The 43461-nt window shown below is 70.2% G+C and carries 26 protein-coding genes and 1 pseudogene; 11 read left to right on the top strand and 16 right to left on the bottom strand.

Features of this window, described 5'->3' with window-relative positions; all coding sequences use genetic code 11:
- Positions 1–379 precede the first annotated feature (379 nt).
- Complete coding sequence (locus ACFU5K_RS21725) at positions 380–7129, bottom strand: glycoside hydrolase domain-containing protein (RefSeq protein WP_384064158.1); 6750 nt, start codon at positions 7127–7129, stop codon at positions 380–382.
- Positions 7130–7776: 647 nt separating this feature from the next.
- On the opposite strand from ACFU5K_RS21725, the gene ACFU5K_RS21730 reads away from it, so the two are divergent.
- From ACFU5K_RS21730 to ACFU5K_RS21740, 3 genes are read left to right on the top strand one after another with little or no spacing between them, the layout of a single operon-like run.
- Positions 7777–8715, top strand: a complete 939-nt coding sequence (locus ACFU5K_RS21730) for an ABC transporter ATP-binding protein (RefSeq protein ID WP_384064161.1) — start codon at positions 7777–7779, stop codon at positions 8713–8715.
- The gene (locus ACFU5K_RS21735; RefSeq protein WP_384064162.1) at positions 8712–9680 is read left to right on the top strand and encodes an ABC transporter permease subunit; all 969 of its coding nucleotides are present in this window, start codon (positions 8712–8714) and stop codon (positions 9678–9680) included. The genes ACFU5K_RS21730 and ACFU5K_RS21735 overlap by 4 nt, the downstream gene beginning before the upstream one ends.
- Before the next feature lie 49 nt (positions 9681–9729).
- Complete coding sequence (locus tag ACFU5K_RS21740) at positions 9730–10131, top strand: GntR family transcriptional regulator (RefSeq protein WP_384064165.1); 402 nt, start codon at positions 9730–9732, stop codon at positions 10129–10131.
- 363 nt (positions 10132–10494) lie between these two features.
- On the opposite strand, the gene ACFU5K_RS21745 is transcribed toward ACFU5K_RS21740, so the two are convergent.
- The 7 genes from ACFU5K_RS21745 to ACFU5K_RS21775 form a co-directional block, all read right to left on the bottom strand.
- Complete coding sequence (locus tag ACFU5K_RS21745; protein ID WP_327114431.1) at positions 10495–10710, bottom strand: EF-hand domain-containing protein; 216 nt, start codon at positions 10708–10710, stop codon at positions 10495–10497.
- A 102-nt stretch (positions 10711–10812) separates the two neighbouring features.
- Entirely contained in the window at positions 10813–11985 is a 1173-nt protein-coding gene (locus tag ACFU5K_RS21750; RefSeq protein ID WP_384064167.1) for a beta-propeller fold lactonase family protein, read from the bottom strand.
- Entirely contained in the window at positions 11985–12788 is an 804-nt protein-coding gene (locus ACFU5K_RS21755; protein WP_384064170.1) for a polysaccharide deacetylase family protein, read from the bottom strand. The genes ACFU5K_RS21750 and ACFU5K_RS21755 overlap by 1 nt, the downstream gene beginning before the upstream one ends.
- Before the next feature lie 377 nt (positions 12789–13165).
- A complete protein-coding gene (locus ACFU5K_RS21760; RefSeq protein WP_384064173.1) occupies positions 13166–13681 on the bottom strand; it encodes an ATP-binding protein in 516 nt (171 codons plus the stop codon).
- A gap of 251 nt (positions 13682–13932) precedes the next feature.
- Positions 13933–14700, bottom strand: a complete 768-nt coding sequence (locus ACFU5K_RS21765; protein WP_384064176.1) for an enoyl-CoA hydratase/isomerase family protein — start codon at positions 14698–14700, stop codon at positions 13933–13935.
- A 91-nt stretch (positions 14701–14791) separates the two neighbouring features.
- A complete protein-coding gene (locus tag ACFU5K_RS21770) occupies positions 14792–16042 on the bottom strand; it encodes an Ig-like domain-containing protein (RefSeq protein ID WP_384064179.1) in 1251 nt (416 codons plus the stop codon).
- A 204-nt stretch (positions 16043–16246) separates the two neighbouring features.
- Positions 16247–17467 carry an Ig-like domain-containing protein gene (locus ACFU5K_RS21775; protein ID WP_384064181.1) on the bottom strand — a complete coding sequence of 407 codons (1221 nt, stop codon included), beginning with the start codon at positions 17465–17467 and terminating at the stop codon, positions 16247–16249.
- A 155-nt stretch (positions 17468–17622) separates the two neighbouring features.
- On the opposite strand from ACFU5K_RS21775, the gene glgX reads away from it, so the two are divergent.
- The gene (gene glgX / locus ACFU5K_RS21780) at positions 17623–19857 is read left to right on the top strand and encodes a glycogen debranching protein GlgX (RefSeq protein WP_384064184.1); all 2235 of its coding nucleotides are present in this window, start codon (positions 17623–17625) and stop codon (positions 19855–19857) included.
- A 59-nt stretch (positions 19858–19916) separates the two neighbouring features.
- On the opposite strand, the pseudogene ACFU5K_RS21785 reads toward glgX, so the two are convergent.
- Positions 19917–20160: pseudogene (locus ACFU5K_RS21785) on the bottom strand (ABC transporter ATP-binding protein); the annotation flags it as partial.
- 151 nt (positions 20161–20311) lie between these two features.
- Between ACFU5K_RS21785 and ACFU5K_RS21790 the strand changes: the two are divergent.
- The 3 genes from ACFU5K_RS21790 (at position 20312) to ACFU5K_RS21800 (ending at position 26467) form a co-directional block, all read left to right on the top strand.
- A complete protein-coding gene (locus tag ACFU5K_RS21790; RefSeq protein WP_384064187.1) occupies positions 20312–22126 on the top strand; it encodes an ABC transporter ATP-binding protein in 1815 nt (604 codons plus the stop codon).
- The gene (locus ACFU5K_RS21795; protein ID WP_384064191.1) at positions 22123–23994 is read left to right on the top strand and encodes an ABC transporter ATP-binding protein; all 1872 of its coding nucleotides are present in this window, start codon (positions 22123–22125) and stop codon (positions 23992–23994) included. The genes ACFU5K_RS21790 and ACFU5K_RS21795 overlap by 4 nt, the downstream gene beginning before the upstream one ends.
- A 430-nt stretch (positions 23995–24424) precedes the next feature.
- Positions 24425–26467, top strand: coding sequence for a M4 family metallopeptidase (locus ACFU5K_RS21800; protein ID WP_384064193.1), 2043 nt, complete (start codon positions 24425–24427; stop codon positions 26465–26467).
- Positions 26468–26560: 93 nt separating this feature from the next.
- Here the strand turns inward: ACFU5K_RS21800 and ACFU5K_RS21805 are convergent, their stop codons facing one another.
- Together ACFU5K_RS21805 and glgP are read right to left on the bottom strand one after the other, a co-directional pair.
- A complete protein-coding gene (locus ACFU5K_RS21805; protein WP_384064220.1) occupies positions 26561–28348 on the bottom strand; it encodes a SpoIIE family protein phosphatase in 1788 nt (595 codons plus the stop codon).
- A 191-nt stretch (positions 28349–28539) separates the two neighbouring features.
- Entirely contained in the window at positions 28540–31209 is a 2670-nt protein-coding gene (glgP, locus tag ACFU5K_RS21810) for an alpha-glucan family phosphorylase (RefSeq protein ID WP_384064196.1), read from the bottom strand.
- Positions 31210–31918: 709 nt separating this feature from the next.
- On the opposite strand from glgP, the gene ACFU5K_RS21815 reads away from it, so the two are divergent.
- From ACFU5K_RS21815 to glgB, 4 genes are all read left to right on the top strand, one after another.
- A complete protein-coding gene (locus ACFU5K_RS21815) occupies positions 31919–34018 on the top strand; it encodes an alpha-1,4-glucan--maltose-1-phosphate maltosyltransferase (protein WP_384064199.1) in 2100 nt (699 codons plus the stop codon).
- Positions 34015–35721: a maltose alpha-D-glucosyltransferase gene (treS, locus tag ACFU5K_RS21820; RefSeq protein WP_384064201.1), complete on the top strand. Its 1707-nt coding sequence runs from the start codon at positions 34015–34017 to the stop codon at positions 35719–35721. The genes ACFU5K_RS21815 and treS overlap by 4 nt, the downstream gene beginning before the upstream one ends.
- A 250-nt stretch (positions 35722–35971) precedes the next feature.
- Positions 35972–37411, top strand: coding sequence for a maltokinase (locus tag ACFU5K_RS21825; protein WP_384064204.1), 1440 nt, complete (start codon positions 35972–35974; stop codon positions 37409–37411).
- A 49-nt stretch (positions 37412–37460) separates the two neighbouring features.
- Positions 37461–39869, top strand: coding sequence for a 1,4-alpha-glucan branching enzyme (glgB, locus tag ACFU5K_RS21830; protein ID WP_384064207.1), 2409 nt, complete (start codon positions 37461–37463; stop codon positions 39867–39869).
- 166 nt (positions 39870–40035) lie between these two features.
- On the opposite strand, the gene ACFU5K_RS21835 is transcribed toward glgB, so the two are convergent.
- The 5 genes from ACFU5K_RS21835 to ACFU5K_RS21855 all read right to left on the bottom strand — a co-directional run bounded on the left by ACFU5K_RS21835 (position 40036) and on the right by ACFU5K_RS21855 (position 43165).
- The gene (locus tag ACFU5K_RS21835; protein ID WP_384064209.1) at positions 40036–40548 is read right to left on the bottom strand and encodes a hypothetical protein; all 513 of its coding nucleotides are present in this window, start codon (positions 40546–40548) and stop codon (positions 40036–40038) included.
- A 36-nt stretch (positions 40549–40584) separates the two neighbouring features.
- Positions 40585–40959, bottom strand: coding sequence for a hypothetical protein (locus ACFU5K_RS21840; protein ID WP_384064210.1), 375 nt, complete (start codon positions 40957–40959; stop codon positions 40585–40587).
- Between the two features lie 143 nt (positions 40960–41102).
- Complete coding sequence (locus ACFU5K_RS21845) at positions 41103–41999, bottom strand: hypothetical protein (protein WP_384064212.1); 897 nt, start codon at positions 41997–41999, stop codon at positions 41103–41105.
- The gene (locus tag ACFU5K_RS21850) at positions 41996–42691 is read right to left on the bottom strand and encodes an ABC transporter ATP-binding protein (protein ID WP_384064215.1); all 696 of its coding nucleotides are present in this window, start codon (positions 42689–42691) and stop codon (positions 41996–41998) included. The genes ACFU5K_RS21845 and ACFU5K_RS21850 overlap by 4 nt, the downstream gene beginning before the upstream one ends.
- 111 nt (positions 42692–42802) lie before the next feature.
- Positions 42803–43165, bottom strand: a complete 363-nt coding sequence (locus tag ACFU5K_RS21855; protein ID WP_384064217.1) for a hypothetical protein — start codon at positions 43163–43165, stop codon at positions 42803–42805.
- Positions 43166–43461 lie beyond the last annotated feature (296 nt).

Below are 43461 nucleotides of genomic sequence, written 5' to 3' on the forward strand. Positions count from 1 at the left end.
CACCAACACGCCGGAAACCCAACAACACCCCGCATCAAGCAAGTTGACCGCTGACGACCCACGAGCACGCCACTACCTGCGGATTCGGGTCAGAGGTGAAGAAGTGCCCGCCCGCGATGCCCCAGGCCGAGCCCATAAGGATCAGCGAGACGCCGTAGTTCCCAGGTCAGGGGTCCGATCGGCTCGGGTACCCACCTGAAGGTGAGTCTTCCCTGTATACGCGACCGGGACGGTGCGACAGACCGACGGCCCCTCCACACGAACCATGCGGTTCATTCGGAGGGGCCGTTCGCCTGTGGCGGCTCGCCTTCCGTGCTTCAGCGGATCCCGCCGCGCCCTCACGGGGCGTGGCAGGTCCGGCTGTCACGTGGTCGTCGCACTACCCCTTGGGGTGACCACCGGCCCGGCCCGGCCGGTGGTCCTGGGATGTGGGCTGGAACCCGACCGTGTAGGTCCGGGTGACCGAACCGTTGGCCGAGGTCACCTTGATCGTGCGGGTGGTGAACTGACTCACCGGCGACGAGAGGACCGAACTGCCGTCGGTGACCTTCACCCGCGCGCCGGTTCCAGCCGGTACGGCGAAGACGGCCGGGATCTTCTTGTTCTTCGGCCAGTCCACGACGTAAGTGGACACAGCCGGGTCGAACCCGTCGATCGAAATGCCTCCGACCTTGATGGACTTCGCGTCGGCGACACTTCCCTCGGTGGCGTCCGAGAAGTTCTTCACCGTGACCGAGCCGTCGGCGTTGACGACCACCTTCGCCGCCATCGCGGCGGCCAGGTTGATGCGCTCCCAGCTCGCTCCGCCCTTCGCGGTGAGGTCGAGCGGGTACCCGGAGTCCGTCGCGGTCCGCTCGAGGATCTGGGTGCGCTGCGCGGTGGTGAGCTTCGGGAAGGCCGTGATCAGCAGGGCGGCCGCGTCGGACGGCGTCTTGATGGTCTGCCCGGACTTGCCGACCTGTGAGAACCCGTAGGACAGGCGGCGCGTGTACAGGTCGACGTGCTGGTCCGTGCTCAGGCCGGCGTAGGTGTCGCCCTGGCAGGCGGCCAGCGTGTGGCCGTATCCCTCCTTCTCGCACTGCGCGAGCAGCACGTTCTCCATCTCGGTGTGGGCCTGCGTCAGCAGCTTCTCGAAGTCGGGGTCGGCCCAGCGGTGCGCGACGGTGGCCTGCGCACTGATGCGGCCGCCCATGACGTCGAGCGGGTAGTGGAACCCGAGGACGATGCGGTTGTTCCCGTACTCCGAGGTGCGGGCGAGGATCGACGGTGCCAGCTCCGGCAGGAGCGTGGCGAGGACGGTCCCGGCCTCGTAGCCACCGTAGCTGTGGCCACTGGGGTACGAACCGCTGGTGGTGAGGCTGCCGTAGGAGCCGTCCTGCGACTCGTAGATGCTGCCGCCGTCGCCGACGAATCCGAGCCGCACGTACGGGCGCATGTATCCGAAGTGGTCCTTCGCCGCTCCGCCCTTGTCGAGGCCCTTCGTGACGCGGGAGAAGAGAGCGCTGGTCTTCGGCAGCCGGCCGCCTCCGAGGGCGTCACTGTAGATCCGGCCGAGCCGGGAGCCCAGACCGTCGGCCATCGTGACGGTGGAGCTGTTCGTCGCGTCGACCTCGGCGCGGTCCACCTCCTTCTGCGTCGCCGCGTTGTTGATGCGCACGGCGATCCGGTCGTTCTCAGCGGTGGGCACGGCGCCGCGGGCCATCTTGGCGTTGGCGCCCAGGACGTCGGTGCCGAGGTCCTCCACACCGCTGAGCAGACCGAGGAAGTAGTCGGTCCCGTTGCCGGCTCCCGGCCACTTGTCCGACGCGTAGTCCGCGTTCAGCGTGTCGTCCGGGAAGGGCGACGGCTCGTACGCCGGGTCAGCGGCCCGTGCAGGGGCCTTCGTGGTGGAGTCGGCCGAGGTTCCGGCCAGGGTGACCGCGGTGACGGTGGCCGTGTGCGCCTTCGCCTTGTCCGAGGCCGTCAGCAGTGCCGTGTTCATCGTGGTGGGTACGTGCACAGTGGTGCCGTCGCCGAGGGTCACGGTGTAGTCGATGACCGGGAATGCGCCCGTGTCGGCCGTACGCCAGTCCACGCGTACCTGCTTGCCTTCGGTGATCACGCTCGTCACCACGGGCTTCTGCGGTTTGACGCCGCCGATGACCACAGGCGCGGTGGCGGCACTCTGCAAGGAGCTGCCGACGGTGTTCACCGCCCGGACGCGCGCGGTGTACGAGGAGCCGGCCCGCAGCCAGGTGAACGTCGCCTTCCGGCTGCCCGGGTCGGAGATCTTGATCTCGTGGCCGTCGCTGAGGGTGATCCTGTAGCCGGTGACCGGGGAGCCACCGGTGTCCGCGGGGGCGGACCAGGCGACGGTCACGCTCGTGCCCGACGCCGTCGCCGACACCGCGCCGGGTGTGGCCGGCACCGTCCTGGGCTTCGTGACGAGAGCGGACTCGGCGTGCGCGAGTGCGTCGTGGCGTGCGGTGAGGGCGGCGTCCGTCGTCGTGGCGTCGGCGAGTGCGGTCTTCGCCTCGGCGAGTGCCTTGGTGAACGCCCTCCACGACGCGTCCGTGTAGCGCGCGTTGTCGCGGGCCGACGCGGTCGTGACGAGGTCGTCCAGCTTCAGCCTCGGGAGAGGGATCAGCTGCTTGGCCGCGAGGGTGAGACTGCGGGTCCGGGTGTCGGTCTCCAGCTGGGTGACGCCGTCGGCGTCGGCCGTGGTGCGCGCGGCGGCGAGTTCGCGCCGGTACACACCGAAGCCGATCGCGTCGTAGCGCCCGGCGTCGCCGGACAGCGCCTCGTACTGGGTGATCGCCTTGCGCAGGGCGGACTTGTCCGTGACCGCGGGCGTGTCGACGTGGTTGAAGCTGACCCGGCCGAGGTTGGCGACGTAGGGGTGCGACGAGTCCTGGTTCGTCGTCAGCCGCAGGTGGACGGCGTGCTTACCGGTGATCGCGGTGGGCAGTGCCAGGCTCGTCGCCCCTCCCGACGACCACGCGGCTCCCGTGACCGGCAGCGGCACCGTCGCGTACGGGGTACCGGGGCTAGCGGCGTCGAACGAGTCCAGGTACAGCTGGACGGCGGAGCCGGTGCCGCAGCGGGCGGAGTTGTTGACGTAGGTGAGCGTCACGATGCTCTTCTCGGAGGTACCGAAGTCGATGTCCCCGTAGTCCAGCCAGGCTCCGTCGTAGGTACCGCCGAGGCTGGTGGCGGCACCCGCGCCGCTCCAGCCGGCCGGCTCGCTCTTGAGCCCGCCGCCGCTGTGGGAGACGAACGCCGTGGCGTCGAACGCCACGGGGGCGTCGGTCTCCTGTGTCAGGGCCAGCGAGTGGACGTTGCCCACGTAGGGCTGCGCGTCCGAGTGCGTGCCGGAGACGAAGTCGGCGTACACGTCCTGGACGCCGGTGAAGACAGCCGGGTCGAGGTGCACACTCGTGGTGGCGGTGGTTCCCCAGCCCGATCCGCTGTATTCGAGCGGGATGGAGACGGTCTTCGCGCCGCCCTTCGAACCGAGGCGCAGCTCGATGTGCGAGTCCGATGCCGCGCGCGACTGGGGCTTGTCGTAGCGGACGGTGACGGTGTCGGCACCGTTGCGGAGGTCGGTGCCCTTCCACTCGGCCCACGCGCCGTTCGTCACGTTCTCGAAGATGCCGTTGGAGACCTTGAGCGGGAGCGAACCGCCGCCGGTGTCCGTGCTGTTCGCCGCGGTCAGCGTGGCGAGCGCGGTCGACGGGGACGAGGTGACGTCGTACGGCGAGAACTGGTACCAGTCGAAGTTGGAGACCCACTGCTGACCGGACGGGGCGTGGAACACGAACGTCACGCCGGCCGCGGCCAGCAGGGCGTCCGCGTCGGTGACCGCCGCCTGCACCGTGGTGTAGTTCTGCCAGGCGGCGGTTCCGGGGAGCTGGACGGTGGCGACGAGGGGGCCGTCGGCGGCCCCGGCGTGGATGTCGACGCTGCTCGCCTTCGCGTTCGTGGCCTGCGAGTTCGCGTAGCGGACCGAGAGGCTCCGCGGGGCTACCCCGCCGAAGTCGAGCTTGTCGAACCGCTCCCACGATCCCTCGGTGACGCCACCGAGGTTGCCGTCCGAGTTGTTCCGCTCGCTGACCAGGCTGGGGCCCTCCTTCTGGTCGGGGGCCTCGGCCTGCAGGACGGCGTAGCCGCCCTCGTCGATGGTGAGTGTGTCGATGGCGGACCGCAGTGCGTCGTCCGCGGCCATGATCGTGCCTGTCGCGGAGGCGGTGTCCGCGACGACCGTGCGCGCGCGTTCGAGAGCCGACCGGAACAGACTCCATGAGCCGTCGGAGTAGTTGCCGCTGCGCACCAGCGCCGCCTCGGCGACGAGTGCGCCGAGGGTCTTGCGGTGTACCGCGGCGGCGGAGACCAGGAGCGGGTCGGTCGGGGATATCCCGGTGCCGCGCACGGTCGAGGCCCGCACACCGTGGGCGAAGGCCGTGTCCTGGAAGGTGATGCCGAAGCGCGCGTCGACCTTCGTGCTGCCGTTCAGCGAGAGCCTCGCCGTGCGCGATCCACTGACGCGTAGGTCCGCCGTGACACCGCCCGGCAGGCCGGTCACGGTCGCCGCACCGGTCTTGGTGAGGCTGGTTCCCGCGCGGGCGGCGAACGACGCCGGTCCGGAGAGGGTGAGCTGCACACTGCCGCCGAGCTTGCCGTCCGCGGCCGTGGAGACGGTTCCCGGGCGGGCTGAGACGACGGTGTCGCCCTTGCCCGTCCCCGTGCCGCCGTCACCCGTGCTGGTGCTCAGCGAGTACGCGGGCTTCGTGTGCGCGCCCCAATGGGAGGGCTTGGATCCCATGGTGAAGTCCAGCGTTCCGCCGGAGATGATCTGGGAGTAGTCGAGCCAGGTGTCGTCGAACCGCGAGCCGTTGAGGGTCGCGCTCTGCACGTAGTAGTTGTCCGGCGAGACGCCGTCGGCCTTCACCGTGAACCGGGTGCCGTTGGCGTAGGTGATCGTCGTGGAGTCGAAGAACGGGCTGCCGATCTGGAACTGGCTGGAACCGGCGGTGACCGGGAACAGGCCCAGCGCCGCGCCGACGAACATCGTCGACATGGTGCCGGCGTCGTTGTCCATCGTCGGCAGGAATCCGTTCGGGGAGAGCTTGTAGACCTGTGTCTTGACCGGCGGGGTGAACTGTCCGCCGGAGCTGGGGGCTTCGTTCGAGGAGCCCGTCGCGATGTAGCGGTTCCAGGTGGTGCCGGTGTAGATGGAGCGCACCCACTTCTGCGTCAGGCTGGGCTCGCCGACGTAGTTGAAGAGGTACGGGGCCTGGAGGTCGATCTCGTTCGCGTTGGAGTGCAGCATGGTCGAGCCGTCGTCGACGGCGGAGTCCTCGCCGAACATGTGCCTGACCGCGGCCTTGCCGGCCTTCGCGCCGCCCATGGCCTTGATGAGGCCGTCCATGTCGTACGCGTCGTACCAGTGGTACTGCCAGAGCGTGCCCTGGTAGAGACCGGCCGCCTCGAACTTCTCGTAGTCGGCGCTCTGCCAGTCGCCGCCCGCCGCGCGCGGGGTGAGCAGACCGACCTTCGTGCCGTCGGACGCGGTCCAGGCGCCGGACTTCACGAGGTTGTCGATCGCCATCGTCGACTGGGTGCGCAGCTTCTTCGCGTCGTCCTTCTTGCCGAGCGCGTCGGCGATGACGGCAAGCGCCCACTGGTCGTAGCCGCGCTGCACGGTCGTGCCGGGGTCACCGGTCACGTATCCCTGGCGCAGCTGCGCCCCGGTGTAGTAGCCGGAGTACGACAGCAGGGCCGGGTAGGCCTCGTCGAGCCGGTCGAAGTTCTTGAAGCCCTTCGACAGAGCGTCGGCGACGAGCACGGCCGAACGCTCCCAGCGCACGGTCGGGACCGAGTGCGTGAGGCTGCCGAGGCTCTTGCCCGAGGTACGCGTGTCGGCGAAGAGCTCGACGAGCGACTGGATCATGTCCCGGTAGGTGGCCGGGTCGATGTACGCCTCGACGGAGTACTTGCGGAAGTCGTCCCAGGTCGACCAGCCGTCGTAGTACGTGAAGCCGTTCGCCTTGTGCACCGCCCCGTCGGCTCCGCGGTACGTACCGCTGGTGCTGGTGGCGTTCACCGGCAGCGCGTACATGCGGTACAGGTGTGTGTAGAACTCCTTGGTGAGCGTCGACCCGGGGTCGGACTTCGCCGAGGAGCGCACCGCCACGGCGCCGAGCGCACGGTTCCAGTCCGCCTTCGTACGGGCGCGCGCCTGGTCGAAGGTGAGGTGGCCCATCTCGTTGGCCTGGTCGGTCGCGGCCTGTTCCGCGCTGATCGGCGACAGGGTGATGCGCAGTTCGACGTCGTTCGCCGCGGACGTGTCGAACCCGAGGACTGCGCCGGTGTCGGAGCCGTTCTGTGTGGTCGCGTCACTCAGCTTGCCGTCGCTGCCCCAGCTCTTCAGGGAGGTCACCGGGACGTTTGTGGTGGCGTGGTAGTACAGCTGGTACGCGGCGCCGTTGAACGATCCCGCGATGAGTCCGGAGATCGAGCTGGTCCCGTCCGGGAGCGTCGTCGCCTTCATCGTCGAGCGGGTGCGGCTGGTGTAGTTGTTGGCCAGGTCGAGGACGAGTTCGGGCTTCGCCCCGGCGGGGAAGCTGTACCGCTCGAGCGCCGTGCGCGTCGTCGCGGTCATCTCGGCGTTGATGGTGCCGGATTCACGCTTCACCGAGGACCCGGTCCCGGAGACGGCCCCGAGGCCCACCTGGTAGGAGCCGGGCGTCGCGGTCTCGTCGGCGTGGCTGTAGGTGTGCGCGTACGTGCTGGGGACAGGCCTCTTGTCGTACTGCACGGAGGTCGGGACGACCAGCAGGTCGCCACCGCCTCCCGAGCCGCCCACGCCGTCGAGGTTCGTCGCGGTGAAACCGGCGATCTGCTTCTCGTTGTAGTCGTACCCGGTGTGGTTGCGGCCCGGCGTGGTCATCGGGTTGACCTTGGCGAGACCGTGGGGCGCCTGGGCACCCGGCAGGTCATTGCCGTCGTCGCCGGCGGTCGACACGAACGGGTCGACGAGCTTCGTGTAGTCCGCGCCACCGGACTTCCCCGCGGACGTGGTCGCAGAGGGAGCGGCTGCGGCCGCTCCGCCACCCGCCAGTGCGGCAAGGCCGAGCGCGCCGGTGAGCAAGGTGGCGACCGTGGCACGCAGTCGTCGGCGATGCCGGCCCGCGGGTCTCGGAAGGGCCGTGCGGGGCAAGGCGGGATGGGATCTGATGGACACGTAACCTCTCCAGCGTCGCGATACGCACGCACGGTCCAGCAGACGACGACACGGTATGACAACGTTGTCCAACTCCAACCGGGCGTGCACCAGGGCGAAACGGCTGTGGACGCGCGGGATCACAGCCACCGCGCTCACGACCATCCGTCATTGGACACGGAGAAGGCGGACAACGGGCGAACTGCACTCATACAGTTCGCGCACGGACCGGCCGCGGGCCGACTCGCGGACCTCGAAGATTGCCTGAACGCCCTTTTCCGGCAAACCGATTGGGCCCGCTCCCCCCGTAACGCCCCTCGGGGTCTCCGCAGGCTTCCGCCGGCGGCTCACGGACGACGCGACGGGGGCGGGCGCCGGAGTGGCCGCGCGCACGCGTCGCGGATCCGGCCCGTACGGCTTCCCGGGACCGACCCCCGCCCTTCCGGTGAGCTCTGTCACACGGCGCAGGCGCCTACGCCGGCGCGGCCACCGCGAGACGCAGCCACTTTGTTGACAGACGCACCTTCCCATGACCATGATTCCATTAATTGATTCATGGAATTGAGGTGAGGCGCGTGGTGGAAACGAGTAACCCGGGCACGAGCACCTGGGCAGTGGAGGCCCGCGGCCTGGGCAAGCGCTACCGGCGCGGCTGGGCTCTGCGTGACTGTTCCTTCCGGCTGCCCGCCGGGCGGATCTGCGGTCTCGTCGGACCCAACGGTGCGGGGAAGAGCACCCTGCTGGGCATCGCCTCCCGGCAGGTGGAGCCGACGGAGGGCGAACTGCATGTCTTCGGGGTGCCGGTGGGCGACCCCGGCGTGATGCCGCGGTTCGCCTTCCTCGGGCAGGACAAGCCGCTGTTCAAGCGGTTCACCGTGGCGGACACGTTGCGGATGGGCGATGAGCTCAACCCCGGCTGGGACGGAGCTGCGGCCGAGCGGATCGTGCGCTCGGGGAACGTGCCGATGGATGCGGCGATCGGGACACTCTCGGGCGGTCAGCGCACCCGGGTCGCGTTCGCGCTGGCCTTCGGCAAACGGCCCGACGTACTGCTGCTCGACGAGCCGATGTCGGACCTCGACCCGCTCGCCCGGCACGAGATGAGCGCCCTCCTCATGGCGGAGGCCGTCGAGCGCGGCACCACCGTGGTCATGTCCTCACACATGCTCGCCGAGCTGGAGGACATGTGCGACTACCTGCTGGTCGTCGCGGGAGGCCGGATCCGGATGGCCGGTGACGCCGACGCGCTGGTCCCGGCCCACGCGCTGGTGACCGGAGTGACCCGCGACGGCGCACTCCCCGACACGCTCGCCGCCCACACGGTCATCGAGAACCGGGTGCAGGGGCGGCAGTTCCAGGCCCTGATCCGGCCGAACGGCCCGCTGCAGGGGGACTGGCAGGTCGCCGAGCCCAGCCTGGAGGAAGTGCTGCTCGCCCATCTGAGGTCGCCGGACGCGCCCGCGCTCTACACACCCGGTGCCCACGTAGAGCCCGAGGAGGCCAGGACCGCATGAGCACCACCCTGACCGGCGCACCCACCGCCCGGACCGCGCCCCGCCGGATGACGCGCGGGCTCACCTGGCTCGTGCTGCGCCAGCACCGCGTCACACTGCTCTGCCTCCTCGCGCTGACGGTGCTCGGATCACTCTGGATCCTGTATCAGCGCGCCCAGCTGACCGACCTGCTCCACGCGGCCGGATGGCCCGGGAAGACCCCGCCGCAGCCGGTCGTGGGCCAGGGCTACAGCAGACTCACCACGCTCCTCGGTCTGCTGCCGGGCATCCTCGCCGTCTTCTTCGGCGCCCCGCTGATCGCGGCCGACCAGGAACAGGGCACCGCCCAGCTCGTCACCACCCAGTCCGTGACGCGCCGCCGCTGGCTCGTCGCGAAGCTCGGCTGGTGCCTCCTGGCCGTCCTGGTGGCCTCCGTGACCCTTTCCGTGATCTTCACCTGGTGGTGGCGGCCCCACCGCTCGGTCCTCGGCGACAGCTGGTACGACGCCTCGGTTTTCGACACCACGGGCCCGGTCCTCCCGGCACTCGCCCTGTTCCTCACCGCGGCGGGTGTCACCATCGGCGTCCTGCTGCGCCGGGTCCTCGCTTCCATGGTCGCGACCTTCGTCTTCTGCGTCGCCGCGAAGGTGGCGTGGAGCGTGCTGCGTGACCACCTGGCCGCCTCGCGCACCCTCACGTACCCGCTGAACGGCGCACCCCCCGCGCGTCTCGACGGCGCGTACGAACTGGACAGCTGGATCGGCAGCGCCGACGGCCATCTGTACGGATGGGGCTCGTGCGCGAAGGCGACCGAGAAGGCCGCGGACGCATGCATCTCCGAGAAGGGCATCGTCAACAACGTCGTCCAGTACTTCGGCTACGACCAGATGTCCGCCATACAGTGGACCGGCGCGGGCATCCTGCTCGCCGCGACAGCCGCCATGGTCGCGTTCGTCCTGTGGCGCGGTTCCAGGCGGCCCCTGTAGGCCACCGGTCCATTCCCTACGTAAAGTATCGCTATCAGAGCGGAAGGTGATGCCAGTGGTCGTGTTCCGCGTCGACCGGCGCAGCGGTGTGGCGACGTATCTCCAGATAGTCCGTCAGGTCGAACAGGCACTTCGCATGGGCGCGTTGGAGGAGGGCGACCGGCTGCCCACAGCCGCACAGGTCGCCGCCACCACCAAGGTCAACCCGAACACCACGCTCAAGGCCTACCGGGAGCTGGAGCGTGCCGGACTGGCGGAGGTGCGCCAGGGGGCGGGCACCTTCATCACGCGCAGCCTCAACGGGCCGGATTCCGGACCCGAGTGGCCCCTGCGGACCAAGCTGAACGAGTGGCTGCACCTCGCGCGCGAGGAGGGGCTCGGCGACGACGAGGTCCGGGAACTGTTCCGGTCGTCCTTCGAAACCGTCTACCCCTCCGGACCGGAGAGCTGAACCGCACTCCCGCGAGCGCCGCGTCCGTCGCCAAGTAGGCAGACATAGGCAGTTTTCCGCCACAATCATGCGGCCCCGGCGGCATATACCTTCCCCGCCTGGGTGGTGTCCCGCGGGCGTCGGCCTTCAGGGCAGGCGGGTGTACGCCGACGGCGTCGAGGCGACGGTGGTGGTGGACCTGAAGTCCCGAGCGCGGCGTGCCGGCAGGTGATCCGGACGAAGTCCTGGTCCGGATCCGCCGCGCACAGCGTCAAGATCGTGGTGGTGGGCACGAAGGGCCGGCCCACCCTCACCATCGACGGCCTGGTCCACATCGAGCGGCCCCGCCGCCGCACCGGACCGGCGATCGCCGGTCCGGTGCGGTCAGGCCTTGTTCTGCGAGGCCCAGAACTCGTCGAACGTGAGCTCGCCGTCGCCGTTGGTGTCGTGCGCGTTTATGACGGCCTGGGCCACGGTCTCGGTGACGTAGGGGTCACCGAGCTGCGCCATCGCGCTCTTGTACTCGGCGGCCGTGATGCTGCCGTCGCTGTTCTGGTCGAAGCGCTCGAATGCCTTGCGTGCCGACTCGATGTCCGCCACTGTTCCGCCCCTTCGTTAAGCGTTGCTGACGGAGGTCAGATTATCCGGCGGCACGGGCGGGCGATCCGGGGGGCGACCGACGGGCGGGCCCCGCGGCGGCCGTCAGCGGAAGACCCCGGTGTGGCCCAGCGAGTAGCGGCCGGGCTGGGGGTAGACGGCCAGGCCGTGCGGCCCGCTGCCGACCGGGATCCTGGCCAGCTCCTTCCCGTTCCGGGTGTCGATGGCGTACACCTCGGCGTTGTAGCGGCCGGAGAGCCAGAGCACCTTGCCGTCGGCCGAGACGCCGCCCATGTCGGGGCTTCCGCCACCGGGCAGGTGCCACTTCTTCGTGAGCCGGTCCGCCGCGAAGTCGAAGACCGACACGGAGCCTTCGCCCCGGTTGGTGATGTACATCTCCCGGGAGTCCCGGCTGACGTAGAGCCCGTGGGCCCCCTTGCCCGTCGGCAGCAGCTTCGGCGCGGTGAAGGCCTTGCCGTCGAGGACCCACACGCCGTGCGACATCATGTCGGCGATGTAGAAGGTGCTGCCGTCCGGGGACAGCTTCACGTCCTGCGGCATCGCGCCCTGCTGGGGGAGCTTCTGCTGGCCGACGACCTTCATCTTCTCCGTGTCGACCTTGAGGAGGTCGCCGGAGAACTCGCAGGAGACGATGAAGTACCGCCCGTCCGCGGAGAAGTCCGCGTGGTTGACGCCCGCGCAGTCGACCGGCAGCACCTTGGCCGTCTTCATCGTGTGCGGGTCGCGGAAGACCAGCTCACGGTCCATGGACGCCATGACCACGGCGTACTTGCCGTTGGGTGTGAAGTAGAGGTTGTACGGGTCCGAGACGTCGAGCGTCCGGCCGGTCTTGCCGGTCGCGGGGTCGATGGCCGTGAGGCTGTCACCCAGGTCGTTGTTCACCCAGAGCGTCTTCAGGTCCCAGGACGGCACGACGTGCTGGGGCTGGTTGCCGACGGGGATCGTCTCGATCACCTTGTACGTCGCCGGGTCGATCACCGAGACCGTGTTGGAGTTCGTGTTGGGCACGTACACCCGGGACGGGAAGTCCTTGACGGCCGGCGCCAGCTTCCCTGGCCGGTCCGCCGCGTAGATGTCCGCGGGGTCGAGCACCGGCGGCATACCTGGCAGCCCCGGAGGCGACGCGGCCCTGTCGGGCGGCGCGGCGGCCTCCGTGCGCGAGGCGGCGGGCCGCGCCCGGTCCGTGGGGGCGGCGCAGGCGGCGAGTGCGGCGACCAGCAGGGCCGCGGCGGCGATGGTGCGCGGGGAAGGAGGCATCACGTCAGCAGCTCCGTGGTGGTCACCGCGCGCAGTTGGCGACGGTCGATTTCGGTGAGGAGGAGGGGGAGGGCGGCGATGGTGTCCCGGTAGCCGAAGTGCAGGCTCACCACGGAACCGTTGCGGAGTTCACCGGCCACCTTGCGGGTGACCGCCGGGACTCCGGGCGAGGTGAAGTCGAGGGAGTCCACGTCGTAGGACAGGACGTGCGGGTATCCCGCTCGCCGCGCGAGATCCTGGACGAGCGGGGTCGCGTACTGGGCGCGCGAGGGCCTGAACCAGGTGCCGATGGACCCGGTCAGTCTGCGCAGACGCTGAGCGCAGCCGGTGATCTCGGCGTAGGCCCGCGCCTCGTCCATCGCGTTGATGTCGAGGTGTCGCTGGGTGTGGTTGCCGAGGTCGTGGCCACCGTCGAGGATCCGCCGCGCCATGCCGGGGTGCTCGTCGAGCCAGCTGCCGACGGCCAGGACGGTGACCCGGGCTCCGGCCCGCTCCGCCTCGGTCAGGACGGCGCGGGCGAGGACGGGGTCGCCCTGACCGTGGAAGGTGAGGGCGACACGGGGACGGCTGCGGGGACCGTGCGCGACCTGGACCGGCTGCCCGGGGAAGCGGTGCGGGGCGGCGGCCGGGCGTACGGCGCCGTGGGCCTTCCGGGCGGGGCGGGCGCGGGACTCGTCCGCGGCGGCCGCCGGGCGCGAGGGTGCGTCGCGTGCGCAGCCTGCGGCGGCGGCACCCGTCAGGAGTGTCCCGGCGGCGGCGCGCAGCGCGTCACGGCGGGTCACCGGTGTCCTGCGACCGTCCATGGCCGTCCACCTCGCGGGTCGGTTCGGGCGCTGATCTTCCCGAGACACCCCACACGTTAAGGCGGGACATACGAAATGTTCGGCTGGACGCCTTCAGGAGGTAATCAATGAATTACCCAGCAGAGGCGATGAAAGTGTAAAGAAAACCAGGCGAGTGACCCATCGCACCTATGACTCAGAAACGAAAGGCGTTGATTTATACGCAATTGACCGTTTTCACACTTTGGCCCCGGGGTCGCCCGTCTGCCATAGTCGGTGACACGACCTCCTCCGACCCGAGCCAGGTCCCGCGAGCGGCCGTGGCACACCCCTCATTCCACGGCACCCTCAGAAGCCCCCGACGTGCCGCACCCCGGCCGCCCGGGGGTTTCTGCGTGTCAGCGGTCGGCGGTGCGCATCTCGAACCAGGTGGTCTTTCCGCGCGGCAGGAGGTCCACGCCCCAGCGGTCGGAGAGCTTGTCCACGAGGAAGAGCCCCCGGCCGCTCACATCCATCTCCCGGACGGGCATCAGGCACGGAAGGCCGCGCGAGGGATCGCGCACCTCGATGCGGACCCAGCCGCGACGGCGGAGCATGCGCAGCCCGAAAACCCGCGCGCCGGTATGCCGGACCGCGTTGCCCACGAGTTCGGAGACCAGTAGCACACCGTGTTCGACGGTCTGCGGCGGAAGCTGCCACTGGCGCAGCATCACGCACGAGGTGATGCGACGGGCCGTCGCCGCGGACTCCGGGCGGGAGGGCAGCACCACCTCGCCGTCCGTCGGATTACCGAACAACTCCAGTGCTTTGAACGCCTGTTCGTCATCGACAGCAGACGTCCAGCGCGCCGCGGTCGCACTGCTGCGCGGTCGCGGCTGTTCCACACCCTCCAGGCCCGCCATGCCCACCATCATGGCCGCACCGCACGCTCTCCGTGACCGTTCCGACGGAATCCCTTTCCCGGAACCAGTCATTCCGGGTTGGTTCTCCGGCATATGCCAGAGGCAGTACGGGCACCCCTGCAGCCACTTCGACCAGCACGGACGCCGGATGGCCGGGTAATTGCACGGACGGTTCGAGCGCTGGACCTTAAGGTTGCCTTAAGGTCCAGCTAATCCGCCCGCACGGATGAATGCGCGCCCCGGTGTACGCAACCGGCGTTCGATCAGGAGAACTCGGCCTTGCCCGGCCCCTCCTCCACGAAGCTGCGCATGCCCCGCTCCCGGTCCTCCGTGGCGAACAGGCCCGCGAACCAGTTCCGCTCGATCGTGAGCCCGGTGTCGATGTCGGTCTCCAGCCCCGCGTCCACGGACTCCTTGGCCGCCCGCAGCGCCAGCGCGGGCCCCTGCGCGAGTCCGGCGGCCCAGGCTCTGGCCTGCTCGTAGACCTCCGCGGCGGGCACCACCCGGTCCACCAGGCCGATCGCCAGGGCCTCTTCGGCCTTGACCTGGCGGCCGGTGAAGATCAGGTCCTTGGCCCGGGAAGGGCCGACCAGGCGGGCCAGGCGCTGGGTGCCGCCGGCGCCGGGGATAAGCCCGAGGAGGATCTCCGGCTGGCCGAGCTTGGCGTTGTCAGCGGCGATCCTGAAGTCGGCGCAGAGCGCCAGCTCGCAACCGCCGCCCAGGGCATAGCCGGTGACCGCGGCGACGACGGGCTTGGGGATGCGCGCCACGGCCGTGAAGGACTCCTGAAGGGCCCTGGACCGCACGACCATCGCCGCGTGGTCCATCGCCTGCATCTCCTTGATGTCCGCTCCGGCCGCGAACACCTTCTCGCCGCCGTAGAGGACGACGGCCCGCACGTCGTCACGCCGGGTCGCCTCCTGCGCGAGCTCGCGCAGCCGGTCCTGGACGGCGACGTCCAGGGCGTTCATCGGCGGACGGTCCAGCCGGATCGTGCCGACGTTGTCGCTTACTTCGAGGGTTACGGTCATGGGAAGCAGGTTAACCGCGGCTAACGCGGGCGGGCCCGGTGCTGTTGGTCACAGCACCGGGCCCGCTTCACTTCCGCCGTACGGGTCAGACCTACTCGGTCCACTCCGCCCAGTCCATGTTCCAGCCGTTGAGGCCGTTGTCCGGCTGGATCACCTTGTCCCTGGAGTTCTTCACGATCACGACGTCGCCGATCAGCGAGTTGTCGAAGAGCCACGCGGCGGGGGTCTTGCTGTCCCACCCACCGCGCACGTCCCGCAGCCCGACGCAGCCGTGGCTGGTGTTGGTGGAGCCGAAGATGCCCGACGCTCCCCAGTAGTTGCCGTGGATGAAGGTGCCCGAGGTCGACAGACGCATCGCGTTCGGGACGTCCTTGATGTCGTACTCACCACCGAAACCGACGGTGTCGCCGTTCATCCGGGTCACCTTGAGCTTCTCGCTGATGACCATCTGGCCGTTGTACGTGGTCGTCGCCGGGGCGCCCGCGGAGATCGGGATGTCCTTGATCTGCCTGCCGTCCCGGACCACCTTCATCCGGTGCGACCTCGCGTCGACCGTGGAGACCTGGCTGCGGCCGATCGTGAACTTCACGGTCTTGGCCTGCTTGCCGTAGACCCCGGGCCGGCCCTCGACACCGTCGAGGTCGAGGCGCAGGGTCACCTTCGTGCCCGCCGCCCAGTACTTCTCCGGACGGAAGTCGAGGCGGTCGTTGCCGAACCAGTGCGGCTCGACCGCCACGGCCGGCTCGGCCGTCACGCTGACGGCCTTCTCGACGGCCTCGGGGGCGGTGATGCCCCGGGTGAAGTGGATCGACACCGGCATCCCGACGCCGACGGTCGACCCGTCCTCGGGGGTGTACTGCCCGATGAAGGTGTTCTGCGGGACCAGCGTCGTGAAGGTGGTGTCCTTGGCCGACTGGCGGCCCTTGGCGTCCTTGGCGACCGCGTGCACCGTGTACTTGGTGGCGGCGGCCAGATGACGGTCGGGTGCCCAGGTCAGGCCGTCCGCCGCGATCTTGCCCCCGACCTCCTTGCCCTTGAGGTCGGCGACCTTCACGGTGCTCAGCTTGCCCTGTGCGGCCGAGACCTTCAGCGCGCCGCTGGTCGCCACGTCGTCGGCGCCGTCCTTGGGCGCGACGGTCACCACCGCCTGCGAGGCGCTGGTGTCGTCCACCTCGGCGCGCGCTCCCTTGCCCTCGGTTTTGCCGGTGGTCCCGTTGCCACCGCACGCGGTCACCAGCAACAGCAGCGCGCCCAGTACCAGCGGGAGGAGTCCGGGGGCCACGCGCCCACGCCGTTCCCCGCCCGCGCCGGATCCTGCCCCCGATATCGGCTGCCCGTTCATTGTTGTCGTCTCCCCTCGCACGGCCCTGGCCCCGCCACGGCCCGCACCCCCGCGCGCTGTACATGCACGCCAGCGCTAGATAATCACACCGCGCGTGGCGAGGAGTTCCCCGGACTGTCACCGTTCAGTCCCAAGTCGGACCGCGGCGCGGCCCGGTGGTCCCGGAGAGCCGTTCTCCGGGACCTGCGCAGGTCGGACGGGGGGTCAGCGCAGCGCGGAACCCGCCTTCCACCGGGCCCAGTCGAGGTTCCATCCGCCGAGGCCGTTGTCCGGCGCGACGGTCCGGTCGGGGGAGTTGACGACCTCGACCACGTCGCCCACGAGCGTCCGCTCGAAGAACCATCCGGCCGGGGTGTCCGAGCCGCCGCCCTTCACGTCGCGCAGCCCGATACAGCCGTGACTGGTGTTCTCCGAACCGAAGATGTCGGGGGACTCCCAGTAGTTGCCGTGCAGGAAGGTGCCCGACTTCGTCAACCGGATGGCATGGGGCACGTCCTTGATGTCGTACTCTCCGCCGAAACCGACCGTGTCGCCGTTCATCCTGGTCACGTCGTGCAGCTCGGAGACGACCATCTTCCCGTTGTACGTCGTCGTCTTCTCGGCGCCCGCCGTGATCGGTACGGAGCTGACGAGCTCGCCGTCGCGGCGCACCTCCATCGTGTGCTCCCTGACGTCCACCACGGACGTCTGGGAACGGCCCACCCGGAAGCTCACCTTCTTGCGCTGGCTGCCGTAGACACCGGGGGCGCCCTCGACGTCCCGCAGGCCGACGTCGACGGTGACCTCGGTACCCGGCTCCCAGTAACCGGCCGGGCGGAAGTCGAGACGGTTCTTCCCGAACCAGTGGCCGGCCACCTCCACCTCGGGCTCCGTGGTGATCCGGATGGCCTTCTCGACGGCGGCCCGGTCGGTGACCGGCCGGCTGAAGTCGAAGGAGACGATCATCCCGGTACCGACGGTTGACCGGTTCTCCGGCTTGAAGTAGCCGATGAAACGGTCCTTGGGGACCAGGGTGGTGAAGGTGGTGCTACGGGCGGAGCGGTGACCGTCCCCGTCCACCGCTACCGCCTCGACGCTGTACTTCCCGGCCAGGCCGAGCCGGTAACCGTCCTCCCTGGGAGCCCAGGAACGGCCGTCACCGGCGATCCGGCCGGCCACCTCCTGGTTCTCCGCGTCCTCGATCCGTGTGACCTTGACCCGTTCGAGGCGCCCGTCGGTGACGGTCACCTCCAGCGGGCTGTCCGCGCCGACGTTCGCGGCGCCGTCCTTGGGGACGATCCGGATGGCGTCCCCCGGTGATCGGTCGTCACCGAAGAACGACGACGTGCCGGTGCAGCCGGTCAGTACGGCCAGCACGGTGAACAGTCCTGCCCATGTCAGCACGGCGGTCGAACCCGCCCGTGCTCTCTTCGCTACGTGGTTCACGCTCCCCCAACGACAGGGGTCGGCCGGGGGAAACGTGAGTGCGGGGTCCCCGGTGGGCAGAACAAGGGGTGAGGACACCATCAGGAAGGCCGCCGCCGGGACGCGGCGGACTCCTTCTGCGGGTGGCCGTTCCGACGAGCCGCAGGAGGCTGAGGATGTCGAGCACAGCCGAGCAGGAGGAAACGCCGCGTACGGCAGGGAGGGTCATGGCGACCGGACCGGCCCTGAGGAACGGTCCCGACGAACCACCCGTATGGCCGGGTGCCCCTATGCCGTTGGGCGCACGCTTCCGGGTCGGACCCGACGGTGTGGCGGGCACCAACTTCGCTCTCTGGGCCGGCGGTGCGGAGGCCGTCGAGCTCTGCCTCTTCGACGAGCGGGGACACGAGACCCGGCTGCCGCTGACCGAGCTGACCCACGAGATCTGGCACGGCTTCGTCCCCGGGGTGCGCCCGGGACAGCGGTACGGCTACCGGGTGCACGGCCGGTGGGACCCCTGGACCGGAGCCCGCTGGAACGCGGCGAAGCTCCTCCTCGATCCGTACGCCCGCGCCGTGGACGGCTCCTTCACCCTGCCGCCCGAGGTGTACGGCCACGTGAGGGACTGGCCCGACCAGCACGTCGCCGACACCGTGCGCGACGACCGCGACTCCGCGCCCTTCGTGCCCAAGGCCGTCGTGGTCCACGACGACGACGACTGGGCCGAGGACCGCCGGCCGAAGACCCCGTGGGCGGACTCGGTCATCTACGAACTGCACGTGCGCGGCTTCACCAAGCTCCACCCGGGCATCCCGCCGGAACTGCGCGGCACCTACGCCGGGCTCGCCCACCCCGCGGCCATCGATCACCTCAGGCGCCTCGGCGTGACGGCAGTCGAGCTGCTCCCGGTCCACCAGTTCGCCCACGAGGACCACCTGCTGCGGCGCGGACTCCACAACTACTGGGGCTACAACTCGATCGGTTACTTCGCCCCGCACGCCGGCTACGCGGCGAGCGGCACCACCGGCCAGCAGGTCGGCGAGTTCAAGCAGATGGTGCGCGCCCTGCACGACGCCGGGATCGAGGTCATCCTCGACGTGGTCTACAACCACACCGCGGAGGCGGGCGAGCTCGGCCCGATGCTGTCCCTGCGCGGCATCGACAACCGCGGCTACTACCGCCTCTCCCAGGACGCGCGCCGCTACGCGGACTACACGGGCTGCGGGAACACCCTGCACGTGGTGCAGCCGCAGGTGCTCCGCCTGATCACCGACTCCCTGCGCTACTGGGTGACGGAGATGGGCGTGGACGGCTTCCGCTTCGACCTGGCGGCGGCACTCGCCCGCTCGATGCACGACGTCGACATGCTCTCCCCTTTCCTCGCCGTGATCGCCCAGGACCCGGTGCTGCGCCGGGTCAAGCTGATCGCCGAACCGTGGGACGTCGGGAACGGCGGCTATCAGGTGGGTGCTTTCCCGCCGCTGTGGACCGAGTGGAACGACCGCTACCGTGACGCCGTACGGGACTTCTGGCGAGGCGCGCTGCCCGACGTGCGCGACATCGGCTACCGGCTCACCGGGTCGAGCGACCTCTACGCCTGGGGAGGCAGGCGCCCGTACGCCTCCGTCAACTTCGTCACCGCACATGACGGTTTCACCCTGCGCGACCTGGTCAGCTACGAGCGGAAGCACAACGAGGCCAACGGCGAGGGCAACCGCGACGGGACGAACGACAACCGCTCCTGGAACGGCGGGGCCGAGGGCGAGACCGACGACCCGGAAGTCAACACCCTGCGCCGCGGGCAACTGCGCAACCTCCTGACCACGCTCCTCCTGTCGACCGGGGTACCGATGCTCGTCGCCGGTGACGAGATGGGGCGTACACAGGGGGGCAACAACAACGCCTACTGCCAGGACAACGAGGTCAGCTGGCTGGACTGGTCCCTGCTGGAGCGGCCCGAGTGGCGGCAGCTCACCGAGCTGACCGCCCGGGTGCTGTCCCTGCGCCACAGGCATCCGGTGCTGCGGCGGCGCGCGTTCTTCGCCGGGACACCCCAGGCCCCGGACGGGCTGCGGGACCTCGCGTGGTTCACCTCGCGGGGTGAGGAGATGACCGAGGCCGACTGGTACGCCCCCGCGGCGACGCTCGGCCTCTACCTGTCCGGGCGCGACATCCCGGGCCGTGACGCCCGAGGCGCGCAGATCACCGACGACAGCTTCCTGGCGGTCCTGCACGCCGACCACCGCACGTGCGACTTCCGGCTTCCGGGGCCGCCCTGGGCGCAGGCCTACGAACTGGTCCTGGACACCTCGCGCGAGGAGCAGTCCACCGCCCCGGGGACGCTCCATACCGGCGGCGCCGTACTCACCGTGCCGGGCAGGTCGGTGCTGCTGCTGCGGGTGACGGAGTGAGGGGGCTCAGCCGAGGATGCCGCGCTCGTAGGCGACTGCGACGGCCGCGGCGCGGTGCGGTCCAGATGGCCGTCCAGCCCCAGGCGCCCCGCGAGCGCACGCCGGTCGACGGGCGCCCGGTAGAACGCGCTGTAGAGCTCGAGCGCCTCCCGCACGGTCAGTTCGGGCCGGAGCTCGCTCTCCTGCAGCTGGGCGCCGAGCAGCCGGGTGAGCTCGTGACGGTCGGCGGCGGTGGTCCAGACCGGCGACCACGGACCGTCCCCCGTAGGCCTTGTGGAGACCGTGCACTTCGATGATTGCCATGCCCGCAAGGGTTCCTGCGGGCGGCCCGCGCCGGCATCCGCCGACGCGCTCGGACCACATCGGCCGATCGGTTGATGCGGCGCTGCGACCGGACGGAGTGACCGGAAAACCAGGTGGGCGATGTCAGTGGTGAACCTTAGGCTCACTCCTGATGCCCGAAAAACCTGCAGAGCCCACGGACCGGTCCGCCGTGCGCTCCCTCCTGCGACTGTGGCCCTATGTCCGGCCGGTGCGCATGCGCTGGGCCAGCGCCGCCCTCGTGGCGGTTCTGGCCTCCTGTCTCACCCTGGTCATCCCCCTGGTGCTGAAGTGGATGGTGGACGGGCCTGTCGCCCGGCGCGACCCGGGCGGCGTGTGGCTGGGGGCGCTCTGGCTGCTGCTGCTGGGGATTCTGGAGGCAGGGCTGTTCGGGCTGAGGCGGTGGCTCGTGGCCCGGCCGCTGGCGGGTGTCGAGGCGGCCATGCGCGCGGACCTCTACCGCCATCTGCAGCGACTGCCCGTGGCCTTCCACGACCGCTGGCCCTCGGGGCAGCTGCTTTCGCGCGGCACGACGGACCTCATGCTGATGCGGATGTTCCTGGCCTTCCCGCTGACCTTCCTGCTGGTCAACGGGGCCACGATCCTGGCCGGTTTCGTCATCCTGTTCGCCCAGGACTGGTCCCTGGGACTGGTACTGCTGGTGCCCGCGGTCCCGCTGATGATCCTTTGCTCGCTCTTCGAGACGAAGTACGCGGTCGTCGCCCGCAAGGCCCAGGACCAGGTCGGTGACCTCACGACGGTCGTCGAGGAGAGCGTGCTCGGCATCCGAATCGTCAAAGGCTTCGGCCGGAACCGCAGCCAGGCGCTGGCCTTCCGCACGCTCGCCCAGCGGCTGCGCGGCACGGAGCTCGGCAAGGCGAGGCTGCTCGCCGGGATCTGGGCCCTCATCACCGCAATCCCCGAGCTGGCCATCGGAGCGGCGCTGGTGCTCGGCACGGTGCAGGTGGCGGACGGCCGGCTGTCGGCCGGGACGCTGGTGGCGTTCCTGTCGACCGCCCTCGCGTTGCGCTGGCCGGTCGAGTCGATCGGGTTCCTGCTGGCGATGAGCCAGGAGTCGGCCACTGCCGCCGACCGCTTCTTCGAGGTGATGGACGTCGCGGAGGAGCCGGAGCCCCAGGTGCCGGACGGCGCCTCGGGAAAGGCCGGTGACGGACGGGAGGGCATCGTCTTCGAGGGGGTGGAGTTCCGCTACCCCGACGCCGGACCCGGTTCCCCGCCCGTGCTCGCCCGGATCGACCTGCGGATCCGTCCCGGCGAGACGATGGCCCTGGTGGGGGCGACGGGTTCCGGCAAGACGACCCTGACGGCGCTCGTCCCACGGCTCCATGACGTGACCGCCGGCCGGATCCTGCTGGACGGTGAGGACATCGCCCTCATGGAACGCCCCAGGCTGCGCGAGCTGGTGTCGGTGGCCTTCGAGGAACCGACCCTCTTCTCGGCCACGGTCGGGGAGAACGTGCTGATGGGAGCACAGGACGCGGGCGAACAGGACCTGCGCCGCGCACTGGCGGTCTCCCAGGCCGGCTTCGTCGACGACCTCCCGCAGGGCGTCGACACCCCGGTCGGGGAGCAGGGGCTGAGTCTCTCCGGCGGCCAGCGGCAGCGCCTCGCGCTGGCCCGTGCCGTGGTGGGCAGACCCCGGTTCCTCGTGCTCGACGACCCCCTCTCCGCCCTGGACGTGCACACGGAGACCCTGGTGGAGGCGGCCCTGCGGCGGGTCCTGGCGGAGACGACGGCCGTGGTCGTCGCCCACCGCCCGTCGACCGTGATGCTCGCGGACCGGGTGGCGCTCCTGTCGGAGGGCCGGATCAGTGCCGTGGGCACCCATCAGGAACTCCTGCGGACCAGCGCGGAGTACGCCTGGCTGATGTCCGGTGCCCGTGACGGCGCCGGTGTTCTCGTCCCCGAGGAGGGCGGCGCCCGATGACCAGTACGACTGCCGACGGCCCCGCCCTGGCCGGCGACGGCCTGCCCGGCGATGAGTCCGGACGGGCGCCGGGAGAGGACGACGCCTTCGAGGGTGACTCCCTGCCGGCACCCAGGGGCGCCACCCGCGCGCTGCTGATGTCCCTGCTCGGCCCGATGCGGGCCAGGGTGGTGGTGGCCTCCCTCCTCCTGCTGGTCCAGCAGGCGGCCGTGCAGGCGGGTCCGCTGCTGGTGGCGTACGCCATCGACAGCGGCGTGCCCGCGTTCCGGGACCACGACTACGGCCCGCTGGCCGCCGTCGGAGCCGGGTACGCGCTGTGCTCGCTGGCCGCGGGGATCATGCAGTACGCCTTCATCCGGGCGGCCGCGCGGATCAACCAGGACGTGCTGCTGGATCTGCGCGGCCGGATCTTCCGGCACGCTCAGGCGCTGAGTGTGGACTTCCACGAGCGCTACACGTCGGGCCGGCTGATCTCGCGCTCGACCACGGACGTGGAGTCCCTGCGCGAACTGCTCAGCGAAGGCCTCCAGGAACTGATCGGCGTCATCCTCTCGTTCGTGTCGATCTCGCTGCTTCTGCTCTGGCTCGACCTCGGTATCGGTGCCATCGCGGTGGCCTCCTTCGCCCCCCTGTACCTGCTGGTGCGGAGCTACCGGCGACGGGCCGCCAAGGCCTACTCGGCCCGCTCGTCGGCGATCGCCGCGGTCATCGTGAAGTTCGCCGAGACGATGAACGGGATCCGTCCCGTGCAGGCCTTCCGCCGGGAGCGCGTCAACGACCGGGACTTCGCGGTGCTCAACCACCGCCACGAGCGCACGAACGGCGACGCCCTGCTGGAGATGGCCCGTTACGTCGTCGGGTCCCGGCTCGTCGCCAACACGGCGGTGGCCGGCATGGTCCTGTGGGGCGCCTACCGGGTGGCGTCGGGCACGCTGGCGCTGGGCGTACTCGCCGCGGCGGTGCTCTACCTGCGCAGGCTCTACGACCCGATCGACCGGCTCGCGATGTTCCTCAACTCCTTCCAGTCGGCGGCGGCCTCACTGGAGAAGGTCGCCGGCCTGCTGGCCCAGACGCCCACGGTCCCCGAACCGCTCGCCCCGAAGTCGCTGCCGCCCTCGGCCGGTGAGCACCCGGGCCGCGAGGTGACCTTCGACGGGGTGCGGTTCGCTTACCGGACCGGTGGCGAGGTCCTGCCGCGCTTCGGCCTGACGATCCCGGCGGGCCAGACCGTGGCTGTGGTCGGCTCGACGGGCGCGGGCAAGTCGACGCTCGCCAAACTGCTGGCGCGCTTCTACGACCCGACGCAGGGCCGGGTGCTGCTCGACGGGACCGATCTGCGCGATCTGGCCACCGACGAACTACGCCGTGGCGTGGTCATGGTGACCCAGGAGGCGTTCCTGTTCTCCGGGACGATCGCCGAGAACATCGCGATCGGCCGGCCTGACGCGACCCCCGAGGAGATCGAGCACGCGGCCAAGGCGATCGGGGCGCACGACTTCATCAGCGCCCTGCCCGACGGCTACGACACCGACGTCCGGAAGCGGGGTGGCCGCATCTCTGCCGGACAGCGCCAACTGGTCGGCTTCGCAAGGGCGTTGCTTGCGGATCCGGCTGTGCTGATCCTGGACGAGGCGACGAGTTCGCTCGACGTACCCGGCGAGCGCGCGGTGCAGCGGGCGATGGACACCGTGCTGCACGGGCGCACGGCGGTGGTGATCGCGCACCGCCTGTCGACCGTGGAGATCGCCGACCGGGTACTGGTCATGGAGCAGGGGCGCGTGGTGGAGGACGGCGCCCCGGCCGATCTCATCGGAGGGACCGGTCGGTTCGCGGGCCTGCACCGCGCGTGGCGCGAGAGCCTGGCGTGACGGCTGTGCCGGGTGCGGTCCGCACCCGGCACGCGCGGCCGCGGTTCCGGCGCCCCTTCGGTGCATCCTGAGTGACCGTTCGGGACGGCGCGGAACTGGCCACAGTTCCGCGCCGTCCCGACGCCGTTTCCGCACCTCCCGCAGGCATCTCTGTTCGAACATCGCGAATTCGAACGAAATCTCAAGCCATCCCGCGATTTCCGGCCCGTCGGCATCCCGGCACCCCCACTACAGCACCGGTATGACACACGGCGAAACGTCCGCTTAACGAACACGGCACTTCCGGCAACGGACGACTTCCGGCCAATGTGTTGACGCGGTCCTGACACGCACACGTTTCTGCTGACACTCTTCCCCCGTTCCGCGCACCGCCTGCTCTGCCGGTCGGCTCACCCAGTCGGCCGTGACCCCCCTCGCAGAAGGAGTCCGCGTGAGACCCACCCCCAGCCGTCGTGCCACCGCGACCGGCGCTCTGATAGCCGCAGCCGCCCTCCTCGCCGTCGGAATGCAGGGCGGTGCCGCAACGGCCGCCCCCAAAAGCGCCACCGCAGCCCCCGCCGCCGCGGTGAAGGGCGCCGACCCCGGCGCGCTGCCCGCGAAGCTCTCCCCCGCCCAGCGCGCCGAACTGCTCCGGGAGGCCAACTCCACCAAGGCGGCCACCGCCAAGGAGCTCGGCCTCGGGTCGACGGAGAAGCTCGTGGTACGGGATGTCGTCAAGGATGTCGACGGCACCACGCACACCCGCTACGAGCGCACGCTCGACGGGCTCCCTGTCCTCGGTGGCGACCTCGTCGTGGCCGAGTCCAAGGCCGGGAAGACCGAGGGCGTCACCAAGGCGTCGAAGGCGACCGGAGCACAGCTGGAGGCTGTCGGCACCGCGGCGGACGTCGCGCCGGCCGCCGCTGAGAAGCAGGCTCTTACCGCGGCCAGGGCCGACGGCTCGAAGAGCACCGAGGCGAGCAAGGCCCCGCGCAAGGTGGTCTGGGCGGCGAAGGGCACCCCGCAGCTCGCGTACGAGACCGTCGTCGGCGGCCTCCAGCACGACGGCACGCCGAACGAGCTGCACGTCATCACCGACGCCTCGTCGGGCGCGAAGCTGTTCGAGTGGCAGGCCATCGAGAACGGCACCGGCAACACGCAGTACAGCGGCACGGTCACGCTGGGGACCTCCGGCTCCGGCAGCTCGTACAACCTGACCGACACCGCGCGCGGCAGCCACAAGACGTACAACCTGAACCGCGGCACGTCCGGCACCGGGACTCTGTTCTCCGGTCCGGACGACGTCTGGGGCAACGGCAGCGCGTCCAACACCGAGACCGCCGGGGCCGACGCGCACTACGGCGCCGCGGAGACGTGGGACTTCTACAAGAACGTCATGGGGCGCACCGGCATCCGGGGTGACGGAGTCGGCGCGTACTCGCGTGTGCACTACGGCAACAACTACGTCAACGCGTTCTGGTCCGACAGCTGCTTCTGCATGACGTACGGCGACGGCAGCGGCAACCTCGCGCCCCTGACCTCGCTGGACGTGGCTGCCCACGAGATGACGCACGGCGTCACCTCCAACACCGCCGGTCTCAACTACAGCGGCGAGTCGGGCGGCCTCAACGAGGCCACGTCGGACATCTTCGCGGCGGGTGTGGAGTTCTACTCCAACACCGCCACCGACCCGGGCGACTACCTCGTCGGCGAGAAGATCGACATCAACGGCGACGGCACGCCGTTGCGTTACATGGACAAGCCGAGCAAGGACGGCGCGTCCAAGGACTACTGGTACTCCGGCATCGGCGGGGTCGACGTCCACTACTCCTCGGGCCCGGCCAACCACTTCTTCTACCTGCTCTCCGAGGGCAGCGGCGCCAAGACCGTCAACGGGGTGTCCTACAACTCCCCGACATCGGACGGCCTTCCGGTGACCGGCATCGGCCGGGACAAGGCGCTGCAGATCTGGTTCAAGGCGCTCACCACGAAGTTCACCTCCACGACGAACTACGCCGCGGCCCGCACGGGCACCCTGGCCGTGGCCACCGAGCTGTACGGCGCCACCAGCGCCGAGTACACCGCGGTCGCCAACGCCTGGGCCGGCATCGCCGTGGGCTCGCGCCCCGGCGGCGACCCGGACCCGGGTGGCAAGGTCTTCCAGAACACGACCGTGAAGGCTCTCCCCGACCGCAGCACCACCAACATCCCGGTCGCCGTCACCGGCCTCACCGGCAACGCACCGAGCACCCTGTCGGTGGCGGTCAACATCACGCACACCTACCGCGGTGACCTCGTCCTCGACCTGGTCGCCCCGGACGGGACGGCGTACCGGCTGAAGAACTCCTCGTCCAGCGACTCCGCGGACAACGTGGTGGCGACCTACACGGTCAACGCCTCGTCCGAGGTGGCCAACGGCACCTGGAACCTCAGGATCCAGGACGTCTACTCCGGCGACACCGGCACCTTCAACAGCGTCAAGCTGACCTTCTGAGCACCGCCCGGGGGCGCCTGACAAGGCGTCCCCGGACGGCGCGGAGGACGTCCGACGGCCCGGGGGAGCACGCTTCCCCGGGTCGTCCCGCGCTCAGTCGGGGATGTTCTGCTCGGCCCAGACCACCTTGCCGGTCGCCGTGCGGCACGAACCCCAGCTCCGGCACAGCAGGTTGATGAGCTGGAGTCCCCGGCCGCCCTCGTCGCTGACGTCGGCGTGCTGGATCTGCGGCAGGTCGGGCCCGGTGTCGGCGAGCTCCACCACCAGTCGCTCGTCGCGCAGGAGTCTGAGCCGGCCGGGCCCGCCGCCGTACCGCAGGGCGTTGCCGACCAGCTCACTGACGACCAGTTCCGTCACGTCCGCGAGATCGTCGAGACCCCACAGGGCGAGCTGCTCGGTGACGAGCTTGCGGGCCGTGGAGGCGGGGTTCCCCTCCGTGGGCAGGTCCCACTCCCTCAGCCGGACATCGGCCGGCAGCTCATGGCCCCCGGCTACGAGCAGCACCGCTTCGTCGAACCGGCCGTCGTCCTGTCTGGGGCAGGTCAACGGCTTCCCGGAGTCGAGCAGTTCGGGGGGCATCACGGCGACGGACGTACGGAGCGTCTCCAGCTGCACGTCCACGTCGTCGGTCCGTGTCTTGATCAGCCCGTCGGTGTACAGCACGAGTCTGCCGCCGACCGGGCCGCGCAGCCGCAGCGGGTCGTACGGGATGACTCCCGCTCCCAGCGGCGCCCCGACCGGTACGTCGAGATAGCGGGCCGTGCCCCCGGCGTCCACCAGCAGCGGCGGCGGATGCCCCGCGCTCGCGATCGTGTAGCTGGAGTCCGCGGGGTCGTACACCGCGCACAGGCAGGTGGCGACCTGGTCGTCCTCCAGGTCACGGGTCGCGAGGTCCAGCCTGGCCAGCACCCGGTCGGGCGCGATGTCCAGCGTCATGAGGGTGCGGGCCACGGTCCGCAGCCGGCCCATGGTGGCCGCGGCGGGCAGACCGTGGCCGGTGACGTCACCGACGACCAGCGCCGTGCGGCCGCCGGGCAGCGCCACCACGTCGTACCAGTCGCCGCCCACCCCGTGCGCGTCGACGGCGGGCGCGTAGTGGGCGTGCACCCGCAGTCCCGGCGTACGGGGGGTGGCACGCGGGAGCAGGGAGCGCTGGAGCGAGACGACGTGCTCGCGCTCCCGCCCGTAGAGCCGCGCGTTGTCTATGAAGACGGCGGCCATGGAGGCCAGCTGCCCGGCCAGGTCCAGATCCGCGCGGTTGAAGGGCGGGCTGTCCCCCGCGCGCACGAAGTCGGCGGAGCCCAGCAGGACACCGCGCGCGATCAGGGGCACGGCCATGTAGCTGTGGACACCCTGGCGCCTCATGGCCACCGCGGCGCTCGTGGTGGGGGTGACGCGGTCGTAGTCCCGCGGCGTCATCCGGCTGACCAGTACGGGCCGGCCGTTGCGCAGGCACTCGGTGGTCAGCAGCGTCTCGCGCCGCTCCCTGCGGTCGACCACCTCACCGACGGGTGACGGTTCGAGACCCTTCAGCGAGTCGATCGCCCGGACCGCCATGGCGCGGGTGACGGGGACCGCCGCGCCGGTGACGCGCTCACCCTCCTCGCCGCGCAGCACGGACTCCAGCAGATCCACGGCCGCGCCGTCGGCCAGTCTGGGGACGCTGAAGGCTGCCAGCTCCTCGGCCGTCCGCTCCAGGTCGAGGGTCGTACCGATCCGGGTGCTCGCCGCGTTGAGCCACCGCATCCGGACCGCGGAGGTGAAACGGTCACCACGCAGGGACCCTGGCTCGGACTGACGGATGTGCAGCCGCCGGGAGACACCCCCCTGGGCGGCCGGCCGACGGGTCAGGCGTCTCGCTCGGCCTCCGCCGCCGTTCACCGTGCTGACCTCCACTCGCGTCCGGGGGAACGCCTCGCTCGTCACGTCGGTGGCTGCTGGGCAGCACCGGCAGGGCTGTCATGTTAGCGAGGTCACGGCGAAAAAACCCCTGCCGGTCGTTCGGTGGGGCCACAGGGCACAGCGGTGGGCCCGGCGCCGCACCCACGCCGGGCCCACCGGGAGCGGGGACGTCAGCGCAGGAGCACCCCTCCGCCGTCGCCCGTGGACGCGTTCGGCACCGCGACGAGGCCGAGCTCCGCGCCCGAAGCGAGCAGCGGGTGCGAGGGCAGGACGCGCACGGTGTATCCGTACGGGCCGGTGCGGTCGAGGGCGAGCGGGCCCTCGTAGAGCCAGCGGCCCTCCAGGTCGTGACCGCCCGCAGGCTTCAGCGGATACGTCCGGGCCTCCGCGATCGCGTCACCGGAGTCGACCCGCCCGGCGACGACCTGCACCTCCACGTCGTCCGGGTCGAGACCGCCCAGGGTCACCCGGACCCGGAGCGCAAGGGTGGACCCGAGCTCCGCCGACTCGCCGACGACCGTGTCGGCCGCGGCTTCCACATGGTCGACGGCGACCTGTGGCCAGGCCGCGCGGGTCCTGGACTTCCAGGCTGCGAGCTCCCGGGCGGCCGCGGGTTCCAGTGCCCGGCGGGCCCGGGCCGCGGGGGCGTAGAGCCGCTCCACGTACTCACGCACCATGCGTCCGGCGAGGACCTTGGGCCCCAGGGTGACCAGTGTGCTGCGGACCATCTCGATCCACCGCTCGGGCAGGTCCTCGGCGTTGCGGTCGTAGAAGCGCGGGGCGACGCGGTCCTCGATGAGCGAGTAGAGGGCGTTGGCCTCCAGCTCGTCGCGCCGGTCCTCGCCGGTGGCGGAGCCGTCGGCGGTGGGGATCGCCCAGCCGAAGTCGGACCCGAACCACTCGTCCCACCACCCGTCGCGCACGGACAGGTTCAGGCAGCCGTTCAGCGCCGCCTTCATCCCGCTGGTCCCGCACGCCTCCAGGGGACGCAGCGGGTTGTTGAGCCAGACGTCGCAGCCCGGGTAGAGCTTCTGCGCCATGCCCATGCCGTAGTCCGGCAGGAAGACGATGCGGTGGCGCACCCGCGGGTCGTCGGAGAACCGCACCAGTTCCTGGATCAGCCGCTTGCCGCCGTCGTCGGCGGGGTGCGCCTTGCCGGCGACGACGATCTGGATGGGGCGCGTCGGGTGGAGCAGCAGCTCCCGCAGCCGGTCGCGGTCGTGGAGCATGAGCGTCAGGCGCTTGTACGAGGGGACCCGTCGGGCGAAGCCGATGGTCAGCACGTCGGGGTCGAGGACGTCGTCGATCCAGCCGAGCTCGGCGGTGCCCGCGCCCCGGCGGCGCCACGAGGCGTGCAGACGCGTGCGCACCTCGGTGACGAGCTGTTCGCGCAGCCCCCTGCGCAGGTCCCAGATCTCGCGGTCGGGGACGGTGGTCACGTCGCTCCCGTGCCCGGGCGTGTCTCCCCCGGTGCCGTCAGCCGTGCCGACCTCGGCCCCGGCGAGGGCGTTCTGCGCCCGTTCGGAGGCGAAGGTGCCGGATCCGACGCGCAGAACCTCGGGCGCGACCCACGTCGGCGCGTGCACACCGTTGGTCACGGAGGTGATCGGCACCTCGGAGGGATCGAATCCCGGCCACAGCCCGGAGAACATCTCCCGGCTGACGGCACCGTGCAGCGTGGAGACGCCGTTGGCACGCTGCGCGAGCCGCAGCCCCATCACCGCCATGTTGAAGAGACCGGGCTCCCCGCCCTCGTAGGTCTCCATGCCGAGGCGCAGGACCTTGTCCACGGCGACGCCGGGCAGTTCGCCGTCGTCGCCGAAGTGGCGGGCCACGAGCTGGCGTTCGAAACGGTCTATCCCGGCGGGGACAGGAGTGTGGGTGGTGAAGACCGCGCCGGCCCGCACGACCTCGATGGCCGCGTCGAAGTCCAGTCCGGTCTGGATGAGTTCCCTGATCCGCTCCAGACCGAGGAATCCGGCGTGGCCCTCGTTGGTGTGGAACACTTCGGGGGCCGGGTGCCCGGTCAGCCGGCAGTAGGTGCGCACGGCGCGCACCCCGCCGATGCCCAGCAGCATCTCCTGCAGCAGCCGGTGGTCGCTGCCACCGCCGTAGAGCCGGTCGGTGACGTCCCGCTCGCCCGGCGCGTTCTCCTCGACGTCGGAGTCGAGGAGCAGCAGGGGCACCCGGCCGACCTGTGCCTGCCAGACCGAGGCGTACAGCGAACGGCCTCCGGGGAGGGCGAGCACCACCCGGCTGGGTGTGCCGTCGGTCTCCCGCAGGAGGGTGAGCGGCAGCTCGTTGGGGTCGAGTACGGGGTAGTGCTCCTGCTGCCAGCCGTCCCGGGACAGGCTCTGCCGGAAGTAGCCGTGGCGGTAGAGCAGGCCGACCCCGATGAGGGGCACACCCAGGTCGCTGGCGGCCTTCAGGTGGTCACCCGCCAGGATGCCGAGCCCGCCGCTGTACTGCGGCAGGGCGGCGGTCACCCCGAATTCGGGTGAGAAGTAGGCGATGGCCTCGGGGAGCTCCGCGCCCTGGGAGAGCTGGTTCTGATACCACCTCGGGCCGCGGAGGTACTCCCCGAGATCCTCGGACACCGCGGTGAGGCGGTCCAGGAAGGGCTGGTCCCCGGCCAGCTCGGCGAGTCGGGCGGCGGAGACGGCACCGAGCAGCCGGACGGGGTCGGCGCCCGCGGGCCGCCAGCCCTCGGGGTCGGCCGCGAGGAAGAGCTCTTGGGTGTCGGTGTGCCAGGACCAGCGCAGGTTGCGGGCGAGGTCGCTGAGCGGTCGCAGGGGTTCGGGGAGGACGGGACGCACGGTGAATCGACGAATGGCCTTCACGTATCCCACCTTTACAGGGGACGTACGGATCCGAGGGGACGCACGACGGTGTACGTCCTCTCCGTCACCCTCGACGGTAGCGGGGTGCCGCCGTACGCGACCACGGCGCGCGAGCGGCTCAGTGGGTCCACGACCGCCCGGCACGTCCGCCCCGGTCCCCGGCGTTGCACCGTGCGCGCCCTCCCTCTGCCGTTTCTGACGCCACATCCGTCACCTGGGCCCCGGGTGCCCTTTCACCCTCGGCAGCCCCGTCGGCCAGATGCGCCAGTTCCGTACCCATCTGTCACGGGCGATATGGCTGATTTCCCCTCCTCACGTGCACTTGTGGCACCCCGCATCCCAGGGAAGGCTTCGGAGGTGCCCGCGAAACTGCCGGGGGACCGGCGCGCGGACATGAGCGTGTGCACCGGTTGCACCCAGGAGTTAACACACCGCCGGGTTGGCCGCCCGAGAACGGTGGGAAGGCTCCCCGGGGAACAGTCCCGCGCTGCACACCTCAGGTGCCCCGGTCGGAGCCCGAATCCCCCGCGCACCTGCCATTCGAGTGCCATTCGAGTGAACGCGGACAGGAGCGGCCATGCCCACAGCCCGCCAGCCGACGACCGAGCAGCTACAAAGGACGCAACCCCACCATCGCGGCGCGCGCGGTCAGCCCCTCACGCCCACGTCGCGCACCGTGCATGCCGAGCTCCGACCCCCAGGTGATTCCATGATCGGTCGCATTCCCGTCCTGGACGTGACTCCGCTCGTCGACTGCGGCAGACGGCCGGCCAAAGCCGTCGCGGGCGAGACCTTCCAGGTCAGCGCCACAGTCTTCCGCGAGGGCCACGACGCCGTGGCCGCCAACGTCGTCCTGTGCGACGACAACGGACGGCCCGGTCCCTGGACGCGGATGCGCGAGCTCGCCCCCGGCACCGACCGCTGGGGCGCCGACGTCACCCCGACTTCCGAGGGTGCCTGGACGTATACCGTCGAGGCGTGGAGCGATCCCGTCACCACGTGGCGGACGGCCGCACAGATCAAGATCCCCGTGGGCATCGACACCACTCTCGTCCTCGACGAGGGGGCCGAGCTCTACGCACGCGCAGCCGAGGGCGTGCCCAAGAACGACGGCCGCGAGGCCGTGCTGGCCGCCGTCGACGCGCTGCGCGACACCGGCCGCTCCCCCGCTGCCCGGCTCGCCGCCGCACTGGCCCCCGAGGTGGACGAGGCGCTCGGCCGCCATCCCCTGCGCGAGCTGGTGACCGCGTCCCGGCCGCTGCCGCTGACCGTCGAGCGCCGGCGCGCCCTGTACGGCTCCTGGTACGAGCTGTTCCCGCGTTCGGAGGGCGCACGGCGGGAGCCGGTGGCGCCCGCGAAGCCGGCACGGAAGCCGAGGGCCGCGAAGACCGCGAAGACGGCCTCCGCCGCCACACGGAAGAAGAGCCCTGCGGTCACGGCGGAGATCGCCCCGCCGGCCACGAGGTGGGTGAGCGGCACGTTCCGCACCGCCGCCGAGCGGCTTCCTGCCGTGGCGGCGATGGGTTTCGACGTCGTCTACCTCCCGCCGATCCACCCGATCGGCACCACCCACCGCAAGGGGCCCAACAACAGCCTCACCCCGGGGGCCGGCGACCCGGGAGTGCCCTGGGCCATCGGTTCGGCCGACGGCGGCCACGACGCGGTGCACCCGGATCTCGGGACGCTGGAGGACTTCGACCACTTCGTCTCGACGGCACGCACGCTGCGGATGGAAGTCGCGCTGGACTTCGCGCTCCAGTGCTCCCCGGACCACCCGTGGGTGACCGAGCACCCGGAGTGGTTCCACCACCGCCCGGACGGGTCGATCGCGTATGCCGAGAACCCGCCGAAGAAGTACCAGGACATCTATCCCATCGCGTTCGACAAGGACATGAGCGGGCTCGTCCGCGAGACCGTGCGCATCCTGCGGTTCTGGATGGAGCACGGCGTACGGATCTTCCGGGTCGACAATCCGCACACCAAGCCGGTCGTCTTCTGGGAGAAGGTGATCGCCGACGTGAACCGCACCGACCCGGACGTGATCTTCCTGGCGGAGGCATTCACCCGGCCCGCGATGATGCGCACGCTGGCCTCGGTCGGCTTCCAGCAGTCGTACACCTACTTCACCTGGCGTAACACGAAGGGCGAGCTCACCGAGTACGTCACCGAGCTCTCTGGCGAGAGTTCCTCGTACATGCGCCCCAACTTCTTCGTGAACACGCCCGACATTCTTCCCGGTTACCTCCAGGACGGGGGGCGCCCCGCCTTCGAGGCCCGGGCCGTGCTGGCCGCGACGCTGTCCCCCTCCTGGGGCGTGTACGCGGGCTTCGAGCTGTGCGAGAACACCCCGGCGCATCCCGGGAGCGAGGAGTACCACGACTCGGAGAAATACGAACTCAGGCCCAGGGACTGGGAGTCGGCGGAACGTGAGGGCCGCTCGCTCGCACCCCTGATCACCTCACTCAACCGGGTCCGGCGTCGCCATCCGGCGCTCCAGCAACTGCGCGACGTGCACTTCCACTCCGTCGACAACGACGCACTGATCGCCTACAGCAAGCGGTCGGGCCCGGACGTCGTCCTCGTGGTCGTCAACCTCGACCCTCACCACACCCAGGAGGCCACGGTCTCGTTGGACATGCCGCGTCTCGGCCTCGACTGGCACGAGAGCGTGCCGGTGCGCGACGAGCTCACCGGCGACACCTATCACTGGGGCAGGGCCTTCTACGTGCGTCTCGAGCCGGGTGTGACACCCGCGCACATCGTCGCCCTGCGACCGTCCCCGCCGACCGGAGGGTCACCCACGCCATGATCGTCAATGAGCCTGTCCACGACCTGTTCGAGGACACTCCCGCCAAGGACCGCGACCCCGACTGGTTCAAGCGCGCCGTCTTCTACGAGGTACTCGTCCGCTCCTTCCAGGACTCCAACGGGGACGGCGTCGGTGACCTCAAGGGCCTCACCGCCAAGCTGGACTATCTGCAGTGGCTGGGCGTCGACTGCCTGTGGCTGCCGCCGTTCTTCAAGTCCCCTCTGCGGGACGGCGGTTACGACGTCTCCGACCACACTGCCGTGCTGCCCGAGTTCGGCGACCTCGCCGACTTCGTGGAGTTCGTGGACGCCGCGCACCAGCGCGGCATGCGCGTGATCATCGACTTCGTCATGAACCACACGAGCGATCAGCACGACTGGTTCCAGCAGTCACGTACCGATCCGGACGGACCGTACGGCGACTACTACGTCTGGGCCGACGACGACAAGCAGTTCCCGGACGCACGGATCATCTTCGTCGACACGGAGACGTCCAACTGGACCTTCGACCCGGTCCGCAAGCAGTACTACTGGCACCGGTTCTTCTCGCACCAGCCCGATCTCAACTACGAGAACCCGGCGGTGCAGGAAGAGATCATCTCGGCCCTGCGCTTCTGGCTGGACCTGGGCATCGACGGCTTCCGCGTGGACGCCGTGCCCTACCTCTACCAGCGCGAGGGCACCAACTGCGAGAACCTCCCCGAGACCCACGACTTCCTCAAGCGGGTCCGCAAGGAGATCGACGCCAACTACCCCGACACGGTGCTGCTGGCCGAGGCCAACCAGTGGCCCGAGGACGTCGTCGACTACTTCGGCGACTACACCGGGGGCGGCGACGAGTGCCACATGGCGTTCCACTTCCCGGTGATGCCGAGGATCTTCATGGCCGTCAGGCGTGAGAGCCGCTACCCGGTCTCGGAAATCCTCGCCAAGACGCCGGAGATCCCGTCCGGGTGCCAGTGGGGCATCTTCCTGCGCAACCACGACGAGCTCACGCTCGAGATGGTGACGGACGAGGAACGCGACTACATGTACGCGGAGTACGCCAAGGATCCGCGGATGCGCGCCAACATCGGCATCCGCCGCCGGCTCGCCCCGCTCCTGGACAACGACCGCAACCAGATCGAGCTGTTCACGGCGCTGCTGCTGTCCCTGCCCGGCTCCCCGATCCTCTACTACGGGGACGAGATCGGGATGGGCGACAACATCTGGCTGGGCGACCGGGACGCCGTGCGCACCCCGATGCAGTGGACGCCGGACCGCAACGCGGGCTTCTCGTCCAGCGACCCGGGGCGGCTCTACCTCCCCACCATCATGGACCCGGTCTACGGCTACCAGGTCACCAACGTCGAGGCGTCCATGGCCTCGCCGTCGTCGCTGCTGCACTGGACGCGGCGCATGATCGAGATCCGCAAGCAGAACCCGGCGTTCGGCCTCGGCTCGTACAGCGAACTGCCTTCGTCGAACCCGGCGGTGATCGCGTTCACCCGTGAGTACAAGGACGATCTCGTGATGTGCGTCCACAACTTCTCGCGGTTCGCCCAGCCGACGGAACTCGATCTGCGGGCCTTCGACGGGCGTCATCCGGTGGAGCTGATCGGCGGGGTACGCTTCCCCGCCGTCGGTCAGTGGCCCTACCTGCTGACACTCGCCGGCCACGGTTTCTACTGGTTCCGGATGCGGAAGGACGCCCCGGTCGGCTGACCGCCGGTGACGGGCGGCCGACGGCGCCTCGGCTCCGAGGCGCCACCCGCGGGGCGGTTTCCACCGCCCCGCACGGGGCACTCTCACCACATATCGAGCTCTTCCGTGCTCCTTCGGGCCCTTGGGGCCAATTGATCGAATCCATCGGACTTTTCCTCACCCGACACGTCCCGCACAGCCGGACAGCCATTGCCGCAATCCGGGACACTCTTCGCATCCTGTGGTGTGCCCGGGGAAAGGACGCGATGCCATGTCGGAGGCTGCATCCACTCGAGTCGCCCTGGCGAAGAGCACAACATCGAGAAAGACGACAAGAAGACACCCGGCGAGCACGGGCACGACCGCCCTGCTGCCGTCACTCGCCCCGCTCCTCCACGAGTGGGTGCCCCGGCAGCGGTGGTTCGCGGGCAAAGGGCAGCCCGTCACCGGGTTCTCACTGGTGGCCGCGACGGAGATACTGCCTCTGGACGCCGCGAGCGCGGGCCCCGGGCTGCTGCACCTGCTCGTCCGGGTCCACCAACCGAGCACGCGGCCCGCGCAGTCGCAGGGAGACTGCTACCAGCTCCTGCTGGGTGTGCGCACGGCGCTGCCGCAGCGGCTGGCCGAAGCACGTATCGGCCAGGTCGCCGAAGGGCCGCTGGCCGGGCGCACCTTGTACGAAGGGCTCCACGACCCACGCGTCGCCGACCTTCTGCTGGAACGATTCCGTAACCCCGGACACCTCGGCCCCCTCCACTTCGACCGGGCCGAGCCGGTCCCCGCGGGTCTCACCCCGCGCGTCCTGGACACCGAGCAGTCCAACTCCTCGATCGTGTACGGCGACGCGCTCATCCTGAAGATCTTCCGCCGGGTGTTCCCCGGCATCAACCCCGATCTGGAACTGCCGCTCGCGCTCGGCCTCGAGGGCTGCGGCCGAGTCCCGGCGCCGGTCGCCTGGTTCGAGGCGACCACCGGCGCGGAGCCGCTCACGCTCGGGGTGCTGCAGCCGTTCCTGCGCGGCGCGCAGGACGGGTGGCAGCTCGCCCTCGCCGCCCTGGCGGCCGGACGGGACTTCGTGCCCGAGGCGCACGCGCTCGGGCGGGCCACCGCCGAGGTCCATACGGCGCTCGCCGCCGCCCTGCCGACGCCTCCGCTGGCGCACGACCGGACCCTCCACCTGGTGGCCGGGATGGTGGAGCGGCTGGAGGCCACGGCGCAGGCGGTCCCGGCACTCCTCCCGTACGTACCGGGCCTGCGGACCGCGTTCGACGCGGTCGCGGGGCTCGGGGAGACGGGTCGCGGCTGGGCCGCCCAGCGGGTCCACGGCGATCTGCACCTCGGTCAGACGCTGCGGGGCGACGACGGGTTCTGGTCACTGATCGACTTCGAGGGCGAGCCGGCCAGGCCGCTGCCCGAGCGCCGGAGTCCGCAGCCGACCGTGCGCGACGTCGCGGGAATGCTGCGCTCCTTCGACTACGCGGCCCGCTCGCACCACCCTTGGAACCCGGAGTGGGCGGCCCGCTGCCGTACGGCCTACTGCGAGGGATACGCCCGCGCGGCCGGCGCCGACCCACGCGCCGAGCCGGAGCTGCTGCGCGCCCACGAGACCGACAAGGCGGTGTACGAGGTGCTCTACGAGGCCCGGCACCGTCCCGACTGGCTGCCCGTCCCGATGGCCGCGATCCAGCGCCTGGCGGCCGGGCCGGCGTGATCTCCCCTTCCCCTCTCCCCCCTTCGAGTCTTCCGAGGAGGCAGTCTCTGTGACCGCCCGCAAGCCGTCCCGCAAGTCGCCCGAGCCCATCGAGGCCCCGCCCGCGGCAGAGCCGGTGACCACCGAGGTCACGGCGGCCGCCCCGGCCGAGCCCGCCGCTCCTGCCCCGGCCACCGAGCCCGCCGCGGCACCTGCCCCGGTCAGGCGCGCCCGCGCCAAGCGGACCACCGCGGCCACCGGTGCCCCGCCGCGCCCGCGTCGCGGCGGGGGCAGCAAGAACGCGCTGCCCGCCGCCGTCCTGGACGACGCGGACCGGGGCCGGCTGCTCGCCGGTGAGCACCACGCCCCGCACGACGTCCTGGGCGCGCACCCGGTCACCGGCGGGGTGCTCTTCCGGGCGCTGCGCCCGTTCGCCCGCTCGGTGGCCGTGCTGGCCGGGGGCAAGCGCGCCGAGCTGCAGAGCGACGGCGACGGCTTCTTCTCCGGCATCCTGCCGATGCCCGCCGTGCCCGGGACCTACAGCCTGCAGGTCGCGTACGACGACAACACGATCGAGGTGGACGACCCGTACCGCTTCCTTCCCGCCATCGGCGAACTCGACCTGCACCTGATCGGTGAGGGCCGGCACGAGGAGCTGTGGAAGGCGCTCGGGTCGACGCCGATGGAGCACCACGGCGTCAGTGGTACCCGCTTCACGGTCTGGGCGCCGAACGCCCGGGGGGTCCGCGTCACAGGCGACTTCAACTACTGGGACGGCACCGCCTTCCCCATGCGCTCGCTGGGCTCCACCGGCATCTGGGAGCTGTTCCTCCCGGGCGTGGGCGAGGGCTCGGCCTACAAGTACGACATCTGCCGGCCCGACGGGTCGCACACCCAGCGGGCCGACCCGATGGCCCGGTACACCGAGGTTCCGCCCGCCACCGCCTCCGTCGTCACGGCCTCCCACCACGAGTGGCAGGACACCGACTGGATGAGGCACCGGGGCGACCGCCCTGTCCACGAGTCCCCGTTCTCCGTGTACGAGGTGCATCTGCCTTCGTGGCGACCAGGGCTGACGTATCGCCAGCTGGCGGCTCAACTCCCGGCGTACGTGAAGGAGCTGGGCTTCACCCACGTCGAACTGATGCCGGTCTCGGAGCACCCCTTCGGCGGCTCCTGGGGCTACCAGGTCACCGGATTCTTCGCCCCGACGTCCCGCATGGGCACCCCGGACGACTTCCGCTTCCTGGTCGACGCGCTGCATGCGGCGGGCATCGGGGTGCTCATGGACTGGGTTCCGGCGCACTTCCCGCGCGACGACTGGGCGCTCGCGGAGTTCGACGGGCGCCCGCTGTACGAACACTCCGACCCGAGGCGGGCCGCACACCCCGACTGGGGCACCCTGGAGTTCGACTACGGCCGGACGGAGGTCCGTAACTTCCTCGTCGCCAACGCCACTTACTGGTGCGAGGAGTTCCACATCGACGGCCTGCGCGTGGACGCGGTGGCCTCGATGCTCTACCTCGACTACTCCCGCGAGGACGGCCAGTGGTCGCCGAACGAGTTCGGGGGCCGGGAGAACCTGGACGCGGTGGCCTTCCTCCAGGAGATGAACGCGACGGTCTACCGCCGCAACCCCGGTGTCGTCACGATCGCCGAGGAGTCGACCGCCTGGGAGGGCGTCACCCGCGCCACCGACCACGGCGGCCTGGGTTTCGGTCTCAAGTGGAACATGGGCTGGATGCACGACTCCCTGGTCTACGTCTCCAAGGAGCCCGTGCACCGCAAGTACCACCACAACGAGATGACGTTCTCGATGGTGTACGCCTACAGCGAGAACTACGTGCTGCCGATCTCGCACGACGAGGTCGTGCACGGCAAGCAGGCGCTGGTCAGCAAGATGCCCGGGGACTGGTGGCAGCAGCGGGCCAACCACCGCGCCTACCTCGGCTTCATGTGGGCGCACCCCGGCAAGCAACTTCTGTTCATGGGCCAGGAGTTCGCACAGGGAGCGGAGTGGTCCGAGGGCCACGGACCCGACTGGTGGCTGCTCGACGAGACGTACGAGGCCTCCGGCGACCACCGGGGCGTACGCACACTGGTGGGCGACCTGAACGCCGTGTACGGCGCGCTGCCCGCGCTCTGGCAGCGCGATACTGATCCGGCGGGCTTCGAGTGGATCGACGGCGGCGCGGCGGAGGACAACGCGTTCTCCTTCGTGCGCTACGACGCGGACGGCTCACCGCTGCTGGCGGTCTCCCACTTCTCCCCGGTGGTGCGCCACGACTACCGCATCGGCGTACCGGACGGCCCCGAGGCATGGGTGGAGATCATCAACACGGACGCGGCCCGCTACGGCGGCAGCGACGTACGCAACGAGGAACCGCTGAAGCCGGAGGCGGTACCGGCGCACGGCCGGGACACCAGCATCACGCTGACGCTCCCGCCGCTGGCGACGGTGTGGCTGCGGCCCGCGTGACGACTGGGTGAGGGGCCGCGCGCCGGAGTTCCGGTGCGCGGCCCCTCGGCGCGTCCGGGCCGAGGGCGTCGTATGCCACTCAAGCCGGCCGCCACCGCCTCCGGACCCGCCGGGCACATCAGGACGACCGGCGCAGGAGCCCCCGCATGCGCCCCGGTCCGTTCTCTCAGTCGTGCCGGGGACGCCAGCGTCTCGATTCGCGTACGGCGCTCAGGGAGGCGATACCTGCCACGAGCAGGGCCAGGCCGAACAGCACCGCCACTGCCGCGCTCAGCATCTGGGGCGGAAGCTCTCCGTTCCTCGGGGGTGTCGTGTACGGCAGAGTGACCCAGACCGCACTGACCGCGCCCAGCACGGCGGCAGCACACAGCGGCGCTGCGAGAGTCCAGGCCGCCACAGCCACGTACACCCGTCGGCTGCCGCTCACCACGGATACCGGCGCGATGGAGCGAGCGAAGCGCACAACTTCGGCGAGACAGTTCAGCGCGGCCGCCAAAGCCACGAGCCCAACCCAGACGACGCCGAGAAGCGTCACCCAGCGCAGCTGGGAGGAGAGCAGCGCAGCGCCTCCGATCCACCCCTGTCCGACGCCCTCGACGAGAGCACCGGGGCCCAGAACGGCGAGAGCGTCGCTCTTGAGCTCTCCCAGCGGAAGCGCTTCGCCCCGGGGCGAGTACACGACGAGTACGTTGCTCTGACGGACGGCGAGCGCGCCTCAGCTCACGCCGACCTGTGTGACGGAAGCCGGCAGCAGCGCGCGGAGGACCGGCGTGTCTTCCGAGAGCCGGACGGCCAGGGCACTCTCCCCGCTCGGGCACTGCAGACCCAAGCCGCGCAAGGCGTCGCAGCTACCACGGACCGTGACTGCCTGTCGGACCTTGACGGGTCCGTCCGGTGTCTCCCTCACCTCGCCGGCTCCGTTCGCCAGCCCGAGCGTCGAATCGAGCACTGCCACCTCGGCACCTCGCGGCAACCGCTCGGCCAGCATCTCGCTCCTGCCCTCGGCAGTGTGCGGTACCTGGACGGTGAGGACGCTGTGTCCGAACCGCTCCCGCATGGCCAGAGCCCCCTGAACGGAAGCGCTGTGCATGCTGGGATACACCTGAACCACACTCAGCAGACCCACCGCGATCACCACTCCAGCCACAAGGCGTGAAAGATAGCCCGGGCGCCCTTGGGTCCAACGGCCCGCGAGCAATGTCCCCGCCAGCCCTCGGCTGCGCCCCAGCGCTGTCACACCTCGGCCTGCCGCGGACAGCAACAGCGCAATGGCCGCGGGCAGGGTGGCCAGGGCCCCGACCGTGCCGAGCAGAGAGACCAGTACGACGGTCCGGCTGGCACCGTACGTGGCGCGGTCAGTGCGACACCCAGCAGCAGAGCTGGAGCAGCCTCCCCTGTGCTCAACAGCGCCAGCTGCCTGCGCGAGGCGCCCAGCGCACCGAGGAGTGCGGTGCGTCGGTCACGACCCGCGGCCCCGAGCCGGGTGGCCACCACCGCGAACAGACCGGCAGGCAGGCCGAGCATGGCGATCAGCAGGCTGAGGAAGACGGAGAAGGGACGCACTGCGGACAGGTCCCCGAATCCGCCAGCATCCTGGGAACCGAAACCGGTGGCGAGCAAGGCGTGTTCAACCGTGAGCGTTCCATCCGCCGGACGCGCGTAGGCGTAGCGCTCGCCAGGGCTCGCAAGCCCTTCCGTCGTAATGCTTCCCACCACGCGTCCGTAGCGGTCACCGACTCCGTCGGCGACCAGGGAAGGGGACAACACCGACTCGCCTGGCCCCGGCCAGTGCGATACGCCAGGAGGAAGCGGCGCGTCGGGGCTCACGGGCTCGACGAAGACGACCTCGACCTGCCGGTCGTGAACGTCGTCCAGGAAGAACTGCAGCCGCAGGGGCGCCTCCTCCGGACCCTGCCCCTCATGCAAACGCAGAGCGGGCGTGCGTGCTGCCCCGCGGTCCGTCCGCTCCTGGTACGTAGCCCAGGTTGCCACCACGGACACCCAGGTCACAGCAAGCACGAAGGTGGCAACCGCCAAGGCCACGAAGCGGATTCGACCGTCGGCCGAGCCGTGTCCGGCGGCGCGGCCCATACGCAGCAGCTGGCGGCTCAGCGAGCTTCCGGCCCTCATCGGGCCGCTCGCGGAAGGGACGCCGATCGGGCGACTAGTCGGCCTTCGTGGAGGGTGAAACGGCTGTCGGCGCGAGCAGCGACCGACTCGTCGTGCGTGACCACCAGAAGCGCGCATCCCCAGCGCTGGGGAAGAGGGAACAGCAGCTCGGCAACAGCTTCGCGATTGTGGGCATCCAGCGACCCGGTGGGTTCGTCGGCGAGAAGCAGAGCGGGCCGATTCACCAATGCGCGTGCCACAGCCGCCCGTTGCCGCTCTCCACCGGACAGCTCCGCGGTCGGGGTGCCCTCCACGGGAACACCGAGGTCAATGAGCAGTTGTCGTGCCCGGCCGAAGGCTTCGGCTCGCCGCACACCGGCCAGGAGCGCGGCCATGGCGACGTTCTCCACGGGCGTTAGCTCCGGCAGCAGTTCACCGAACTGGAACACCATGCCGATGGTGTCGCGCCGGTGCCTGGCCAGTGCGCGCGGCTTGAGCACCGACAAATCCCGTCCAGCTATGCGGACTTCACCCTGGTCGTAACGGATCAACCCGAGCACGCAGTTGAGCAGCGTGCTCTTGCCCGTCCCGCTGGGCCCGGTGACGGCGACCGACCGACCGGCAGGAAGGGCGAGGTCCACCCCGTCGAGCAGCGCTCTGCCGGCCACGGAATAGTGGAGTTCACGGACTTCCAGCACGGAACTGACTTGCATCACTCGGTCTCTCTCAGCCGGTCGGTCGCCAGCCCGTGACCAGATCACGGGCTGTGAGGATCTGCCTGAAGGGAACCCGTATGGTGGCCGATCCCACTCAGCGCACTTACGTCAGTGGCTCATGGCCACGTACACGGAGCAGTCGTCCGGCTGCGCTATCTGGGATTCGCAGATCTTGGCCTTGATGACCCAGCTTCCGGTGCCGGAGTACGACTCGGTGCCGCTGCCCTGCTTGTTCCAAAGATTCCGAAGTGTGCCGGAGCTCGCGGACCGGTAGTACGAGCTGTAGACAGGATTGGAGTCCGAAGTGCTGTCCCAGGCTCCCACCGTGGCGCTGCTGGTGGAGCTGTCGTATACGCGGGCCTGTCCAGTGCCGGAGAGTGTCGCCGTCTGGTAAGCGAGTGCCGGTGCGGCACCGACGAGCACGACGACACCGAGCACGGACAGAGCAACTGCAATTCTTCGCTTGGTCATGAGAACTGTCCTTCTGTGAAGAGTTCACGATCACGGAAAGCTCTGCCCCAGTCCACCACTTGATCGGCACGCGACGCTTATTCACAAGCGGAGTATGGGCCTCGAACTTGGCCGAGGAAGGAACGCGTCATCAAGAGGCGCAGACCTCAGGGCGCCCGCATCAAGTTGCGCATACTGCACACCATCGCGTCGACGCCGCGCAGGTAAGCATTCAGCGTGACCGCGTTGCGTGACGGTTTCGGGCATGGGGTGACGGCCGGTGACCGGTGGTCAACGGCTGGGGTGTGGGCGGTCAG

It is taken from the genome of Streptomyces sp. NPDC057428 (genome assembly GCF_042803195.1).
GTDB lineage: Bacteria > Actinomycetota > Actinomycetes > Streptomycetales > Streptomycetaceae > Streptomyces.

Bases quoted from the DNA above. Each gene is read 5' to 3' on its own strand.
- ACFU5K_RS21795 (WP_384064191.1), top strand. From the start codon at position 22,123: ATGACCAGTACGACTGCCGACGGCCCCGCCCTGGCCGGCGACGGCCTG.
- ACFU5K_RS21825 (WP_384064204.1), top strand. From the start codon at position 35,972: ATGTCGGAGGCTGCATCCACTCGAGTCGCCCTGGCGAAGAGCACAACA.
- ACFU5K_RS21770 (WP_384064179.1), bottom strand. From the start codon at position 16,042: ATGAACGGGCAGCCGATATCGGGGGCAGGATCCGGCGCGGGCGGGGAA.
- ACFU5K_RS21855 (WP_384064217.1), bottom strand. From the start codon at position 43,165: ATGACCAAGCGAAGAATTGCAGTTGCTCTGTCCGTGCTCGGTGTCGTC.
- ACFU5K_RS21755 (WP_384064170.1), bottom strand. From the start codon at position 12,788: ATGGACGGTCGCAGGACACCGGTGACCCGCCGTGACGCGCTGCGCGCC.
- ACFU5K_RS21760 (WP_384064173.1), bottom strand. From the start codon at position 13,681: ATGATGGTGGGCATGGCGGGCCTGGAGGGTGTGGAACAGCCGCGACCG.
- glgX (WP_384064184.1), top strand. From the start codon at position 17,623: ATGTCGAGCACAGCCGAGCAGGAGGAAACGCCGCGTACGGCAGGGAGG.
- ACFU5K_RS21750 (WP_384064167.1), bottom strand. From the start codon at position 11,985: ATGCCTCCTTCCCCGCGCACCATCGCCGCCGCGGCCCTGCTGGTCGCC.
- ACFU5K_RS21850 (WP_384064215.1), bottom strand. From the start codon at position 42,691: ATGCAAGTCAGTTCCGTGCTGGAAGTCCGTGAACTCCACTATTCCGTG.
- ACFU5K_RS21765 (WP_384064176.1), bottom strand. From the start codon at position 14,700: ATGACCGTAACCCTCGAAGTAAGCGACAACGTCGGCACGATCCGGCTG.
- ACFU5K_RS21735 (WP_384064162.1), top strand. From the start codon at position 8,712: ATGAGCACCACCCTGACCGGCGCACCCACCGCCCGGACCGCGCCCCGC.
- ACFU5K_RS21740 (WP_384064165.1), top strand. From the start codon at position 9,730: ATGCCAGTGGTCGTGTTCCGCGTCGACCGGCGCAGCGGTGTGGCGACG.
- treS (WP_384064201.1), top strand. From the start codon at position 34,015: ATGATCGTCAATGAGCCTGTCCACGACCTGTTCGAGGACACTCCCGCC.
- ACFU5K_RS21840 (WP_384064210.1), bottom strand. From the start codon at position 40,959: ATGCACAGCGCTTCCGTTCAGGGGGCTCTGGCCATGCGGGAGCGGTTC.
- ACFU5K_RS21845 (WP_384064212.1), bottom strand. From the start codon at position 41,999: ATGAGGGCCGGAAGCTCGCTGAGCCGCCAGCTGCTGCGTATGGGCCGC.
- ACFU5K_RS21790 (WP_384064187.1), top strand. From the start codon at position 20,312: ATGCCCGAAAAACCTGCAGAGCCCACGGACCGGTCCGCCGTGCGCTCC.
- ACFU5K_RS21815 (WP_384064199.1), top strand. From the start codon at position 31,919: ATGATCGGTCGCATTCCCGTCCTGGACGTGACTCCGCTCGTCGACTGC.